A 56897-nucleotide genomic window follows, 5' to 3' on the forward strand; every position below is an offset into this window, starting at 1 on the left:
TCCGGTGTCAGGGTGTTGCGACAACCAATTGAATCCGCCCTGGAACCCTTGGTCCGAGTGCACCAACGGCCGCGCGCCCGTATCGAGTGAAGCCAACGCTTGTTCGACCGATTCCAGCACGAAGGCCAGCCCTGGGGACCGGTCGATCGTGTACGAGATGATCTGCCCATCGAACAGATCCATTACCGGCGATAAGTAGACCCGTTGCCCACACACCTTGAACTCGGTCACATCCGTCACTAACTTCTCACCCGGCGCGGTTGCACGGAACTGCTGCGCCAGCAGGTTCGGCGCTTTCCCCGACGCAGCGCCCGAGGGCCGGGGTCGTTTCCGACGCCGGGTGGGGCATACCAGTCCCAGCTCGCGCATCAGCTTCCACACCGTTTTCTTCGACACCCACCAGCCCTGCCTCCGCAGTTCGAGGCGGATGCGCCGATGCCCGTAACACTTGAGGTTGGTGAAGATCGCGGTGACCGCGCCCTTCAACTCCGCCCGCGGGTCCGACGCCCGCAGTCGGGCCTGGTGGTAGAAGTACGTTGACCTGGGCAGCCCGGCCGCTGCAAGCAGCACGGGGAGTTTGTGGTCCGCCTTGAGCGACTGCACCGCCACAGTTTTCACTGCGGCGGACGCGTCCTCAAGGCCTGCACTTTTCCCAGTAACGCGACCTTCGCGCGCAGGAACTCGTTCTCGGCCTGTAACCGGGCCAACTCGATCGCGATCGAATCGTCCGGTGTCGTTGCCGGGGTGGCGGGTGCCGGGTCGACGTGTGCCGGGACCGGGCCGGTACCAGCACCGGGACCGCCCAACGCGTCCGGGCCACCTTCCCGGTACTTTGCCGTCCAGGTCGACACCAGCCCGGGCGAGGACAGTCCGTACTCGTTTGCGAGGACGACTTTCGGGACACCGGCGAGGTGTCGCTCCACGACCTCGAGTTTCACGTCAATTGGGTAGGTCTTCCGGCCTCGTGGCTTATTCACTACTGCCTCGCTTCCACCGGCCCGCCAACGCAGCGACAGGCGCCGGACTGCGTCCGCGTTCATTCCGAGCTGTTTACTGATCACTCGGTAACCATGCCCGGCTTGCAACAACGCTAACGCGCGGGCTCGTTCGTACTCCGTGAATGAGGGTTTCGTTCCCATGCACTGTTCTCCCTAAACAAAAGTTGGACCGGTCAAACCGGTCCAACTTTTGGGGTCCAGTGCAGAACGGGATGCCGTGCGCTGAGGTGCTCGAAGCGCCGCCCTGATCAGCCCCAGTGGGCGGCGAGTTGCGACCAGTGCGCCTCAGTGAACCGCGAGTACGGGGTCACTGACACGCTCGCCGCTCCCCCGGCTTCGGCACCGGCGATCGCTGCGATCATCGTCTCGGGCGAGATCGTGCCGTCGACGGCGCCGAAGTCATCGCCGGATGCCCACAGGCCGATCGAGATGGTCATGCGGTCAAGCGGCAACCCGGCCTCGGCGAGCGAACGCACGAACGGCTCCAGCGCATCCGGCCCGCGATCGGCGAGCGAGAAGTACGCCCAGACAATGAGCCCATCGACCTGATCGAGGAGCAGCTCGTAATCATGACCCGACTCGGGGCGGCCAGCCGCGGGGTCATCGAAGTTCGCCCGCACATCCACCTCGATGCGCACGCCCGCGTCGCGCGCGCCCGGCGCGATGCGCGCCATGGTGTCGGCGACGACCTGCGAGCGCCACTGCGCAATGCGGGGCGACTCGGCATCGATCTCACCATCGGGCAGGCGCGGCCAATCGCGCTCGCCGGTCATGTCGACATAGAGATCGTGGTCGTCAACGCCGAAGGTGTGGTCATCGAACATGAGCTCGGTGAGCGTGACCGCATCGGGCTGATAGCGCGTCGACACTTCAGCCACGAGGGCGGCAAGTCGCTCACCTACTGGCTCATTGCGCAGGGCTGCGGCTGAGGCAAAGTCTTCCGAATGCTCGCCGTGCGTATCGATGCCGGCGACCTCGTTGTCTTGCGCGATCCATCCCGGCACGAACGCGTCGACGGTGAGCACGATGCGCCGCTTCGTGCCGTCGCCAGCCGTACCGATCGCCGCAATGGCCTCGGCGATGAAGTCCCGCCCGGTGTCACGCACGAGTGACGACTCAGCGTCGGACTGAGCCGACCACGGAAATGCCGTCCAATCCGCGCGTCCGACGGCGAGATGCACTTCGGTCACCCCGGCAGCGTCGAGCCGTCCAGCGATCGCCGCCCAGTCCTGCTGCTCGACGACAATGTCTTCAAACCCGAGACTCACCGCTCGGTTCGAAGCGACCTGCCCTGCAGTCGTCGCCGAGGTATCGCCACCTGGTGGCGAACATCCGGCAAGCACCAGCATCGCCGCCGCCACGAGCGCGATGAGCCGAGCGAATCTCATTGGGTGACCTCCGCATCCATTGAGGCGCTTGACCGGGCGGCCTCAACACTCACCACACCGGTGCGTTCGAGCTTGTTCCAACGCTGCGGCGCACCGCGCAATTCGAGCCAGATTGCTTTGACCATGACCATATTCATCCAGACGGAGTAGAGCGGCCACAGGGGAAGTGCCCAGAGATGCTTGAGATCGCCGAGGGCACGGTTGAGCGCAACGGCGATGACGATGAGCAGGAGCGACACCGGGTAACCAAGCCAGAGCACCGCCTGCCAGACGCCGAGCGGAACGAGCGCGCCGACGCCCATTGCGAGGAGCACGAGCGCAATCGCGAGCAAGACCAGCTGCACCACGGGCAATACGACCGACATCGCGAAGTTCACGAGCAAGAACACTCCGAACGAACCGTAGCGCGGGTTGCCGACGGCCCCAGCATGGATGCGGTACCCGTGCAGGAGTCCCCGCGCCCAGCGCACGCGCTGTTTCCACAGCCCCCTGAGCGTCGACGGCGACTCAGCGTAGACGAGCGCGCGCGGGGCGAAGCTCACGCGATAGCCGGCGCGGTGGAGTCGCCAAGTAAGTTCGAGATCTTCACCGATGGTGTCTTCGCGCAGGAGCCCCACATCCTCAAGAGCACTGCGACGAAAGGCACCACTATTGCCCGAAACCACCGGCATGCAGCGCAGCAGGTGCAGTGCCCGGCGCATGAGCCCGGTGCCGACGTGGCTGATCAGCGCCATGAACTTCGTTTGCACCCGATCGAGATTGACGGGGCGGTCATCTCCGCAAACTGCGCCGACGCGAGGGTCGTCGAAGCCCGCGAGCAGTTCGTCAATCGTGTCGGGCAGGAAGAGCCCGTCGGCATCGACGAGGATGAGCACCTCGCCGCTGGCTCGACGAATCCCGTTGTTGAGCGCCGCACCTTTGCCGCCGTTCGGCTGGGTGAACGCGCGCACGACCTCGTGCTCGGCCTCAAGCCGTTGCATTCGGGCGAAGGTGTCGTCGCTTGAGCCATCGTCAACGAGCAAGACCTCGAGGTTCGGGTAGCCACAATTCACGATCGAGCGCACGCAATTGTCGATAACTTTCGACTCGTTGTACCCGGGCACCACCACGGTCACGCGCGGGCGGGCATCCACGAGCTCATCACGGTCGGTGTGCAAGCGCTTAGTGCGCCGTTCGCGCTCGGCTTCAAGCAATTGCCAGCGCGAGTGGCGGCGATTGCGGCGACGACGGTCGTCGAACTCGAAGGCGATTGCGAACGGCACCAGCAGCATCCGCAAGATGCCGAACAACGGCACCGCCGCACCCACAATGAGCGCGAACGAGAGCAGCCACTCGGCAAAACTCACCGCGTTGTCGTTCCCGAAAGCTCCGCAGCGAGGGTGCGGTCGAGCAGTTCTGGCGCTGCGGCCGAATTGGCACCGAAGCGCGCGTTGATCTCGAGCACGACCGGGCGACCGGATGCTTCGCGGCGGATGTCGAGGTCAACGGCGCCGGTCAAGCCGAGCGCGAGCACCGCATCCCGTGCCAGCGCTTCGACGTCGGCGACTTCGCCCGCTTTGCGGCGCACCGTCGAGACGGCGTTCCCCACGCGACCCTCTTTGAGCGCCGTCTTTTCGAGCACGACGACCATGACGTCATCGCCGCGCCGGTACACCTGCGGGCAATACTCGGTGCCGGGCGCGAACGATTGCACGACATCGGCCGCATCGAGCGTCGACCAGTCGAGGTCGCTCGCCGATTCAATGAGGCGCACCCCGCGGCCTCCGCGCGAGACACGCGGTTTGACGACGACCGGGCCGCCAAGGGCCGCCATCGCGGCTTCGGCGCCGGCGAAGTCAGCTGGCGAGCCGTGGCCAGGCACGGCAACACCGGCATCAGCGAGAGCCCACATCGTGATGAGTTTATCGGCGCTGAGTGCCACCGGCCCGGCCGCAGAAATTGCCACGCGGCAGCCGATCGTCTTGCCGATGCCAGCGAGCGCGACGAGTTCATCCTGCACCGTGGTCACGATGAGATCGACGCCGTGCTCGGCCACGAGGCGACGCATGGCCGGGGCGTATTCGGGCGCATCCGCGCGAGGCACAGTGACCGCAGCGTCATAGCGCGGGTCATCGAGTTCAAGTAGGTCGGCGCCGGTGAAGACGAGCCCCGGGCGGTCAGCGCGAGCACGATCGAGCTGCGCGCCAAGCGCCGCGCCAGCCGGTCCGGCAGCACCGGTGATGAGCACCACGGTCATCGCTGCGGACCCCCTGCCGTCGGTACTTCGATCGGACCCGAATCAATGAGGTAGCGCACCGGCTCATACGCCTCGGCGTAAACGCACTTTGCCTGGCCACCACGGAAGCTCGCAATGCCCTTGGTTCGTTCGGGAGTCATATACGGCTTTCCCGATTGGTTGCGATGCAGTTGAATCGCCTCGATCTTGATATCGACGTACTCGCTGATGTCGATGAAGATGCTCGGGTTGAACTCGCGCGTCGACGAGGGCGACTCGAACCCGAGGATGTTCGAGTGGTGGCGCCCGGCGCGCAGCACCGCGAGATGCACCGCCTGGTGATCCTGATGCTGGTCGTGGGCCGAGTGCGTGAGGATGAGGTTCGGTTCGACTTCCCGAATCGCCTTCTCGACAATCGCGATCATCTCGGAGTTGACCGTTTCGAGACGGGTATCGGGCAGATCATGCACCTCGACATTGTGCATCCCGAGGAACGCCGCGCCATCAAGCGCTTCTTGTAGCCGCACTTCGCGGTCGCCGCCATTGGTGCCGTGCGTCATCACAATGCCGTGCACGAAATGACCTCCATCGACGAGCCGGGCAATGGTGCCGCCGCAGGCGAGTTCGAGATCATCAGGATGCGCACCGACCACGAGCACCTTGTGCGGCACGTCAACGGGCCGCTCGAGATGTAGCCGCGCGAGGAGCGCAAACATGAGGAGCACGACGAGGGCGAACACGGTCACCACCGAGGCGGCCTGAGTGAAGCCATCAAGCTCATGGTGACCAACAACTTGCCACACGACCGCCAGCGCGTTGAGCGCGAATAGCGACGCAAACGAGCCCGACAGGATGCGCCGCATCCGGTCGGAACGCTTGAGCAAGCGACGCATGCGGCGGCTCACGTTCGGCCAGAGAAAGACCAGTAGCGCACCCGCACACAGCAACATCAGGGTGATCGAGAGCAGCATCCGCGCACAGACCTCCTACCCAGACCAACTTCCTTGGACCATCCTTAAGGGTAGGACGCGCCGGACCGTTCACCTGGTACCCGTTCAGAATTGCATCCCGAGAATGATTTGATGCGGATCAATAGTGAGGTTGTTGAGTATCTGGCATCAGCCGCAGCTATCTGGGCGAGCGGAAAGCAACGACGCCCTCCCCTGTAATTGGGAGAGGGCGCCGTCGTGAATCTAGCTAGGCCGCCGGCGAGAAGCCCTTGGCCTCGAGGGCCGCGAGGATGCGCTGGGCAACCTCTTCGACCGTGCCCATACCGTCGACCTCGACGACGGCGCCGCGGGCGGCATAGACGTCGATGATCGGCGCGGTCTCGGTCGCGTAGACCTCCTGGCGGTGACGGATCACTTCTTCGGTGTCGTCAACGCGACCCTGCTCCTCCGAACGCTTGAGCAGGCGCTCGACCACGGCATCCGTGTCGGTGACGAGCTGCACGACGGCGTCGATCGACGCGCCCTGCTCAGCGAGGAGGTCGGTGAGGAAGTCGACCTGACCGACGGTGCGCGGGTAACCATCGAGTAGGAAGCCCGGGGTGACATCGCGCTGGGCGAGGCGGTCCCGGATGAGCTCGTTGGTGAGCGAGTCAGGCACGAGCTGGCCCTGGGCCGTAATCTCCTGCACCTGCTTGCCGAGGTCAGTGCCGTTCTTGATGTTGGCGCGGAAGATGTCACCGGTCGAAATGGCCGGAACACCGTAGGCGGCCGCGAGGTCGGTGGCCTGGGTGCCCTTACCGGCACCGGGTGCGCCGACGATGAGCAGACGGATCGGAGTGGTCATCGGAGAAGCCCTTCATAGTTGCGTTGCTGGAGCTGTGCGTCGATCTGCTTGACCGTCTCAAGGCCAACACCGACGAGGATGAGGATCGAAGCGCCACCGAACGGGAAGTTCTGGTTGGCTCCGACGGTAGCCAGCGCAATCAGCGGCAACAGCGCAATGATGCCGAGGTAGATCGAGCCGGGGAAGGTAATGCGGTTGAGCACGTAGGCGAGGTAGTTCGCGGTCGGCTGGCCGGCACGAATACCGGGCACAAAACCGCCCTGCTGACGCATGTTCTCGGCGACCTCATCCGGGTTGAACGCGATGTACACGTAGAAGTAGGCGAAGCCGATCGTGAGCAAGAAGTAGATCGCCATGTAGAACAGCGAGTCACCGGTGACGAGGTTGTTCTGAATCCAAACAACCCACTCGGCGGGTGCCTGACCCGCGGCTGGCTGGTTGAAGTTGGCGATGAGCGCCGGAATCATCAGCAGCGACGAGGCGAAGATGACCGGGATCACACCGGCCTGGTTGACCTTGATCGGGATGTAGGTCGACTGGCCACCGTAAGTGCGGCGACCCACCATGCGCTTCGCGTACTGCACCGGGATGCGGCGCTGCGACTGCTCGACGAACACGACCGCAACGAGCACGCCGAAGGCGATGACGCTGATGATGCCGAGGGTGAGGCCACCGCCAGCACCGCTCACAAGCGACCACATGGCCTGCGGGAAGCTGGCACAGATCGAGGTGAAGATAAGTAGCGACATACCGTTGCCGATGCCGCGCTCAGTGATGAGCTCACCGAACCACATGATGACTGCGGTTCCCGCGGTGAACGCGGTGATGATCAGGATCATGCGCACGACGTTGGTGGTCGTGTCGAAGCCGGTGAGTTCGGGAACGAGGTTGAGTACGTTCGCACACTCGCCACCGATATTGCCGAAGAGGGCGCCAGTGCGCGCCATGGTGAGCAGCGTCGTCGACTGCAGAACGGCGAGCGCGATGGTGAGGTAACGGGTGTACTGGGTGAGCGTCGCCTGGCCAGACTGGCCCTCCTTGTGCAACGTCTCGAAGCGCGGGATGACCACGCGCAGCAGCTGCACGATGATCGACGCGGTGATGTACGGCATGATGCCGAGCGCGAAGATCGACAGCTGCAGCAGTGCTCCACCCGAGAAGAGGTTGAGCATATTAAGCAGGTTGACCGAGCCGTCGAGACCCACGCCAGCCACACACGACTGCACCGCCGGATAGTCGACGAACGGTGCCGGCACGGTGGTGCCGAGTCGGTAAATGGCGAGCATGGCGAGCGTGAACAAGATCTTCCGACGAAGGTCGGGAGTCTTGAATACCCGGGAGATGGCGCTGAACACGCTGAGATTCCTGCTTTCGCGAAAATTAATCGACAAACAATTGCGGGGCCGGCGTGACGCCGGCCCCGCAAGAGGCAATTTACTTGACGGAGCCGCCCGCGGCCACGATCTTCTGCTCTGCCGAGCTCGAGACCTTGTCCACGTCAATGTTCAGCTTAACCGTAAGCTCGCCGGTGCCGAGCACCTTGACGAGTTCGTTCTTACGAACGGCACCCTTCGCAACGAGGTCGTCCACCGTGACGTCGCCGCCCTCGGGGTAGAGCTCGGCGAGCGTGTACAGGTTGACTACCTGGTACTCGGTGCGGAACGGGTTCTTGAACCCGCGCAGCTTCGGGGTGCGCATGTGCTGCGGCATCTGGCCACCCTCGAAGCCGAGGCGCACCGTGGTGCGTGCCTTCGAGCCCTTGGTACCGCGGCCAGCGGTCTTACCCTTCGAGCCTTCACCGCGACCCTTGCGGGTCTTCGACTTCTTGGCACCGGGGGCGGGACGCAAGTCGTGCAGCTTGAGCACGTCGTCCTGAGTTTCGTTGTTCGACATTATTCGCTGATCTCCTCGACCTTGACCAGGTGAGCGACCGTACGCACGTAGCCGCGCAGCTGCTGCGTGTCCTCACGGACCACGCTGTCGCCGATGCGCTTGAGGCCGAGCGAGCGGAGCGTGTCACGCTGGTTCTGCTTTTCGCTGATGACCGACTTGATCTGGGTCACCTTGAGTGACTGAGCCATTAGGCACCAACCTTTGCAGCCTTGGCAGCCTCGTCGGCGGCACGGGCCTGGTCGCGCAGGATGCGCTCCGGAACCACGCGCTCGATGTCGAGGCCACGACGGGCGGCCACTGCGCGGGGCTCTTCGAGCTGCTGCAGGGCGGCGACCGTCGCGTGGACGATGTTGATGGTGTTCGACGAACCGAGCGACTTGCTCAGCACGTCGTGGATGCCCGCGCACTCGAGGACGGCGCGCACCGGACCACCCGCGATAACACCGGTACCCTGGGCGGCCGGACGCAGGAGCACGACGCCGGCAGCGGCTTCGCCCTGCACCGGGTGCGGGATGGTGTTGAGGACGCGCGGGACGCGGAAGAAGTTCTTCTTCGCCTCTTCGACGCCCTTCGAGATGGCGAGCGGAACTTCGCGGGCCTTACCGTAGCCGACACCCACGAGGCCGTTGCCGTCACCGACAACGACGAGCGCGGTGAAGCTAAAGCGACGACCACCCTTGACGACCTTCGAGACGCGGTTGATGGTGACAACGCGCTCGAGGAACTCGCTCTTCTCTTCTTCACGGCCGCCACGACCGCGGCCACCACGGCCGCCACGACCCTGCTGCTGACGGTCACGCTGACCACCGCGGCGGTCGCCACGGTCGTCACGCACGTTCGACTCGCTGGATGCAGCGGTCTCGACGGGAGCGTCGGTCATGTTCTCGACGGTCTCGGCGTTTTCGATCTTCTCGGTCACAGGCTCAGCCCTGCCTCTCGTGCTCCATCAGCGATGGCCGCAACGCGGCCGGCGTACTTGTTACCGCCACGGTCGAAAACGACCGACTCAACGCCGGCAAGCTTCGCGCGCTCGGCAACGAGCTCACCAACGCGACGCGCCTTGGCGGTCTTGTCGCCTTCGAGGCCACGGAGCTCTGCTTCCATGGTCGAAGCCGAGGCCACGGTGTGGCCCTGGGCGTCGTCGATGACCTGAACGAACACGTGACGTGCCGAACGGGTAACGACGAGACGGGGACGCTCGGGGGTACCGACGATCTTCTTGCGCAGGCGCGCGTGGCGACGGCCACGGGCTGCCGACTTGCTCTTCTGAGCCATAGTTACTTACCAGCCTTTCCGGCCTTGCGACGGACCTGCTCGCCCTCGTAGCGGATGCCCTTACCCTTGTACGGCTCCGGCGGACGAATCTTGCGGATGTTCGCGGCGACTTCGCCAACGAGCTGCTTGTCGATACCTTCAACGGTGATCTTCGGGCCCTCAACCTTGAACGCAATACCTGCAGGCGGGTCGAACGAGACCGGGTGCGAGAAGCCGAGCGCGAACTCGAGGCCCGAGCCCTTCTGTGCCACGCGGTAACCGGTACCAACGACCTCGAGGCCCTTGGAGTAGCCCTGGGTGACGCCGATGATGTTGTTGTTGATGAGCGTGCGGGTGAGACCGTGGAGCGCGCGCGAGTCACGCTCGTCGTCGGGACGGGTGACGAGCACCTGGCCCTCTTCGATCTTCACCTCGATGGGCGACGCAACGGTGAGCGCGAGCTCACCCTTCGGGCCCTTCACGGTGATGTCCGAGCCATCGACCTTGACGTCGACGCCGGCGGGAATCTCAATGGGGAGACGACCAATACGCGACATGTGCGATCACCACACGTAGGCGAGGACTTCCCCACCCACGCCCTTCTGCTCGGCCTCGCGGTCGGTAAGAAGACCCGATGAAGTGGACATGATGGCAATGCCGAGGCCGCCAAAGACGGTGGGCAGTTCGGTCGAGCGTGCGTACACGCGCAGACCCGGCTTCGAGACGCGCTTGATGCCGGTGATTGCCGGACGACGGTCGCCGCCGAACTTGAGCGAAACGTTGAGGCTCTCGCCGACGTTGGCGCTCTCGGCGCTCCAGTCGGTGATGTAACCCTCACGCTTGAGGATCTCAGCGATGTTCTTCTTGAGCTTCGAGCTGGGCATCGACACGGAGTCGTGGTGCGCGCTGCTCGCGTTGCGCAGACGGCTGAGCATGTCTGCGACGGGATCGGTCATGGTCATGACGCGGTCATTTCCTTTCGCCTGGTTTCGACGCCCCGGGCAGGGGCGCCGACCTGTGGTGTTGTCTGACGACGGTTGTCGCCAGACGGGGTAATCGCTTCCGCCCGAATAAACGGGCGGAAGCGACTAGTCTATGCCGACTTGGCTCTACTCCGAAAGACCGGAGTGGAACGGGAAGCCGAGCGCACGCAGCAGCGCGCGACCCTGCTCATCCGACTGCGCGGTGGTCACGACAGTGATGTCCATACCACGGGTGCGGTCGATCTTGTCGGGGTCGATCTCGTGGAACATAACCTGCTCCGTGAGACCGAAGGTGTAGTTGCCCTGGCCGTCGAACTGCTTGTCCGAAAGACCGCGGAAGTCGCGGATACGGGGCAGTGCGAGCGAGAGCAGACGGTCGAGGAACTCCCACATGCGGTCACCGCGGAGGGTGACGTGCGCGCCGATTGCCTGACCTTCACGCAGCTTGAACTGCGCGATGGACTTGCGGGCGAGGGTCACCTTCGGCTTCTGGCCGGTGATGAGGGTGAGGTCCGCGACTGCGCCCTCGATGAGCTTGCCATCACGGGCGGCGTCGCCGACACCCATGTTGACGACGATCTTCACGAGCCCCGGCACCTGGTTGACGTTGCCAAGACCGAGCTCCTCCTGGAGCTTTGCCTTGATGTCCTCGCGGTACTTGAGCTTGAGTCGGGGCTGGATTTTGCCAGCCACCGCAGCGGTGTCAGTCATGCGCTACTCGTTGTCCTTCTTCGCGGCCTTCTTAGGGGCCTTCTTTTCGGTCTTCTTCTCGGCCTTGACGGCGTCGCCATCGCGGCGCGAGGGCTTGAAGACGCGGGTGCGAACGGTCTTGGTGACGCCGTCCTTCTCGACCTGCTCCACCTTGACGCCCGTGCGGGCCGGCTTGCCGGTCTCGGGGTTGACGAGCGCGACGTTCGAGATGTGGATCGGGGCCTCAGCGGTCTCGATGCCACCGGTCTTCGAACCACGCTGCGTCTGGCCGACGCGGGTGTGCTTCGTGGCGTAGTTCACGCCTTCGACGATCACGCGGTCCTGGTCTGCGAGCACCTCGAGCACCTTGCCCTGGCGGCCGCGGTCGCCGCCGCGGTCCTGGGTCGGGCCCGAGATGACCTCAACGAGGTCGCCCTTGCGAATCTTCGCCATGGTTAGAGCACCTCCGGAGCGAGCGAAACAATCTTCATGAACTTCTTGTCGCGCAGCTCGCGGCCAACGGGGCCGAAGATACGCGTGCCGCGAGGCTCGCCGTCGGTCTTGAGGATCACGGCGGCGTTCTCGTCGAACTTGATGTACGAACCGTCAACGCGACGCGTGGGCTTCTTGGTGCGAACGACGACTGCCTTGACGACATCGCCCTTCTTCACGTTGCCACCGGGGATTGCATCCTTGACGGTGGCGACGATGATGTCACCGAGGCCGGCGTAGCGACGACCCGAGCCCCCGAGCACGCGGATGGTGAGCAGCTCCTTCGCGCCGGTGTTGTCGGCGACGCGAAGTCGGGATTCCTGCTGAATCATTTGTCAGTCTCCTTGGCTGTTGTAAAGCGCAGTAGGCGAAGGCCTACTTCGCCTTCTCGAGGATCTCGACCAGCCGCCAGTGCTTGCCAGCGCTGAGGGGACGGGTCTCGGCGATGAGCACGAGGTCGCCGATGCCGGCGGTGTTCTGCTCGTCGTGTGCCTTGATCTTGCTGGAGCGGCGGAGCACCTTGCCGTAAAGGGGGTGCTTCACGCGGTCCTCGACCAGGACAACGATGGTCTTGTCCATCTTGTCGCTGGTGACGTAGCCACGGCGGGTCTTGCGGTGGTTGCGCTGGGTCTCGTCGGCAGCCGTGGCGACCTCAGCCTCGGCCGCGTTCGCGGTGTTCTCAGCCATTAGTTGGTCTCCTCGTTCGTTGCCTCGGCCTCAGCCTCAGCCTTCTTGCCGCGCTTCTTCGGCTTCTCCTCGACGGCCGCTGGGGTCGCCCGGATGCCGAGCTCGCGCTCGCGAATGACCGTGTAGATGCGAGCAATGTCGCGCTTCACGGCACGGATGCGGCCGCGCTCCTCGCCCTGGCCGGTAGCGGCCTGGAAGCGGAGGTTGAACAGCTCTTCCTTGGCCTTCTTCAGCTCTTCGCCGAGACGGCCTTCTGCCATGGTGTCGAGCTCGGTGATGGCGAGCTCCTTAGATCCGATCGCCATTGCTTACTCGCCTTCCTCACGGGTGATGATGCGTGCCTTGAGTGGCAGCTTGTGGATCGCGCGGGTGAGAGCCTCACGAGCAAGCTGCTCGTCCACGCCGCCGACCTCGAAGAGGACGCGGCCCGGCTTGATGTTGGCGACCCACCACTCGGGCGAGCCCTTACCCGAACCCATGCGGGTTTCGGCGGGCTTCTTGGTGAGCGGGCGGTCGGGGTAGACGTTGATCCACACCTTGCCGCCACGCTTGATGTGACGCGTCATCGCGATACGAGCTGCCTCGATCTGACGGTTGGTCACATACGCGGGGGTCAGCGCCTGGATGCCGAACTCACCAAACGTCACCTTGGTGCCACCGGTGGCCTGGCCACGACGGGTGGGACGGTGCTGCTTGCGGTACTTGACTCGACGGGGAATCAGCATGTCTTACGCCTCCGCTCCCGCGGCAACCTGCTCACGGCGGTTGCGACGCGGACGGTCACCGCGGTCACGCGGCGACTTCATGTTGGCCTGCTCACGAGCAAGCTCCTTGTTGGTCAGGTCACCCTTGTAGATCCACACCTTCACACCGATGCGGCCGTACGTGGTCTTTGCCTCGTAGAAGCCGTAGTCGATGTTGGCGCGGAGGGTGTGCAGGGGCACACGGCCCTCGCGGTAGAACTCAGAGCGGCTCATTTCAGCACCGCCGAGACGGCCCGACACCTGGATGCGAACACCCTTGGCGCCGGCGCGCTGTGCACCCTGGAGGCCCTTGCGCATCGCGCGGCGGAATGCCACACGAGCCGAGAGCTGCTCAGCGATGCCCTGAGCGACGAGCTGCGCATCCGAGTCGGGGTTCTTGACCTCGAGGATGTTCAGCTGGATCTGCTTGCCGGTGAGCTTCTCGAGGTCGGCGCGGATGCGCTCGGCCTCGGCGCCGCGGCGACCGATCACGATGCCCGGACGGGCGGTGTGAATGTCGACGCGAACGCGGTCACGGGTGCGCTCGATCTCGATGTTCGACACGCCAGCGCGGTCAAGCGACTCGGTGAGGTAGTTCCGGATGCGGATGTCTTCCTTCACGTAGTCGGCGTAGCGCTGACCAGGCTTCGTCGAGTCGGCGAACCAGCGCGACCGGTGGTCGGTGGTGATGCCGAGACGGAAGCCGTACGGATTGATCTTCTGGCCCATTACTTCTCCGCCTTCTGCTCGTCGGCGTCGGTCTCGGGCGTCGAGACGACGACGGTGATGTGGCTGGTGCGCTTGTTGATGCGACCGGCGCGGCCCTGGGCACGCGGACGGAAGCGCTTCAACGTGACGCCCTCATCGACGAAGATGCTCGACACGTAAAGGTCGCGCTCGTCGAGGTACTCGTTCGAGTTGTCGGCCTTGACGCGAGCGTTCGCGATGGCCGAAGCGACGGCCTTGTAGACCGGCTCCGATGCGCCCTGGGGCGCGAACTTCAGAATTGCGAGCGCTTCGAGCGCCTGCTTGCCGCGAACGAGGTTGACGACGCGACGAGCCTTCTGAGGGGTGACGCGGATGTGACGCGCACGCGCGATCGACTCCACCATGATTTCCTCCTTATGCGCCCCCGCGTTAGCGGCGGCGACCCTTCTTGTCGTCCTTCTCGTGGCCGCGGAAGGTGCGGGTCGGCGCGAATTCGCCGAGCTTGTGGCCGACCATCGTCTCGGTGACGAACACCGGGATGTGCTTGCGACCGTCGTGGACTGCGATGGTGTGACCGAGCATGTCCGGCACAATCATCGAGCGGCGCGACCACGTCTTGATGACGTTCTTCGTGCCTGCTTCGTTCTGCTTCTCCACCTTCTGCAGCAGGTGGTTGTCGACGAAGGGGCCCTTCTTGAGACTGCGAGGCATCTTCTTCTCCTACTACTTGCGCTTCTTGCCGGTGGGACGGCGGCGGACGATGAGCTTGTCGGATTCGAGGTTCGGCTTGCGGGTGCGGCCTTCCTTCTGACCCCACGGGCTAACCGGGTGACGGCCACCAGAGGTACGACCTTCACCACCACCGTGCGGGTGGTCGACCGGGTTCATGACCACACCACGCACGGTCGGGCGGACGCCCTTCCAGCGCTTGCGGCCAGCCTTACCGAGGTCGATGTTCGCCTGCTCGGCGTTGCCAACCTCGCCCACCGTGGCGCGGCAGCGCGCATCCACGTTGCGCACCTCGCCCGAGGGCAGGCGCAGCTGAGCGTAGGGGCCGTCCTTCGCAACGAGGCGGATCGAGGCGCCGGCCGAGCGGCCGAGCTTCGCGCCGCCACCGGGGCGGAGTTCCACCGCGTGCACAACGGTACCCGTGGGGATGTTGCGCAGCGGGAGGTTGTTGCCGGGCTTGATGTCAGCCTCGGGGCCCGACTCGATGATGTCGCCCTGCTTGAGCTTGTTCGGCGCGATGATGTAACGCTTCGTGCCGTCGAAGAAGTGGAGCAGCGCAATGCGAGCGGTGCGGTTGGGGTCGTACTCGATGTGTGCGACGCGGGCGTTGATGCCGTCCTTGTCGTTACGAGTGAAGTCGATCACGCGGTACTGGCGCTTGTGGCCACCACCGATGTGACGGGTCGTGATGCGACCCTGGTTGTTGCGGCCACCGGTCTTCGGCAGCGGCTTGAGCAGCGACTTCTCGGGGGTCGAGCGGGTGATCTCAGTGAACTCCGAGACCGAACCGCCGCGACGACCGGGGGTCGTGGGCTTGAATTTGCGAATCGCCATGGTTCTTCCTCAGTCCTCCGGTTAGCCGACGTTCGTAAAGATGTCGATCGAGCCGGACTTCAGGGTGACGATCGCGCGCTTGGTGTTCTTGCGCTTGCCGATGCCGAAACGGGTACGGCGAGTCTTGCCCTGACGGTTGATGGTGTTGACGCGGTCGACCTCGACCTCGAAGATGCGCTCGATGGCGATCTTGATTTCGGTCTTGTTCGAACGGGTGTCGACCTCGAAGGTGTACTTGCCCTGGTCGATGAGGCTGTAGCTCTTCTCAGAGATCACCGGCGCGATGATGATGTCGCGCGGGTCCTTGTTGATGGCGCTCATGCCAGCTGCTCCTTCTCGGTCTTGGCCGCGACGAACGCGTCGAAAGCGGTCTGGATGAAGACCACGTCGTCGGCGCGAAGCACGTCGTAGGCGTTGAGCTGGTCCGTGGTGAGCACGTGGGCGCGCTCGATGTTGCGGACCGACTTGCGGGTGACCACGTCGTCGCGGTCGACCACGACGAGGACGTTGCGGCCCTCAGCGGCGGTACGGAACGCGGCGTTGGCGCTGCGGGTCGAGGGAACCTCGCCGGTCACGAGCTCGGTGAACACGTGAATGCGGCCACCGCGGGCGCGGTCGGACAGCGACTGCAGCAGGGCTGCGGCAACCATCTTCTTGGGGGTGCGCTGCGAGTAGTCGCGGGGCGTCGGGCCGTGCACGATGCCACCGCCGCGGTGCTGCGGCATGCGGATCGAACCCTGACGGGCGTTACCCGTGCCCTTCTGCTTGAACGGCTTACGGCCGGCGCCGGAGCGCTCGCCGCGGTTCTTGGTCTTGTGGGTGCCCTGGCGCGCGGCAGCCTGCTGCGCGACGACGACCTGGTGGACGAGCGGAACGTTCACCTCGAGGCCGAACAGCTCCTCGGGGAGCTCAACGGTGCCGGTCTTCTTGCCGGTCGAGTCGAGGACGTCGATCGTGTTGGTAGCCATGAAACTAGGCCCCCTTCACTGCGTTGCGGACGAAAACGAGACGGCCCTTGGCACCGGGGACGGCGCCCTTGACCAGGAGCAGGTTGCGCTCGACATCGACACCCTGAACCGAGAGGTTCTGGACGGTGACGCGGTCGCTACCCATGCGGCCAGCCATGCGGGTGCCCTTGAACACGCGGCTCGGGGTGGCCGAGGCGCCGATCGAACCGGGCTTGCGGTGGTTCTTGTGCTGACCGTGCGAGGCACCGACACCAGCAAAGTTGTGGCGCTTCATGACACCGGCGAAGCCCTTACCCTTCGAGGTACCCACGACGTCGATCATCTGACCGACCTCGAAGATCTCGACGGTGAGCTCCTGGCCGACCTCGTACTCCGAAGCGTCCGGCGTGCGGATCTCGGTGAGGTGACGGCGCGGGGTGACACCAGCTGCCTTGAAGTGACCAGCTGCGGGCTGGTTGACCTTGCGCGGGTCGATGGCGCCGGCCGCGATCTGGATCGCGTCGTAGCCGTTCTTCTCGCCGGTCATGATCTGCGTGACAACGTTCGGGCTCACCTGGATGACGGTGACCGGAACCATGCGGTTGTCAGCATCCCAGATCTGGGTCATGCCCAGCTTCGTGCCGAGCAGCCCCTTGTAGTTCTTGGTTGCGGTAGACATGCGTTCCTCTAGAGCTTGATCTCGATGTTGACGTCGGCCGGAAGGTCGAGTCGCATGAGCGAGTCGACAGCCTTCGGCGTGGGGTCGACGATGTCGATCAGACGCTTGTGGGTGCGCTTCTCGAACTGCTCGCGGCTGTCCTTGTACTTGTGGGGCGAACGGATGACCGTCACCACGTTCTTCTCCGTCGGCAGCGGGACCGGCCCGATGACGGAGGCGCCTGCGCGCGTCACCGTGTCGACGATCTTGCGCGCGGAGTTGTCGATGACCTCGTGGTCATACGACTTCAGTCGGATGCGGATCTTTTGTCCCGCCATGTCCACTCCTATTTCCTCGTAGGGCCGTGGAAGGCCTCACTTGCATTGGACTGCTGCGCAGTCGGCGTGCACCACTGTGTATCTGTCAAGTTCACCGGCCCGGAGCGCGCGGACGCGCTCAGGCTGATGTGACGGCGGAACCAGGAGGTAACCTGTGCTCCACCGGAGCCGTGCTCTGCTGCCGGCGGTCTTGGCCTGTCCTAGTGGACGACCACACACGATCTCGGCAGTGATCCGGGCGCCTGCCTCGCACAAATGGCGATGACACGCTCGGAATGCTGAACTCAGTCAGTTTAGACCGAGTTCGCATGTTCATGCAACCCGGGCGTGTCGGATTCTTCTGGGAAGCCATGGTCTCGATCACCTCCGCTGCGCTACGGCACTCGACCAGCCAATATTGGTTCGTCGAGTAGCCCCCTCCCTGGTTCGTCGAGTAGGCCGAAGGCCGTATCGAGACGCACAACCACGCCCCGACCGCTATCGTTGCTTCGATCCGCAAGACCATCGCGGAAACCACTGAAAGGAGCGCTCAACGATGAGCGATCACCGTCAGCCCACGGCCGACCCGGCCACCGGCATGCACGACCACTCCCCCGAGCTGCTCGCACTCGTCGACAACGTCATCGACTATTCGCGCCGCCGCCTCATCTTCGACGACGTGCCGCTCGACAAGCCGATGCCGGAGCGCGAATTGCGCCGCCTCGCCCCCGGTTCCATCACCGAGGAAGGCATCGGCTCACGCCGCGCGCTCGCGATGTTTGAGAACGTACTCGCGCCCGCCTGTGTGTCGATCGACCATCCGGGCTATGTCGCGTTCATCCCCTCAGCCCCCACCAAGGCGTCGGTCGCCTTCGACCTCGTCGTCTCGGCCTCTTCGGTCTACGGCGGCTCCTGGCTTGAGGGTTCGGGCGCGATCTTTGCCGAGAACGAAGTCCTGCGGATGCTCGCCAATGAGTTCGGCATGCCCGAATCAGCCGGCGGTGTGTTCGTTCAGGGCGGCACCGTCGGCAATCTCTCGGCGCTGGTCACCGCCAGGGATGCACGCCGCCGCGCACTCGAGGCGGCCGGCCGTGACCGTCCCGACCGGTGGATCGTCATCTGCAGTGAGGAGTCGCACTCGTCCGTGCGTTCGGCTGCCGAAGTCATGGACGTGCGCGTCGTGACTGCCGAGGCGGATGCATCCGGTCGCCTGCACGGTGACGCCGTGCGCCCGCTCCTTGAAGAACACGGGGATGCCGTGTTCGCCGTCGTCGGTACGGCCGGCTCCACGAACCTTGGGCTGGTTGACGGCCTCGCCTCGATCGCGGCACTCAAGGATGAGTTCGACTTCTGGTTCCACGTCGACGGCGCCTATGGCCTTGCCGCTGCCCTTCTCCCCGAGTTGCGCGAGTGCTTCGCCGGCGTCGAAGCCGCCGACTCGGTCATCGTCGACCCGCACAAGTGGCTGTTCGCCCCGTTCGATGCCTGCGCGCTCATCTACCGTGACCCGGTCGCCGGCCGGCTCGCCCACACGCAGAAGGCCGGGTATCTCGACACCCTCGAGGGTGACGACTGGAACCCCTCCGACTTCGCTGTGCAGCTCACTCGGCGTGCCCGCGGGCTGCCGCTCTGGTATTCAATCGCAACGCACGGCGTCGGCGCTTATCGCGAGGCGATTCGCCACGGGGTGACGGTGGCTCACGCAGTTGCCGACCTCATCCGGGCACGTCCCGAACTTGAGCTCGTCACTGAGCCCGAGCTTTCGGTGGTGGCGTTCCGTCGGGTCGGCTGGGATGCCTCCGATTACGACCGCTGGTCAGCGCAGCTACTCGATGACCAATTGGCGTTTGTCACCGCATCCAGTCATCGCGGCCAGCCGATCACGCGATTTGCCGTGATCAATCCCCGCACGACGGTCGAACTCCTCAGCGAGATTCTCGACACGATGAAGTGACCGCCCCAACGAACTTGGCCCTCAGAACTCAGTGTTCTGAGGGCCAAGTTGCGTGGTCGCTAGGCTGCCGGGGTGTCGTCGCCGGAGAGCTTGTCGGCGACCGAGTCGATCTGTTCGTCGAACTTGCCGCCCGTCACCTTCTTTGCAGCGTCCGCGGCACCCTGGATGGCGTTCTGCACGCCCTCGGTGTCGCGCACTTCTTCGAACTTCTCGCCGATTTGCTGCCCGATGCCCTGGAGCTTCTCGCCGAAGCTCTCCTTGCCATCGCCGTTGAGATCAGCCATGGTCTTTCCTTTCAATGGAATGTTCATCCGTGGGTCACCCCGCGAACTTGGCGGCACCCGCCGCACTCAGCATCCAGCATCCCGGGTGATGGTCTGCTGTGATCTGAGCGAGCTACACGAACGAGAGCTTGTCGAGCTCACCGTTGTCGCGGAGCTCGAGGTAGTGCTCAGCCGCCACACCGAATGCGACCTTGACGGTCTTGAACGGACTCACGAGCCAGCCACCGTCTTCCTGCACAACCACGATGCCGACGGTATCGAGACCGAGCGCCGCGAATCCTTGCCAATCGGTGAGACAGTTGTTCAGGCCGTCAGTTGATTGAACGCAGTAGTCGTTGAGCGTCATCGAGTTGCTGTTGTTGTCAGCAATCGTGAGGCCGTCCGGGAGGATCATCGTTTCGCCGTGGTCGGTCCAGCTGCGGAAGTTGCCGTCAAGGTTGACCGTCCAGTTTCCGCCGTAGCCGGTGTAGTTGCTCTTGAGCTGGTTGTACCAGGGCAGACCGTAGAGCGAAGCGACCTGGCGCTCTGACTTTGCGAGCGTGCTCACGAGCAAGTTCGCATCCTGGTTGCCGCCCTGCGCACCCGAGATCGCGTCGAGGATGCCCTGCGCGAGCTGCATGCCCGCATCTTCAGGTGCGCTCGATGTCGCCGACTCGAGCACCTGGGTGCCGGGGAGCTGCGGGGCGTCGGGCATCATGCGCCAGAACGATTGGGTGACCAGCTGCATCCCGGTCATGATCGGGCTGATGTACCAGCCCGAGCCTTCCTTCACCGAGACGAGTTCGGGGTTGCGCGGCAGCGAGTACTTGGTTTCAAGGTCGCCCGCGCCGATATCGATGACGTACGGCAGGTCAAGGTGCACATCGCGAGGCGTGATCTCGTTGGCGTAGCCGATCGCTTCGTCGACCGAGTAGCCCTGGGTGATGCGGTTCTCGTATTCGGCGGCGCGCTCATAGTCGGCGAGCGCCTCCGCGAATGCCGCCTCATCGCCGTCGACGGTGATGACGCCTGCGGTGATCGCCACAATTTGCACATCGTCGATGACCGGTTCGACCCGGTAGTCGAGCCCCTCGGTCTTGAAGTCGATGGCGCTTCGCATCGACTCAGTTGCGTCCTTGAGCGAGGGAATGTCGGAGTCTCCCGGAGGCTGGCCAAAACCCTTGTCGCGAAGGTTCATGGCCGCATCCTGGAACATCTGCGCTTCGCTCGGTGCGATCGCCAGGAAGGTGTCGATCTCGTTGAAGTTGGCCGTTGCATTGAGGAGGTTGTTCGCCGCGGCTTCGGGCGAACCTGCGCCGCCGACCTTGCCGACGAGGGAGAGGACGCCCCAGGTGCCGAGGCCAAGCACGAGCACGACGACCGCTGCGATGATCGCAATGAGCGGGCCGCGCTTCTTCTTCGGCTTCACACCGCCTGGTTGCTGGGGTCCGGATGCACCGGGAGCGCCGTAGCCGTAGGCGCCACTCTGGTCGTACTGGCCAAACTGCTGTCCGTAGGCGCCGGGTTGCTGGGCGTAGCCCTGCTGTTGCCCGTAGCCCTGCTGCTGCCCGTAGCCCTGCTGCTGCGAGTAGCCGGATGCTTGCTCGCCGTAGGTGCCCGGGTACTGGTTTGGCTGAGCACTGGACTGGCCGTAGGCGCCCGGTTGCTGGCCATAGTTCTGCGTGCCAGGGCTCTGCTGGCCATTACCTTGCTGGCCCACAGCGTATTGGTTGTAGCCCTGCTGGCCGGAGCCTTGTTGTCCGGTGCCGAACTGGTTGTAGCCCTGTTGACCCGCGCCGTACTGGTTGTAGTTCTGCTGGCCTGCTCCATACTGGCCCGCCCCTGGCTGGCCATAGTGCTGCTGACCGTAGCCTCCGTTGTTGGGACCGCCGTTCTCGGGCAGTGGTGGCAGCTTCGGCAGATCGTTCATCGCTACAGGCCTTTCTTCGTGCGCAGTCGTCATCACCCTATCCAGATGAAAAATCAACCTCGTCAGCCCAAAGAATGCACCTTGGCCACATTCATCTCTGGCCAGGGGTGCACTCCGGAAAACACCAACGCGGGCGACACCCTTTCGGATGCCGCCCGCGTAGGCAAGCAAGTCAGTAAATGACTACTTCGAGATGCTGGTCACCGTGCCGGCGCCGACGGTGCGGCCACCCTCACGGATCGCGAAGCCGAGGCCCTCTTCCATGGCGATGGGCTGGATCAGCTCAACGGTCATGTCGACGGTGTCACCGGGCATAACCATTTCCTTGCCCTCGGGCAGGGTGATGACGCCGGTCACGTCGGTGGTACGGAAGTAGAACTGCGGACGGTAGTTCGTGTAGAACGGGTTGTGACGGCCGCCCTCTTCCTTCGAGAGGATGTAGGCAGTGCCCTCGAAGTTGGTGTGCGGCTTGACCGAACCGGGAGCAGCAACAACCTGGCCACGCTCAACGTCTTCACGCTTGAGACCGCGCAGGAGCAGACCAGCGTTCTCGCCGGCCCATGCCTCGTCGAGCTGCTTGTGGAACATCTCGATACCGGTAACGGTGGTCTTCTGGGTCGGGCGGATGCCGACGATCTCGACCTCCGAGTTGATGGCGAGGGTGCCACGCTCGGCGCGGCCGGTCACCACGGTGCCACGACCGGTGATGGTGAAGACGTCCTCGATCGGCATGAGGAACGGCTTGTCCTTGTCACGCTCCGGGTCCGGAACGCTGTCGTCGACAGCCTGCATGAGCTCGAGGATCGAGTCGACCCACTTCTCTTCGCCCTCAAGAGCCTTGAGTGCCGAGACGCGGACAACCGGAGCGTCTTCGTCGAAGCCCTGCGAAGCGAACAGCTCGCGGACCTCGAGCTCGACGAGCTCCAGGATCTCCTCGTCGTCAACCGCGTCCGACTTGTTCAGCGCAGCGAGGAGGTAGGGAACGCCGACCTGCTTCGCGAGCAGCACGTGCTCACGGGTCTGCGCCATCGGGCCGTCAGTGGCGGCGACCACGAGGATCGCGCCGTCCATCTGAGCTGCACCGGTGATCATGTTCTTGACGTAGTCAGCGTGACCCGGGGCGTCAACGTGCGCGTAGTGGCGCTTCGGGGTCTCGTACTCGATGTGCGAGATGTTGATCGTGATACCACGCTGGCGCTCTTCCGGCGCCGAGTCGATCGTGGCAAAGTCGCGCTGGACGTTGGTGTCCGACGGGTACTTGTCCGCGAGCACCTTCGAGATGGCTGCGGAAAGCGTCGTCTTGCCGTGGTCGACGTGACCGATCGTTCCGATGTTGACGTGCGGCTTGGTCCGCTCGAACTTGGCCTTGGCCACTGTGGGTCCTCCTCAGGACGGTTTCTGGGTATCGCTCCACGATAGTCGCGCGGACCGAGACTTGGAAATTTTGGGCAGATAAATATAGTACCCGGTCGGCTGACGTCAGCAATTCAGCCAGCCGACCGGATGGGGAACGAGTAGAGGTACTACTCGCCCTTGCTCTTCTGGATGATCTCGTCGGCAACAGCCTTCGGGACCTCAGCGTAGGAGTCGAACTCCATCGAGTAGACCGCACGACCCGAAGTCTTCGAGCGGAGGTCACCGATGTAGCCGAACATCTCGGAAAGCGGCACCTGAGCGCGCACAACCTTCACACCCGAGGCGTCTTCCATCGACTGGATCTGGCCACGGCGTGAGTTGAGGTCACCGATCACGTCACCCATGTACTCCTCGGGCGTACGCACCTCGACCTTCATGATCGGCTCGAGCAGCGCGGGGCTGGCCTTGGGGGCAGCTTCCTTGAATGCCATCGAACCGGCGATCTTGAACGCCATTTCCGACGAGTCAACGTCGTGGTACGCACCATCGAGCAGGGTTGCCTTGACACCCACGAGCGGGTAGCCGGCAAGAATACCGACCTGCATTGCATCCTGGATACCGTTGTCAACCGAAGGGATGTACTCGCGCGGAACGCGACCACCGGTCACGGCGTTCTCGAACTCGTAGATCTTCTCGCCCTCGACCGCGAGCGGTTCGAGCTTGATCTGGACCTTTGCGAACTGACCCGAACCACCGGTCTGCTTCTTGTGCGTGTAGTCGTACTTGTCGACAACGCGGCGGATGGTCTCGCGGTAGGCAACCTGCGGCTTACCGATGTTCGCCTCAACCTTGAACTCGCGCTTCATGCGGTCGACAAGGATGTCGAGGTGAAGCTCACCCATGCCCGAGATGGTCGTCTGACCGGTCTCGTGGTTGAGCTCGACACGGAACGTCGGGTCTTCTTCAGCAAGCTTCTGAATCGCGACGCCGAGCTTCTCCTGGTCAGCCTTCGAGTTCGGCTCGATGGCAACCGAGATCACGGGCTCGGGGAAGGTCATCGACTCGAGCACGACCGGCTGCGCGATGTCGCAGAGGGTGTCACCCGTGGTGGTGTCCTTGAGGCCGATGGCCGCGTAGATGTGGCCAGCGGTGATCTCGTCGACCGGGTTTTCCTTGTTGGCGTGCATCTGGAAGAGCTTGCCGATGCGCTCCTTCTTGCCCTTGGTCGAGTTGAGCACCTGGGTGCCCGAGTCGACGTGGCCCGAGTACACGCGGATGTAGGTGAGACGACCGTAGAACGGGTGCGACACAACCTTGAACGCGAGAGCGGCGAAGGGTGCATCCTTCGACTGCTCGCGCTCGATCTCGACCTCGGGGTCGTTGACGTCGTGCGCGGTGACCGCGGGAACGTCAAGCGGCGAGGGGAGGTAGGCAACAACAGCGTCGAGCATCGGCTGGACACCGCGGTTCTTGAACGCGGTACCGCAGATGACCGGGAAGGCCTCGCCAGCGATGGTGAGGTTACGGATCGCGCCGGTGATCTCAGCTTCGGTGAGCTCTTCGCCGCCGAGGTACTTCTCGAGCAGCTCTTCGTCGGTCTCAGCAACGGTCTCAAGGAGCTCGGCGCGGTACTCTTCCGCACGGTCCTTGAGCTCGGCCGGGATCTCTTCGATGGTGGCCTCGGTGCCCGGAGCCACGACGCCCTTGGCGTCGCCGCGCCAGGTGAGCGCCTGCATCTTGACGAGGTCGACAACGCCGATGAACTCGTTCTCGGCACCGATCGGCAGCTGGATAACCAGCGGGGTCACGCCGAGGCGCGACTTGATGGTGTCGACCGAGTAGTAGAAGTCAGCACCGAGCTTGTCCATCTTATTGATGAAGCAGACGCGGGGCACGTTGTACTTGTCAGCCTGACGCCACACGGTCTCGGACTGGGGCTCAACGCCCTCCTTGCCGTCGAAGACGGCAACCGCACCGTCGAGCACGCGGAGCGAACGCTCCACCTCCACGGTGAAGTCGACGTGACCGGGGGTGTCGATGATGTTGATCTGCGTACCGTTCCAGTAGCAGGTGGTGGCAGCCGAGGTGATCGTGATGCCGCGTTCCTGCTCCTGCGCCATCCAGTCCATCGTGGCCGCACCATCGTGCGACTCACCGATCTTGTGGTTGACACCCGTGTAGTAGAGGATGCGCTCGGTCGTCGTGGTCTTGCCAGCATCGATGTGGGCCATGATGCCGATGTTGCGGACCTTCTTGAGGTCTGTCTGCACTTCCTGTGCCACGGATGTCTCCCGTTATTGGTCTGGATGGGTGTTGCTTGGGGTGCGGTGATACGCCGCAAGCCGGCCAAGGAGATTGCTTAGCAGAGTTCCTTGACCGGCTGAAGAATTACCAGCGGTAGTGCGCGAAGGCCTTGTTCGACTCGGCCATCTTGTGCGTGTCTTCGCGGCGCTTGACCGCGGCACCGAGGCCGTTCGAGGCGTCGAGGATCTCGTTGGTGAGACGCTCGGTCATCGTCTTCTCGCGACGAGCCTTGGCGTAGCTGGTGAGCCAGCGCAGCGCGAGGGTGTTCGCACGGTGCGGCTTGACCTCAACCGGAACCTGGTAGGTCGAGCCACCGACGCGGCGGCTACGAACCTCAAGGGTGGGACGCACGTTGTCGAGCGCCTTCTTGAGGGTGGTGACTGCATCCTGGCCGGTCTTGTTGGCAACGTTCTCAAGCGCGCCGTACACGATGCGCTCGGCCTGCGACTTCTTACCGTCGAGCAGGATCTTGTTGACCAGCTGCGTCACGACCGGCGAGCTGTACACCGGGTCGACGACGACGGGGCGCTTCTGGGCGGGACCCTTACGAGGCATTACTTCTCCTTCTTCGCGCCGTAGCGGCTGCGGGCCTGCTTGCGGTTCTTGACAGCCTGGGTGTCAAGAGCGCCGCGGACAATCTTGTAGCGAACGCCCGGGAGGTCCTTCACACGACCGCCGCGAACGAGCACCATCGAGTGCTCCTGCAGGTTGTGTCCCTCACCCGGGATGTAGGCGGTAACCTCGGTGCCGTTCGAGAGCTTCACACGAGCGACCTTACGAAGGGCCGAGTTCGGCTTCTTGGGCGTGGTGGTGTACACACGGGTGCACACGCCGCGCTGCATCGGGTTGCCCTTGAGGGCAGGTGAGTTCGAACGGCTCACCTTGGGCTTGCGGCCCTTGCGGACCAACTGCTGGATGGTTGGCACTGTGGTTGTTCTCCTTGGTGTTGTATTGCTCTGCGAACGGCTGCGACTCGCAGCCTTCTCGGGTTCGTACCCTTGACCGACCGGCAATACGACATCGTTCGGTATCGCTGGCAGGTGTTGCGCGACGCGGTCGCGGATCGGATCCGCGGCGCTTGCCTAAGCGGCTCCGCAGGACAGCGGAAACCGCATGCGTTTCAGGCACGCCGAGTTTGGCGCACCAGAACATCCTAACCAGGCGCGGGGGCACGGTCAAGCGCGGGGATGCACACCGAGAGCCTCGATGCACGAAATCATGCGCACCGAGGCTCTTGGGGAGGTTGCTTAGACGGCAGCCTTGCTGGCTTCGCGTTCTTCGGTGCGACGGCGCTCGTACTCGGCGTAGTCAGCATCATTGAGGCGGGTGAGCTTGCGGCCGCGCAGGGCGATGAGGCCGCCGAGCCAGGTAATGACCTGGTTCGCGACGATGAAGGCAATGAGCGCACCCGGCAGGTGTTCGGGCGCCCGCAGCGAGGCGAGCAGCACCTCGTTTGACCAGGCACCGGTGTTGATGAGCTCCTGCACGGCGACGCCGAGGTGGTAGCCGCCAAACACGAGGAGGCTGAGCACGAGTGCCGCGAGCACGAAGCTCCACCAGCGCGCGCGGTTGGCGAGGAGGGCCCAGATGAGCAGGCCCACAAAGAAGACCGCCACGGCGACATAGAAGGGAGCGGTGCCGATGAAGGCGGTCGCAGTCGGCATAAAGACCGCACCCGGTGCGTAAATCACGCGCGCGAGCGAGAAGAGCCCGGCGTAGCCGGCGGCAAACACGAGCGTCGCGATGATCGTCATGAGCAGGCCCAGGCCCCGGTTGCTGCGCTTGTCGGGCTTGACGAGCAGGCCTTCGGTCGTGCTCATGCCGAGCGGGGCAAACACATCCGAGTCGTCGGTGCCGTCGACGGTGCGGTCGACGGTGCGGTCGACGGTGCGGTCGCTACTGCGATCTTCGGTGCGGTCAACGTCGCGAGTCGTCGTCGCGGCGGTGGTTGCCGCAACGGTGGTCGCGGCCGCTGCCGGGGCAACGTGCGCGTCATCGTGGATGCGTTCGCTCGCGGCGCGCTCTTCGGCGAGCGTCGTTGCTGACTCATCTTCGACGGCGCCAGTCTCGGCGACGCGTGCGTCTTCGCTCGCAAGCGACGCGGATGCATCCGCTTCGCTTGGCTCTGCCGACAGCGGTTCGTCGCGGTAACTCGACTCGGTGTCGAGGTCGCCATCGAGTGGAATCGTGCGGGAGCGCTCGAGCGCCTCATCGAGACGCGCGCGGTCGCTGTCTACTTCGGCGTCAGCCGCGGCATTCGATTCAGCGGCAAGCTGCGCTTCGGCCCAACGCTCGGATGCGCTGACCTCGCTCCCCTGCTCGAACTGTTCCTGCGTGGTCGGCGTTTCGTCACGCACAGTGTTGACGACGTCCGCGTTTTCGTGGTCGAAAGGGTTCTGGTCAGCACCGGCGCCCGGGCGCGGTCCGTCATCGAACGGCTGCGGAGTTGTGCGGTTCTCGTCACTCATGTCGCCCACTGTAGAAGCGAGGTGGGGCTAGCACGCGGAACCTCGCCGGGTTCACTCCAGATGCATCCATCGAAACACCACTGGGGTCGCTCCCGAAGGAACGGCCCCAGTGGTGACTTGGCTAGCTGGTTCGACTAGTCGAAGGTGATGCCGTAGTCGGCGTCAGTTCCGAATGCGTCGAAGTCAGCGAACGAGAGGTCCTGCTCGTAGTCGATGGCCTCGGTTGCCTGGTACGGGTAGCTCTCCGCACGGGCTTCCTCGGTCGGCTCGACGATCTGCTCGCCGTATTCCGGCAGACCGGTACCGGCGGTGATGAGGCGACCGATGATGACGTTCTCCTTGAGACCGAGCAGCGGGTCAACCTTCTGCTCCATCGCGGCCTGGGTGAGGACGCGAGTGGTCTCCTGGAACGATGCGGCCGACAGCCACGATTCGGTCGCGAGCGACGCCTTCGTGATACCCATCACCTCGGGACGGCCCGATGCGGGCTTGCGGCCCTCGGTGACGGCCTGACGGTTCTGGGCCTGGAAGCGCTGACGGTCAACGAGCTCACCCGGGAGCATGGTGGTGTCGCCCGAGTCGTTGATCGTGACCTTGCGGAGCATCTGGCGAACGATGACCTCGATGTGCTTGTCGTGGATCGGCACACCCTGGCTGTTGTAGACACCCTGCACGCCCTGCACGAGGTACTTCTGCACCGCAGCGGCACCGAGCACTTCGAGCACATCCTTCGGGTCGAGCGGACCCTCAACGAGCTGGGTACCCGGCTCAACGTGCTGGCCCTCTTCAACGAGGAGGTCGGCGCGCTTGGTCACCGGGTAGGTGAGCACCTCGTCGTCCTTGTTGTCGGGGGTGAGGATGATCTTGCGCTGACGCTCGGTGTCCTGAATCTCGACCGTACCGGCGACCTTCGCAAGCGGAGCCGCACCCTTCGGAGTACGCGCTTCGAAGAGTTCCTGCACACGGGGCAGACCCTGGGTGATGTCAGTCGCACCAGCGATACCACCAGTGTGGAAGGTACGCATGGTCAGCTGCGTGCCGGGCTCACCAATCGACTGGGCCGCGATGATACCGACGGCCTCGCCGAGGTCGGCAAGCTTCGAGGCAGCCATCGAACGGCCGTAGCACTTGGCGCAGACACCGACCTGCGATTCGCAGGTGAGCACCGAGCGCACCGACACATCGCGGATGCCCGCAGCCACGAACTTCTCGATGAGCACGTCACCGACCGACTCGCCAGCGGCACCGAGGACGTTGCCCTCAGCATCCTTGACATCGACGGCGAGCGTACGAGCGTAAACCGAGTTCTCGACGTTGTCGGCGAGCACGACCTCGCCCGACTCATCAGTCTGCGCGATCGGCAGCAGCAGACCCTTGCGGGTGCCACAGTCGGTTTCGCGGATGATGACATCCTGCGAGACGTCAACGAGACGACGCGTGAGGTAACCCGAGTCAGCCGTCTTGAGCGCGGTGTCAGCAAGACCCTTACGGGCACCGTGCGTCGACGAGAAGTACTCGAGCACCGTGAGGCCCTCGCGGTACGAGTGGATGATCGGGCGGGCGATCTTCTCACCCTTCGGGTTGGCGACGATACCGCGCATACCGGCGATCTGACGCACCTGCAGCCAGTTACCGTTCGCACCTGCGGTCACCATGCGGTGAATCGAGTTGCTGTCGGGGAACTGCTCGCGGGTGTCTTCAGCCACGCGGTCGGTGGCGTCTTCCCAGAGGTCGATCGTCTTCTCGCGGTATTCGCCCTGCGAGATGAGACCCATTGCGAAGTCGTCGCGGAGAGCCGCAACCTTCTTCTCGGTCTCGGCAACGATCGCGGCCTTCGTGTCGGGCACAACGACGTCGTCAATCGACAGCGAGATACCCGAACGCGTGGCCCAGTAGAAACCGGCGTCCTTGATCTGGTCGAGGGTGGCGGCCACCACATCCTTGTCGTAACGCTCGGCAAGGTAGTTGACGACGCCCGAGAGACGACCCTTGGTCATGTTGTCCTCGAGGTACGGGTAGTCCTCGGGGAGCAGCTCGTTGAACATCGCGCGGCCGAGCGTGGTCTCAAGACCGAACGGCTCACCGTCGACGAAGCCCTCGGGCTCCTGACCGGGCAGGAACGAGAGACCCTCGAGACGGATCGTCACCGGTGCGTTGAGGTGCAGCGTGCCCTCGTCGCTCGCCATGATCGCCTCGGCGATCGACGAGAAGGTACGGCCGGCGCCCACTGCATCTTCGCGGAGGAAGGTGAGGTGGTAAAGACCGGCAACCATGTCCTGCGAAGGCAGTGTCACGGGGCGACCATCCGAGGGCTTGAGGATATTGTTCGATGCGAGCATGAGGATGCGCGCCTCGGCCTGAGCCTCAACCGACAGCGGCAGGTGCACTGCCATCTGGTCACCGTCGAAGTCAGCGTTGAACGCAGCACAGGCGAGCGGGTGAAGCTGGATGGCCTTACCTTCAACGAGCTGCGGCTCGAACGCCTGAATACCGAGACGGTGCAGGGTCGGTGCGCGGTTGAGCAGCACCGGACGCTCGCGGATGACCTCTTCGAGCACGTCCCAAACCTCAGGCTTGGCACGCTCCACCGAACGCTTGGCGGCCTTGATGTTCGAGGCGTGGCCGAGGTCGATGAGGCGCTTGATGACGTAGGGCTTGAAGAGCTCGAGTGCCATCTGCTTGGGCAGACCACACTGGTGCATCTTGAGCTGGGGACCAACGATGATCACCGAACGGCCCGAGTAGTCCACGCGCTTACCGAGCAGGTTCTGGCGGAAACGACCCTGCTTACCCTTGAGCATGTCGCTGAGCGACTTCAGGGCACGGTTACCGGTGCCGGTGACGGGACGACCGCGGCGACCGTTGTCGAACAGCGCGTCAACAGCTTCCTGGAGCATGCGCTTTTCGTTGTTCACGATGATCTCGGGGGCACCGAGGTCAAGCAGGCGACGCAGGCGGTTGTTGCGGTTGATCACACGACGGTAGAGGTCGTTGAGGTCACTCGTGGCGAATCGGCCACCGTCGAGCTGCACCATCGGGCGCAGTTCCGGCGGAATCACCGGAATGACGTCGAGCACCATCGCTTCAGGCTTGTTCTCGGTCTGCAGGAAGGCGTTGACCACCTTGAGGCGCTTGATGGCGCGGATCTTCTTCTGACCCTTGCCGGTCTCGATCTGCTCGCGGAGCAGTTCCGACTCGGTTTCGAGGTCGAAGTCGCGCAGGCGACGCTGGATCGCCTCGGCACCCATGTGGGCCTCGAAGTAGTCGCCGTAGCGGTCGACGAGCTCGGCGTAGTCGGCATCGTCGGCACGCAGCTCACCCACGGTGAGGTTCTTGAAGGCGTCAAAGACGCGCTCCACCTGCGTGATGTCGGCGTCGAAGTCCTTGCGAACGCGCGCCATTTCCTTTTCGGCGGCGTCCTTGGCCTTGCGCTTCTGGTCGGCGGTGGCGTCTTCCTCTTCGAGCGCGGCAATCTCGGATTCGAGCGCGGCGAGGCGGTCGTTGATGCGAGCATCCCGCTGCTTGCCGAGGTTGTCGAGTTCGAGACGGAGTTCCTGCTCGAGGTCACCGAGGTCGTCGCGGCGACCCTCTTCGTCGATCGAAACGATCATGTAGGCGGCGAAGTAAATGACCTTTTCGAGGTCCTTCGGCGCCATGTCGAGGAGGTAGCCAAGGCGCGAAGGCACGCCCTTGAAGTACCAGATGTGGGTCACCGGGGCGGCGAGGTTGATGTGGCCCATGCGCTCACGGCGCACCGACGACTTCGTCACCTCAACACCACAGCGCTCACACACGATGCCCTTGAAGCGCACTCGCTTGTACTTACCGCAAGCACACTCCCAGTCCCGCGAGGGGCCGAAGATCTGCTCGCCGAAAAGGCCATCCTTCTCGGGCTTGAGCGTGCGGTAGTTGATCGTTTCGGGCTTCTTCACTTCGCCCTTTGACCACGCCAGAATGTCATCGGCGGTCGCGAGCCCGATGCTGAGGCTGGCGAACTTAGTTGCGTCGATCAATTCGTAATTCTCCCTAATCCAAACGCGTTCTCAGTACCGGGTTCTTAGATCTGCTCGACCGAAGCCGACTCGAACCGGGTCGAGATGTTGATGCCGAGTTCTTCGGCGGCGCGGTAGGCGTCGTCGTCGTTGTCCTCGAGGCTGAGCGTGGTGCCGTCAGTCGCGAGTACTTCGACGTTGAGGCAGAGCGAGCGCATTTCGCGCACGAGCACTCGGAAGGACTCGGGAATACCCGGCTTCTGAATGTTCTCGCCCTTGACGATCGATTCGTAGGCCTTCACGCGGCCCACGATGTCGTCGGACTTGATGGTGAGCAGCTCCTGCAGGGTGAACGCCGCGCCGTATGCCTCGAGCGCCCACACCTCCATCTCACCGAAACGCTGGCCACCGAACTGCGCCTTACCACCGAGCGGCTGCTGGGTGATCATCGAGTAGGGGCCGGTCGAACGAGCGTGGATCTTGTCGTCGACGAGGTGGTGGAGCTTGAGGATGTACATGTAACCGACGGCCACCGGGTCCGGGAACGGCTCGCCGGAGCGGCCATCGAACAGGCGGGTCTTACCGGTTGCGTCAACGAGGCGAACGCCGTCGCGGTTGGTGCGCGTCGAGTCGAGCAGACCCTGGAGCTCCTCCTGCGTGGCGCCGTCGAAGACGGGGGTGGCGACCTTGGTGCCGGGCTCAACGTGGTAGGCAGCCTCGGGCAGAGCGCGAGCCCACTCGGGCTCACCCTCGACGTCCCAACCCTGCATGGCAGCCCAGCCGAGGTGCGTTTCAAGCACCTGACCGAAGTTCATGCGCTTCGGAATACCGAGCGGGTTGAGGATGATGTCGACCGGCGTGCCGTCTTCGAGGAAGGGCATGTCCTCTTCGGGGAGGATCTTCGCGATGACACCCTTGTTGCCGTGGCGGCCCGCGAGCTTGTCGCCCTCGGTGATCTTGCGCTTCTGGGCGATGTAGACGATGACGCGCTGGTTCACGCCCGAGCCGAGCTCGTCGTCACCGGCCTCAACGTCGAACACCTTGACGCCAATGACCGTACCGGCCTGGCCGTGGGGCACCTTGAGCGAGGTGTCGCGAACTTCGCGGCTCTTCTCGTTGAAGATCGCGCGGAGTAGGCGCTCTTCAGCGCTGAGCTCGGTCTCACCCTTCGGCGTGACCTTACCGACGAGGATGTCGCCGGGCTGCACCTCAGCACCGATGCGGATGATGCCGCGCTCGTCGAGGTCCTTGAGCATTTCCTGCGAGACGTTCGGCAGGTCAGAGGTGATCTCTTCCTTACCGAGCTTCGTGTCGCGGGCGTCAACCTCGTACTCCTCGATGTGAATCGACGAGAGGACGTCGTTCTTCACCAGGTTCTGGCTGATGATGATCGCGTCTTCGAAGTTGTGGCCTTCCCACGGCATGAATGCCACGAGCAGGTTCTTGCCGAGTGCGAGCTCGCCGTTCTCGGTCGCGGGACCGTCAGCGATGACCTCGCCAACCTCGACGCGCTCGCCAGCCTTGACGATGACGCGGTGGTTGTAGCAGGTGCCGGCGTTCGAACGCTGGAACTTGCGGAGGAAGTACGACTCCGAGCCGCCCTCATCCGTCTGCACAATGACCTGGTCAGCCGAAACCGAGGTGACCACACCGGCGTTGACCGCGGTGACGACGTCACCGGCGTCAATGGCGCTGTAGCTCTCCATACCGGTACCGACGATCGGCGACGACGAGCGCAGCAGCGGCACTGCCTGGCGCTGCATGTTCGCACCCATGAGGGCACGGTTGGCGTCGTCGTGCTCGAGGAACGGGATGAGCGAGGTACCCACCGACACCATCTGGCGCGGCGAGACATCCATGTAGTCGACCTCGGCGGGCTCGACGAGCTCAACCTCGCCGCCCTTACGGCGAACGAGCACGGTGTCTTCGAGGTAGTGGCCGTCGGCGTCGATGCGGGCGTTGGCCTGCGCTACGACGAACTCGTCTTCCTCGGCTGCGGTGAGGTAGTCGATCTCATTGGTGACCACACCGTCGCGCACGCGGCGGTAGGGGGTCTCGATGAAACCGAAGGCGTTGATGCGCGCGAAGGTCGCGAGCGAGCCGATCAGACCAATGTTCGGGCCTTCAGGGGTTTCAATCGGGCACATACGGCCGTAGTGCGAGGCGTGCACGTCACGCACCTCAACACCGGCGCGCTCACGGCTCAGACCACCCGGGCCGAGCGCCGAGAGACGACGCTTGTGGGTGATACCCGCGAGCGGGTTGTTCTGGTCCATGAACTGCGACAGCTGCGAGGTGCCGAAGAACTCCTTGATCGCCGCAACGACCGGACGCACGTTGATGAGCGACTGCGGGGTGATCGAGTCGATCTCCTGCGTGGTCATGCGCTCGCGCACGACGCGCTCCATCCGGCTGAGGCCGGTGCGCACCTGCGACTGGATGAGCTCACCCACGGCGCGGATACGACGGTTACCGAAGTGGTCGATGTCGTCGATGTCGAGCGGGATGTCAACAATCTCGCCACCGTTGCGGGTGCCGGTGATCGTCTTGTCACCCTGCTGCAGCGCAACGAGGTACTTGATGGTCGCGACGACGTCTTCGACCGAGAGCACCGAGTCGCTGATGGGCGCCTCGAGACCGAGCTTGCGGTTGAGCTTGTAACGGCCCACCTTCGCGAGGTCGTAGCGCTTGGGGTTGAAGTAGAAGTTGTCGAGCAGGGCGCGAGCGGCCTCCGAGGCCACCTGCTCGCCCGGGCGCAGCTTCTTGTAGATGTCGCGGAGGGCGTCTTCCTGCGTCTGAATCTTCGGGTCGTCCTTGGCGAGCGTGTCGAGCACGGTCTCGTAGTCGGCGAACTCCATACGAATTTCTTCTTCGGTGAGGCCGATGGCGCGCAGGAAGATGGTGATCGACTGCTTACGCTTGCGGTCAACGCGAACGGCAACGAGGCCCTTCTTGTCAACCTCAAACTCGAGCCAGGCACCGCGCGAGGGGATGATGCGGGCCGAGAAGACATCGGTGTCGGAGTTCTTCTCAGGGGTCTGCTCGAAGTAGACACCAGGCGAACGGACGAGCTGCGACACGACGACGCGCTCGGTGCCGTTGATGATGAACGTGCCCTTGTCGGTCATGAGCGGGAAGTCGCCCATGAAGACCGTCTGGGTCTTGATTTCACCGGTCTCGAAGCGCATGAACTCGGCCTCGACGTAGAGGGGCGCGGCGTAGGTCTTGCTGCGCTCCTTGCACTCGTCGATCGAGTACTTGGCGGGCTCGAGGTAGGGGTTGCGGAACGTGAGCTGCATGACGCCCGCGTTGTCTTCGATCGGCGAGATCTCTTCGAAGACCTCGTCGAGGCCGGATGCGGTCGCAACGTCGGTGCGACCCTGAGCCAGCTCGTATGCGACCTGCGCCTTCCAGTCGTCGTCACCGACGAGCCAGTCGAAGGATGCGGTCTGCAGCGCCAGAAGATCGGGAACCTCAAGGGTGTCCGCAATTTCGGCAAAGGAAATCCGGTGCGCCTGGCGACCGGACTTGGGCGTGAATGCGTTGCTCGCAGCAGCCAAGGAAATTACCTCCACAGTCCCGCGCCAAAGGCGGGACGGTCTCGCGTTCGATTCGTGAGGATGGCCACGCCGTCCGGCACTGCGGTAGTCTGCTCAACACATCCTTGTTTGGACGGTGGCGAGGGACTGAAGAACCGCACTGCCAAGCCGACCGCAATATGAGGGCAAGGAGCGACGAAGCGCAAACACCCAGTGTATGCTTCCCCGCCGCGCGTGTCCAGCCCCATTCCCTGAGCGTTTTCCCGGGCGTGTCGCCCGCGCCCGCGCGCTAAGGCCCCCTCCCCGCGTGCTGAGCCCGCGTCCCCCGCGTGCTGAGCCCCCCCCTCCCCGCGTGCTGAGGCCCTCGAAGCACGACCCGCTACCGTGGCACTATGACGCATCCGTTCATCCCTCAGCTCGATGCGTTCGGCGGCATCGAATTGCACTTCGCCGAACTCAACGACTTCGAGAACAATTGCTATGTCGTGGTCGACACGGCCACGGGCGCGACGCTCATCGTTGACGCGGCCGACGCGGCCCCCTACGTGCTCGACTTGGTCGAGGTGGCGCGCGAGCGTGCCGCCGAGGCCGGCCGCCCCGAACCGCAGCCGGTGGGCATCCTCACGACCCACTCGCATCCTGATCACTGGCAAGCACTCGCCGATGTGCGCGACGCACTCGGTGTGCCGACGATCGCTGGCGCCGATGACGCTGACGACATTCCAGTGCCAACCGACCGCCGCGTCGTCGATGGCGACACGATTGAGCTCGGCTCAACGACGCTCGAACTCATTGGCCTGCGCGGTCACACCCCGGGCTCGATTGCGGTGGTGATTCGTCAACCTGATGAGGCGGCGCGCATTTTGACCGGCGACTCGCTCTTCCCCGGTGGTATCGGCAACACCTGGGATGACCAGGAGCGTTACGAGCAGCTGCTCACCGATTGCGTCGAGCGCATCTTCCGCCGATTCCCGGATGAGACGGTGTTCTACCCGGGTCATGGGCTGCCGTCGAAGATCGGCAAGGAGCGCGGCTTCTTGAACCGCTGGCGCCTATTCGGCGGCATGGATGCGGTGAACCCCGCAACCGATAAGTATCAACTGCCTTGATCGCTCGACCGACCGGTTTCTGGGTGGTCGAGCGGTGCCCTGAGGCCCTCGAAGAGTAGGAGCGCAGCGACGGAGCGAGACCGCCGCGAGAGGCGAGACCTGCGAGACGCGAGACCCTAACTAGCCGTAGTGGTAGCGACAGGCGGCGATGCGGATCTCTTCGCCGTGGATCTTGTAGATCAGCCGGTGCTCATCGGTGATGCGTCGTGACCAGTAACCAGCCAAGTCATGCTTGAGCGGTTCCGGCTTTCCGATGCCCTCATTGCCGTTCCGGGCGATATCAGTGAGGAGCAGGTTGATGCGCTTGAGCACCTGACGATCCTGGCGTTGCCACCAGAGGTAATCATCCCAGGCGTTTTCATCCCAGACGAGCAGCACGTCAGTCGGTCTCGATGAGGTTGTGGCGGTTTCCGCCGCCAGATTCGAGCCGCTCCATGGCGTCAAGCAGTCGTCGGGCGTTCGCTGGCGACCGCATCAGGTAGGCGGTCTCGCGGAGTGACTCGTAGTCAGCGAGAGAAACGATGACTACGGGTTCGTGTCCGGCGCGAGTAATGATGACTTCTTCGCGATCGTTGGTAACGCTGTCGAGCACCTCGGCATAGCGCGCTCGCGACTCGGTGTAGCTCATGGTCTTCACGGTGGCCTCCTGTACAGAAAATTGTACAGTCGCGAACTTGCGAGGCCAATGCCTAAATGCTGTGAGCGCGCGCCTGCTTAGCTGCCCCGGTAGATGACTCGGCGAACTTCGAGGTCGTCGTCGAGTTCGATGAGGTCGGCATATCGACCTGGCTCGATGCGTCCGACCTCGGCCAGCCCGAGATAGTCGGCAGGCACCGCAGTCGCAGCCGCGAGCGCATCCGGCAGAGAAACGCCCACCGCTACCGCCGTGCGCACGGCGCGATCAAGCGTGAGCGTCGACCCGGCGATCGTCTCCGTGCCCTGCAAACGCGCGACGCCCTCGTGCACCGTCACCTCAAGGTCGCCGAGCAAATACTCGCCGTCGCCGCAGGCCGCCGCGGCCATTGCATCCGTGATCAGTGCCACCCGCCCGGGTGCCGTGCGCATCACCCAGGCGACCAACTCGGGGCGCAGATGGATGCCGTCGGCAATGATCTCGAGCGTCACGCGCGGGTCTTCCCAAAGCGCCAAGATGGGCCCCGGGCGACGGTGATGCAACGACGGCATGGCGTTAAAGAGGTGCGTTGCTCCCCGTGCGCCCCGCTCGATCGCCTCGCGCGCGGTGTCGAAATCGGCGCTCGTATGCCCGACCGCCACGACCACCCCGGCTTCGACGAAGACCGGCATCACCTCAAGCGCACCGGGCAGCTCTGGCGCGAGGGTCACCATCCTGACCGTGCCACGACCGGCCGCAAGCAGCCGCTCCACATCAGCACGCAACGGATCCCGCAGCTGCTCCGGGTCGTGGGCGCCCTTGAACGCCTGTGCGAGCCACGGCCCTTCGAGGTGGGTGCCGGCGAGCACTCCGCGCTCGACCGCATTCGCGAGCAATGACACCTGCGTCTCAAGCCGATCAATCGGCGAAGTCACGAGGCTCGCGACGAGCGAGGTCGTGCCATGGCTGCGATGCGCGGCAACGACCGTGTCGATATCGGCCGGGTCGGTCGTGTCGAACGCCGCTCCCCCGCCACCGTGGGCGTGCACATCGACATAGCCGGGCGCGAGGATGCCGTCGAGTGCGAGATCGGCCTGCCGCGGCGGCGACCCGAGGCCAACTGAGACGATGCGTTCATCCTCGATTTCAACCCAGCCCTCAGCAAGCCGCGGTGCCGCGGGCGCGTCAACGAGCATCCGTGTCGATGTGATCATGACCGCCATGCAGCGCTCCTTGCTTGAGGTGTTCAGCGGATGCTTGTGGGCCGGTCGCGCGCGCACGACCGGCCCACAAGGTGAGATTACGGCGCTGTGGGCGCTTCAACCTCGTCGGTGTCTTCACGTCCGGGCGTACGCAGGTTCCACTTGCGGATCACGAAGGTGAACAGGAAGTAGTACACAACCGCGAACCCGAGACCAATGACTGGGATGAGCCACGGATTCGTGCCGATATTCCAGTTGAGCACCAGGTCGAACAATCCCGCAGAGAACCCGAAGCCCATATGCACATCGAGCAGGTTCGTGATCGCGAGCGAGAGACCGGTGAGCACCGCGTGGATCACGTAGAGCGGCCAAGCGACGAACATGAACGCGAACTCGAGCGGCTCGGTGACACCCGTGAGGAATGCGGTGAGCGCGACCGAGAGCATGATGCCACCGACCGCCTTGCGGTGCTGGGGCTTTGCTGCGCGGTAGATCGCGAAGGCGGCAGCGGGCAGGGCGAACATCATGATCGGGAAGAAGCCCGACATGAAGGTGCCTGCGGTGGGGTCACCCTGGAGGAAGCGGGCGATGTCACCGTGGTAGACGGTGCCGTCGGCGCCGGTGAAGTCACCAATGAGGAACCACGGCGGGTTGTTGAGGATGTGGTGCAGGCCGAGCGGGATGAGCAGACGGTTCAGCGTGCCGTACACAAAACCACCGAGCACTTCGTTCTGCGCCACCCAGTTACCGACGGCGGTGAGGCCAGCGTTGAAGGCCGGGTAGACGAACGAGAGCAGCACCGACATGACGATGCCCGCGAGTGAGGTGACCATTGGTACGAAGCGACGTCCGCCGAAGAAGCCGAGGTAGTCGGGCAACTTGATGCGGTGGTAGCGCTGCCACAGCCATGCACTCACGAGACCCATGAGGATGCCGCCGAGCACGCCGTAGTTGATGAGCTGCTGCGTGTCACCTTCGGCCGCCTTGCCGAGGATGACCGGGCTCATCGCATCGCCGACGCCCTTGAATACGAGGTAACCGGTGAGCGCCGCGAGCGCGGTCGATCCGTCGGCCTTCTTGGCGAGGCCAATGGCAACACCGATAGCGAACAGGAGCGGCAGGTTAGCGAACAGCGCATTACCCGCTGCGCCGATGACATCCGCCACCGGCCCCCAGCCAAGACCGTCAGCACCGAGCAAGTCGGGCTGGCCGAGTCGCAGAAGCAGTGCTGCTGCCGGCAGGGATGCGATGGGCAGCATGAGTGAGCCGCCGAACTTTTGGATCGGCGCGAGATTGATTTTCTTCTTCTGCGTTGCGGCATCCGATGAGGTCATGGCTGCCGTCCTTTCTCTAGGGGGATGGATAGGGACAGAGATTTAGGTGGTGCCGTTGTCGGCGGTGAGTGACATGTGCACTTGGTAGCGCTCGCCGAGGTAGTACGAGCGGATGTATTCGATGGCGCGGCCGCGCGTGCTCGAGACGCGTTCAAATACGAGGAGCGGACTCATCGGCGGCACTTCGAGTAGCCGCGCGAGGTCGGCGTCGGCGGCTTCACCCCAGAGGGTCTGCTCGGCCGTGTCGATGACGGTGTCGTAGTGGGTGGCGAAGACTTCGTAGAGCGAGCGCTCACCGAGGTCAAAACTGTCGAGCTTGGGGAACGCGGCCGCCGGATAGCGCGCTTCTTCGAGGGCGAGCGGCTGCCCACTGGCGATGCGAATGCGACGCAAGTGCCACGCATCCGAGTCGGGGTCGAGCCCGAGCGCACGCCCACCTTCGTGGCCGAGCGGCTTGATCACGAGTTCGAGGATGCGTGAAGACGGCACGAGCCCGCGGCGCCGCATGTCTTGGGTGAAGGAGGCGAGGTGGAGGTTTGACTCGACGCGCGGCTCGGTGGCGAAGGTGCCTTTGCCCTGTACGCGCTTGAGCGCACCGAGAGCGACGAGTTCGTCGACGGCTTTGCGCACGGTACCGCGGGAGACGCCGAAGCGTTCCATGAGGTCGCGCTCGGAGGGGATGAGCTTGCCGGGAACGGAAATGTCAGCGATGTGATCGCGCAATTGCGCGTATTTCGGCTCTGGGCCTTCTTGCAACATTTCCGTGCCTCCCTTCGACGTCGGCGTCAGGGTTGTCCAGCTCATCTGTACTGGTCTAGACTCATCTATACCACTTGGCGAATGCGCCGACAAGTCGTCTTCGAATTTCCCCCATCCGAGTCACGTACATTGACCCGGAACTCGAGAGGAGCATTCCGATGACTAGCAAGGCAGAAAAGATCATTGCCGGACTCGGCGGAGCCGAGAACATCGCCGATATTGAGGCGTGCATCACCCGGCTACGCACCGAGGTCAACGATGCCTCGCTCGTTGACGACGCGGCGCTCAAGGCCGCTGGCGCGCACGGTGTGATGCGTGCGGGCTCGGTGGTGCAGGTGGTCGTTGGCCCCGAGGCCGACAACCTCGCCGACGACATCGACGACCTGCTGTGAGCGCGGTCATCGCACCGGTCGACGGGCGCGTCATTGCGCTTGCCGATGTAGCGGATCCGGTATTTTCCGCCGAGATGGTCGGGCCCGGGTGCGCGATCGAGCCCGCCGGCAGTGAAGAAATGGATGCGGAGCTCGACGTCGTCTCGCCGGTTTCCGGCACGCTCGTGAAGCTGCATCCGCATGCCTTTGTGATCACCACGGCGGAGGGTGTCGGCGTGCTCGTGCACCTCGGCATCGACACCGTGCAGCTCAAGGGCGAGGGATTTGAACCTCACGTGGCCGAGGGCGACGAGGTTTCGGCCGGGCAGCTCGTGACCCGGTGGACGACCTGGCCAGCGGCCCGCGAGGGATATCCGGCAACCGTGATGATTGCGGTGCTCGACCGCGAGCCCGGATCAATAGTGTCGTCGCGCGTTGGCGACGATGTCACTCAGGGCGAGGAGCTCTTCACGCTCTAGGTGGGCGCGGTGTCTCGATGCGGCCTACTCGAGACCCCGCGCCCCGCACCTACTTCCGCAGGTCGCGGGTGAGCTCGAGGTGCTGCAGCTTCGACGCAGCCTCGGCATCAATCACGAGCGTCGCATCCGGGTGGAACTGCAGAATCGAACCCGGCACCATCGCCGTCACGGGGCCCTCAACAATGCCGGCAACCGCATCCGCCTTGCCCTCACCCGTAGCAATGAGCACGACCGTGCGCGTGTCAAGAATTGTGCCGAGTCCCTGCGACATCGCCTGCTCGGGCACCTCATCAATGCTGTCAAAGAAGCGAGCATTGTCTTCGCGGGTCTGCGCAGCCAGCTTCACCGGACGCGTACGCGAAGCGAACGAAGAACCGGGCTCATTGAAGCCAATGTGTCCGTTTGAGCCGGTGCCCATAATCTGCACATCAATGCCACCGGCTTCGCGAATCGCCTGCTCATAGGCGGCACCGGCGGCGGCAAGGTCGTCGGCGAGCCCATCCGGCAGGTGCACGCGGGCGGGGTCAAGCGCGAGCGGTTCGGTAACGGTGCGGCGAATGGTTTCGGTGTACGACTGCTCGTGATCGACCGGGAAGTTCACGTACTCGTCGAGCGCGAACGCCGACGCCTGCGAGAGATCGAGCTGTTCGCTGCGCACAATGTCGACGAGCGCCTCGTAGGTGGTGAGCGGCGACGAACCGGTCGCAACGCCAAGCACCACGCCCGGACCAACGCGGCGGATCACCTTCGCGACTTCTTCGGCAGCGACTCGCCCTGCCTCTTCGGGGGTGTCAACGATGATGACCTGCATGCGGTGTGTGCTCCTGAATTCTGTTGGCTCCGCATCCGCGAAGCTCATGTCTCCAGGCTAGCGACCGGCGGATGCGCGCCCGCCGAATGTTCGCGGCCCCAAACCCGGAAACGGCTCAGGGCCAGCAACCGAAGTTGCTGGCCCTGAGCTGGTTCAGCGGATGCTGACTACGGGTTGACGGGGTCGCCGCCGGGGATTTCGCCCTCTTCGGCCTTGCCCGAAAGCACCTTGGCCTCGATCGCGGCGCCGGTCTCAGCGTCAACGTTCTTCCAGTACTGGAAGGCGTTCGAGAGCACGGGCTCGCGCACGGTGGCGAGTGCGCCGGCAACGGTCTCGACGAAGTCGGCACGCTGCTGGTCGTTCCACACCTCGCGCACGAGGGTGCCGGCCTGACCAAAGTCGTCGTCCTCAGCGTGCAGGGCGTAGGCGCTGCGCACGAGCTCGCCGTCGGCCTCCCACGAGTTCTCGACTGCGCCGGTCTCGTCGGAGTAGGGGCGACCGAACGAGTTCGGCGCGTAGACCGGGGCGTTGCCCGAGTGGTCGAACCGCATGTTGCCGTCGAAGGTGTAGCTGTTCGTCTTGTTGATCGGCTGGTTCACCGGCAGCTGCGCGAAGTTCGTACCGATGCGGGCACGGTGCGCGTCGGCGTAGCCGAACATACGACCCATGAGCATCTTGTCGGGCGAGATGCCGGTGCCGGGCACGTAGTTCGACGGTGCGAAGGCGGCCTGCTCGATCTGTGCGAAGAAGTTCACGGGGTTCTCGTTAAGGGTGAAGCGACCAACCGGGATGAGCGGGTAGTCAGCGTGCGGCCACACCTTGGTGAGGTCGAACGGGTTGAAGCGGTAATCCTTCGCCTCGGCGTAGGGCATCACCTGAACGCTGACCTTCCACGACGGGTAGTTACCCTCTTCGATGGCGTTGAACAGGTCGCGGCGGTGGTGCTCGGCGTCTTCACCGGCGAGGCGGGTGGCTTCGTCGTTCGAGATGTTCTCGACGCCCTGCTCCGAGTGGAAGTGGTACTTCACCCAGAAGCGCTCGCCCTCGGCGTTCATCCACGCGTAGGTGTGCGAGGAGTAGCCGTTCATGGTGCGCCACGAGCGGGGCAGACCGCGATCACCCATGAGGTAGGTCACCTGGTGGGCCGACTCGGGGTTGAGGGTCCAGAAGTCCCACTGCATGGTGTTGTCGCGCAGGCCCGAGTCGGGCAGACGCTTCTGCGAGCGGATGAAGTGCGGGAACTTCATCGGGTCGCGGAGGAAGAACACCGGGGTGTTGTTACCGACGATGTCGAGGTTGCCCTCTTCGGTGTAGAAGCGCAGTGCGAAGCCGCGAACGTCGCGCCAGGTGTCGGGCGAGCCCTGCTCACCGGCAACGGTCGAGAAGCGGAGCAGCACGCGGGCCTTCTTGCCCGGCTGGAAGACGTCGGCGCGGGTGTACTTGGTGACGTCCTCAGTGACTTCGAACTCACCGAAGGCGCCCGAGCCCTTGGCGTGCGGGTTACGCTCCGGCACGCGCTCGCGGTTGAACGCGCTCAGGGTCTCGACGAGCTGCACATCGTGCAGGGCGATCGGGCCGTTCGAGCCGATGGTGAGCGAGTTGCGGTCACTCTCGGCGTTGGCGCCGTTCTGACGGGTCGACGGCAGTGTCGGGTCGATGTTGGATTCAAACGTCGTCACGTGATGCTCCTTAGTTCTCGGGATGGGGATTGGTGGTCGGGTTGGTCGAGTTGTCTGCGGCCATGCGCTGCGCCGATTGACACTTGCTGCAGAGGCCGAGGTAGGTGACGTCGGCGGTGTGCACGACAAAGCCGGCGTCGTCGGCGGGAGTGAGACAGGGCGCGGCACCAACGGCACAGTCGACGTCGGCGATTGCACCGCATCCTTCACACACGAGGTGGTGGTGATTGTCGGCAGTGCGCGTCTCATAGCGGGCGGCTGAGCCAGGCGGCTCGATGCGGCGCACGAGTCCGTGGACGACAAAGTCGTTGAGGCTGATGTAGACCGACTGCTTCGTGAGGTGATCGACCGCGCCTGCGGCCGCCGCGTGCAATTCATCAACGAGCGCGTGCGGATGCGCATCGAGCGCTTCCAGCAGGGCTACCCGGCGCGGCGTGACCCGCAGCCCGACCGCGCGCAGGCGCTCGGGCCAGGCGCTCTCGACGCCGACGGGTTCAGCAAGCATGGTCATCACATCCAACCCTAGCGGTTCTTTTGAATCAATCAAAAGAACACTCAGCAAGTTTTCAGCACCCGGTCAGCTACTCGCCCGGATGCGAGGATGGTGCGATGGCCCGTCGCAGAACCACCGCATCCGACCCCGAGCTCACCACCACGCTCGCCTCGGGACGCCGCGCGCACTTCATGCGCGAAGGCAATGGCTGGGTGCTCGTGGTCGACGGCACCCCTCAATCTGAGGTGAATCTGCTCGAACCGACCGAGCTGTCGTTCGGCTACATCAGGCATATGGGCCACGTGCTCGATCTCGCCTTCACGCCGAGGCAACCGCTCACCGCAGTGCACCTCGGCGCGGGCGCGATGACCATCCCTCGCTATCTCGACGCCACCCGACCCGGCTCACGCCAGCAGGTCATCGAGCTCGAGCGTGACCTCATCGATTTCGTGCGCAAAGTCGCGCCGCTCCCCACGCACGCGGCGATTCGCGTGCGCTATGGCGACGCGCGTGAGCAGCTCGAGCGACTACCCGGCGGCCTGCAGGGGGCGGTGGATGCGGTGGTCGTCGATGTGTTCGCCGGCGCGCAAACCCCGCCACAGGTGACGAGCCTCGAGTTTTTCGGGCACGTCGCGAAGTTGCTCGCACCCGGGGGTGTGGCGCTCGCAAATGTGGCCGATGGCCACACGCTCTCGTTCGCGCGCCGCGAGGTGGCGACGATGCGGCAGGCAATTGGGCCGGTCACGCTCATTTCCGACCCAGCCGTCTTTAAAGGCCGACGCTTCGGCAATATCGTCGTGGCCGCATCCGCCTCGCCGCTCGAGTTGCCGGGACTGTCGCGCCTTGCCGCCGCAGGCTTCCCCGCCGCCTCGGTGATGGATGATGCGCCGGCGCGCGAGTGGCTACGCGGTGCTGAGCCGTTCGCCGACTCGGATGCACAGTCCTCGCCGCTCCCCGGCCGCGGCACCTTCCAGGTGCGTCGCGACTGACGCCCGATGGAAGCGCGGCACGCGGAGCAACCTCGGCCTCATCCTCGGAGCGCCGCGTTACCCTCGAAGGCGTGTCTGACTCCCCGATCATCCTTGGCTACGACCCGGAGACGCTCCGTGAGCGCATCGACCCGGATGCCGCTGCCGCGCGTTACGGAGAGATCGAGCGGTTCCGCTCGCTGACGGCGCTGAACGAGCGTGTGGCACTGCTGCGCCTGCTTGGTCGCTACGACGAGGCGTACGACTGCGCGCAGGCGGCCTGCCGTCAATCGCGATTCACCGGCTCGCGCGAAGACTCACTCGCGGCACGCGTGCGTCGCGCGCAGGTCGAGCAGTACCGCGGAAATCTCGACATCGCCCTGCAAGAGCTCACGAATTGCGTTGACGAGGCCGTCGCGCATGAGTGGGGCGAATTGGCCGGGTTTGCGCTGCAGCACCGCGGCAAGGTGCTCTTTGACCTCGAACGCTACGAGGATGCACTCGCTGATTTCGAGCGCGCACTCAAGTACCGCGAGGCTGAGGGCATCCCGGCTGATCAGACGAACTCGACGCGCTTTGCCATTAAGGTCGTGCGGGCACGCATTGAGGGCGCGGCGCAACCGGATGAGCACGAAGAGCCGATCACGTCGATCGACGCGTAGGTAGTTGGCGCCTGCCTTCGCGAATGTCGGAGGCTTGGGGCATGATCGTCGCGACTCGATCGGAGGGCAAACGTGGCCGAATTTCGTGACGGCAGTGTCGAGAGCCGCAATGCAGTCGATCGACTGGCCGAGCTACGCAACCTCGGGGATTTTCTCGTGCGCCAATACTTGGGGCCGAGCTGGCATTTTGATTTCGACCACGGCAAATCGCGCGCGGGAATGTGCAATTACCGCAAGCGCCGCATCAGCCTGTCGCGGCACCTCGCCACGCGCAATAGCGATGAGTTCAATCGACAGACGCTCCTCCACGAGATTGCGCACGGACTTGCCGGTCACGGTGCGGGGCACGGCCCCGAGTGGCTACGCCTGGCCCGCGAGATTGGCTACACCGGCGATCGGACGCATTCGGGCCAGGTGGCCCGCGAATATGCTCGCTGGCTCGGCGTCTGCCCGCAGGGTCACGAGGTGCTGCGCTTTCGGCGACCAAAGAACATGGGCAAGCTCTCGTGCGCACAGTGTGCGCCCCGGTTTGACCGTCGCTATTTGATCTCCTGGCGTGAACGTAGCGCGGCCGAGCTTGCAGCCGATCGCGTCGCCTGAACTGAACAGCACCGAGCCGAGGGAGCGCTAGCCTGATGCCCATGCTTCATGATGCAGTGAAATACGACTTCGGCTCCGACAACTATGCGGGAGCGCATCCTGCGGTGCTCGAGGCGATGGTCGCAGCAAACGGCGGTCACGTCGGTAGCTACGGCGACGACCCCTACACGGCGCGCCTGCAGGAGGTCATGAAGGGCCACTTCGGTGCTGATGCCCGCGCCTTCCCGGTCTTCAATGGCACCGGCGCGAATGTGATTGCGTTGCAGTCGATGCTGCCGCGCTGGGGTGCCGTGGTGGCACCGGCATCGGCGCACATCAACACTGATGAGAACGCGGCGCCCGAGCGCATCGCCGGCATCAAGATTGTGCCGCGCCCGAGCACCGATGGCCGCCTCGACCCCGGCACCATCCCATCGACGCGCGTCGATGAAGACGATGTGCACTCGGTGCATCCGCTCGCCGTGTCGTTCTCGAACACGACCGAGCTTGGCTCGGTGCACTCCGTCGCGCAGGTGCGCGAGATTGTCACGAAAGCGAAGGATGCGGGCCTGCTCGTCCACTGCGACGGCTCGCGCCTCGCGAATGCTGCGGTGGCCGCGGGTGTTTCGCTCGGCGAGATCACCGAGGGTGTCGACGTGATCTCGCTCGGCGCCACGAAGCTCGGCGCCGTCGCGGTCGAGGCGGTCGTGGTGCGTAATCCCGAGGCGGTCGTCGGTCTTGAGATGCTGCGAAAGATCGACCTGCAGCTCGCCTCGAAGCAGCGGTTCTTGTCGGCGCAGCTACTCGCCCTCTACGAGGGTGAGGTCTGGCGCGAGAACGCGAGCAACGCGAACGCCCAGGCCGCGCGACTCGGCGAGGCTGTCGCCGCACTTGAGGGATGCTCGGTGCTCTACCCCGTCGAGGCAAACGCCGTGTTCGCGGTATTGCCCGAGGGTGTGGCCGATGCCGTGCGCGAGCGCGGCTGGCACTTCTACGATTGGGGGCCGGCGGGCATCCCTGGCGCGGTGCGCATGATGACCGCTTGGGACACCCCGACCGAGGCCGTTGAGGCGTTCGTTCGCGACATCAAGGACTGTGTCGCCGCCGCGCGATAGGATCACCAAAACCCCACCACCGGGCGCTGTTGCCTCGGTTGGCCGCACTCGATCTCGCAGCGAAGGGCAGCTCGTGACGACGACAATTCCCCACATCACCGAACGTGAAATCCGTCAGCACGTGACCTACCACCAGGCCATGGAGGTGCTGCGCGAGGCGATTCTGCACGACGTCGACCCAGCGAACGACTTCCCCCGCGAAATCCTCGAGCTCGCTGATCACAAGCAGTTGCTGTTCATGCCGTCGCAGTCGAAGCGCTGGGTGGGGTCGAAGCTCATCTCGGTGAACCCGGGGAACTACCGTCGCAACCTTGACCGCATCCAGGGTCTCTACCTGCTCATGGATGCCGAAACGACGACGCCGCGCGCACTCATCGACGGCGCCGAGCTCACCGAGCTGCGCACGGCCGCGATGTCGATGGTGATCGCCGACCAGATTCTGCCTCGCGATGCTCGCAAGGTCGTGCTCTATGGCTACGGCGCGCAGGCCCGCGCGCATCTGCTCGGGCTCAAGGCGATTCGTCCCTCGCTTGAGCAGGTTGTGGTCACCGGCCGCAACCAGGTCAAAGCCGAGATGTTCGCCGCGAACGCCGCCGAACACGGGTGGGATGCCCGCATCGGTGCGGCCATGGACCCGCAGGTCGCGATTCCCGAGGCCTCGGTCGTCGTGACCGCGACCGGTGCCGGCAAGCCACTCTTTGATGGATCGGCAGTGCGCCCGGGCACGCTCGTGATCGCGATTGGCTCGCACAACAACGACCGCCGCGAACTCGACGCCGACCTCATGGGCCGCTCGCACGTCATCGTCGAAGACAAGGCGACGGCGCTGCGCGAGGCTGGCGATGTCGCGATTGCCGTGGCCGAAGGCAAGCTCGATCCTGAGTCGCTCACTGATCTGCAGGACTTCGTGCGCGGCGTCTCGCTGCCGCGCGACCGTCCCTATGTCTACAAGTCGGTTGGCATGTCGTGGCAAGATCTCGTCGTCGCCGGCGAGATCTACGAACGCGTGCCCACCGGCCGCCGCTAAGCGGTTCAGGGCTCGGCTGCGCCGGTGGCAATTCGCTATTGGCTCGTCGTTCAGCCACTCGACCGGGCGCGCGAGCTCGTCGAACTCGGATGCATCCAGGTGCCGTGGGGTGCGCGCGAGCCGCTCGAACGGATGCGCGCGGCTGACGGCGTTGTGCTCTATTCGCCGCGCGAGTCGAACCCCGATGGTGAGCCGTTGCGTGCGGTGGTGCAGGCGGGACGCATCCAGACCGAAGAGCCGGTGCAATCGGGCGGCTATGCGCGCTCGCCGTGGCGGCACGAAGTGGAGTGGCTACCCGAGGCTCGGGTGGCGCCGATTCGGCCGTTGCGCGACCTGCTCGATCTCACGCGCGATGACCGGTATTGGGGTGAGCGGTTGCGCGATGGCTGGGTGGAGTTGAGTCGGCGCGACTTCGAGATCTTTGAGGATGCGGTGCGTCGGCCCTCCCCCGACCCGAGCGGGTTCATGTTGCGCACGCTCCGCGAGACAGGGTATCCGGGCATCATGCCCGATGAGCCTCGCGATGACGGTCCGCGGCTCATTCGGTGAGCCGCTGCGCCGCTAAGCCACTGAGTCGTGCGCCAAGTGGAACCCGCGCTGTGCCAACTGGAACTGGAAATGTGCCAAGCAGAACCGACCCCGTGCCTGATCCGCAAGAAATCCCTGGTCGCATGCCCGCACTGCCAGGCGTTTCCGGCGATTCGGGTTCCACTTGGTACGCGCCGGGTTCCACTTGGCACGCGCGCGACTCGCCTCATCACTCGCTAGGGCTCGTGCTTGATGCTGTAGTTCCACGCGGCTGGCCGCTCTCCGCTCGAACGCTCCGGTTGCAGGCGCTGCTGCGATCCCTCGCCGCCTTCCCTACCGCCATAGGGTCGCCCGTGGTCTGACGACTCGTCGCGCTCGAACACGAGCTGATGCCCGTGCTCGCCGAGTCGCACTTGGTACGCGGTGCGCAGGATGCGGCCCTCGGCCCCATCCTCGAATACTGCGTTGGTACCGCCGCTCGTCTCAGCGGGGCCGTAGAGCACGAGGATGTACTCATCATCATTCGTGTGCCGAATCTCGGCGTGAGTCGGCTCAAGGCAGTCGAGCCTGATCGACGAATCAGGCGCGGATCCGATCGTTGTGAGCGCAGTGAAGAGCGGGAACTCGGCGCCTCGGTTGACGCCTTGCGTGCCAGCGGCGATCGAGACGAGCCGCGGGCATCCGGAACCGTAGTTGCCGTGGGTGGTGGTGACCGGCTCGGTGACCGGGCGCGGCCCAAGACACGTATCGCCGGTGGCATCGACCGTGATCAGGCCGGCTGGGTTGACGACGAAATCGTCGGGGGCGTGCAGGGGTTGGGAAGACATCATCGACCTCCTCAGGTTGCTGATGAGCATCCCCCGGTCCGCTGAGTTTTCCGCGCGTTCTGTGAGGGTGTTCGGAGGCAACACACCGGTTTGGCTGGCGCGTTACCGGAGTCTCGAGTTGGTGACTATTTACTCTCGCGGCGCCGCGTCAGCGAACGAGCTAGATGTTTCGGTCGCGAGCCACGCTTACCAGCGGCCTAGTTGCCCAATCGCCGCGCGCAGGATCTTGCCGCGGCCGCCCTCGAGTTCTTCAAGGAGGTCGGGGTCTTTGGCTTCGTCGGTCGTGACCCAGGTGACTTCGAGTGCATCCTGACGCGGCTGGCATTCGCCGGTCACCGGCACGATGAACACGAGCGCGACGGCGTGCTGTCGCTCGTCGTAGAGGTCGGTGATCGGCAGCGGCGAGTACTCGGCGATCGTGAATGGCACGAGCGATGCGGGGAGCTGCGGGAAGGCCATCGTGCCGAGGTCCTTCTCGAGGTGGCGCATGAGCGCGGTGCGCACGGCCTCGCCGTAGTGCACGCGGCCCGACACGAAGGTGCGGGCAATCATGCCCTCGTCGTTGGCGCGCAGGAGCAGGCCAATGTGCTCGACGCGGCCCGCCCCGTCGACTCGCACCGGGATCGCTTCGACGTAGAGGATCGGGGTGCGGCGCCGAATCAGGCTCAAATCGTCATCGCTGAGCCAGCCGCCGCCAGATTCCGGGTCAGGTGTGCGCACGTCCATGTGCCGATTCTGCCCCATGTGGCTGGCTGGTGCTCTCGGTGTTCGCGGCCGGTGAAGATTCTTGTCACCTCTGCGCGCTCTCGAGGTGTAGTTACCTTGCGCGGCCGCATGCGTGACGAAATGTTCACGGAGCGCCCGGCAAGATAGGGGCATGATCCTCGCCAATGAGAACCTCGATGCCCCGCTTGTTGTGTTGTTGCACGGATACGGTGCTGATGAGCGTGATCTTGCCGGGCTCATCCCGTATTTGCCGCAGGAGTTTCGGTACGCATCGTTGCGTGCGCCCGAGCCCGTGCCGGGGATGGGTGGGTTCCAGTGGTTCCCGTTGCGCATCGTGCCCTCACCCTCGGGTGGTGAGGTTGACTCAAGCGATGAGGCGGCGCGTGTGGTTGACGCTGGCGCGACGCGTGCGGCCGAGGGCGTGTGGCAGGCGATCGATGGGCTTGAGGCGTCGAAGGTCGCGTTCGTTGGGTTCTCGCAGGGGGCGATTACCGGGATGCAGGCTTGGCGTCTGCGCCCGGCCGGGTTTGCCTGCGGAGTGCTGTTGTCGGGCTACGTCGCGCAGGGGCCCATGCCCTTGGATGCGGAACTCGCCGAACTGCGGCCGCCAGTGTTCTGGGGTCGCGGGCTGCTCGACGCGGTGATTCCGGCGCGGGCGATCGAGGCGACGGGGCCCTGGCTTGAGCAGCACACGGAGCACGTGGAATTTGTGGAGCCGCAAGCTGGACACGAGCTGACGTTGGCCGAGTTGCAGGCGGTGGGCGAGTTCTTGCGCGAGCACCTGGCGTAGAGGCGCGTTCCCAGCAAGCGTCGTTCCTCGGTGGGGCATCGCTCGTCGATGCGGCGTCGCTCGCCGATGCGGCGTCGCTCGTCGGTGCGGCGTCGCTCGTCGGTGCGGCGTTGCGCTAATACGCGCCTTCCCCGCAAATACGCACGCTCCCGACATCCGCATCCCACTGATACGCGCGCTTCCGACTAATACGTGCGCTGCAGCGCGCGGTTTAGGCGGAAGCGCGCGTATTAGTAAACGTGGGTGCTGCGGCGGGGCACGGCGGGATGCGGCGAAATACGGCGGGGCGCGGCGAGACCGTCTGGCTCCCGAATGCGGATCCGCTAATCCGCGCGTCGCTGCCTAATCCGCGCGCTGCAACGCGCGGTTTAGGCGGAAGCGCGCGGATTAGTGGCCGAGGGTAGGCGGGCTGAGCGGCGTGGGCGTCAGGCCAGACGCGCAGCCGCTGCGTCGGCGGTACGCAGCCGGTGCGACGGCGGTGCGTCGGCGGTGTCGGGGGCATGTGGTTGGCTTGCGCCTATGACGGATGCGGTGAGCCACGACTCCGCGAGCGCCGCCGAGTTCCCCCAGTTCGGCGAGGCGACGCGCGAGTGGTTTCTTGGCGCATTCGCGGCGCCCACTCGGGTGCAGCGCGAGGCTTGGATGTCGATTGCCGACGGCAAGCACACGCTCGTGGTTGCGCCGACCGGATCCGGTAAGACGCTTGCGGCGTTCTTGTGGGCGATCGACCGGCTCATTCAAGAGCGGGCGGATGCGCAGCCAACGCTGACGGGGTTGGGTGAGGGCGCTTCGAGTGCCTCAGCGCACGGAAATGCAGCCACAGCGCACGGAAATGCAGCCACAGCGCACGGCGGCTCGGCGCGCGAGCCGGGCACGCGCATCCTCTACATTTCGCCGCTCAAGGCGCTCGGTGTTGACGTCGAACGCAACCTCCACGCACCACTCGTCGGCATCCGGCAAACGGCCCTGCGCCTCGGGCTCGACACCCCGAAGATCACCGTCGGCGTGCGCTCGGGCGACACGCCTCCGGCCGAGCGACGCCGCCAGCAAGCATCCCCACCCGATGTGCTCATCACCACCCCCGAATCGCTCTACCTGCTCCTCACCTCGTCGGCGCGCAAGACTCTGCGCAACGTCGAAACGGTCATCATCGACGAGGTGCACGCGGTCGCCGGCACGAAGCGCGGCGCGCACCTGGCCCTCTCACTCGAACGCCTCGACGCCCTCCTCCCCAAACCAGCCCAGCGCATCGGGCTCTCGGCCACCGTGCGTCCTCTCGAGGTCGTCGCGAAGTTCCTCGGCGGGCAAGCTCCCGTGCAGATCGTCGCGCCACCGAGCGAAAAGGCCTTCGACCTCAAGCTTGTCGTGCCTGTCGAAGATCTCAACGACATCGGTATCGCTACACCTCAGCAAGACGACGACATTGTCTTTGGGGATGCATCCCAATCGGTGTCCGAGAACCGCGCCGGTTCGGTCTGGCCGCACCTTGAGGCGGAGATCGTCGATCGGGTGCTCGCGCACCGATCCACCATCGTGTTCGTCAATTCGCGCGGGCTCGCCGAGCGGCTGACCGCCCGGCTTAACGAGCTTTACGAAGGACGGCTCCTCGACGCGCAAGCTTCCAACGATGAGGAGCAGCGCGACGAGTCGGGGATGCCCGCCTCAGCAGCCTCGGCATCCGCAGCCGAGTCGAAATCGGGCATCACGCCACGTCTGGTCAACGCGCAACTCCTCGCGGGATCCGGCGGCTTCGACGGCGCCGCGCCCGAACTTGCCCGCGCCCACCACGGATCGGTCTCGAAAGAAACCCGTGCCGAGGTCGAAGAAGCGCTCAAAGCTGGGCGTCTGCGTTGCGTCGTGGCGACCTCGAGCCTCGAACTCGGCATCGACATGGGCGATGTCGACCTCGTGATCCAGGTCGAGTCGCCGCAGTCAGTCGCGAGCGGCCTGCAGCGACTCGGCCGCGCCGGCCACCAGGTCGGCGAAACCAGCCAAGGTGTGCTGTTGCCGAAGCATCGCGCCGATGTGCTCCACTCTTCGGTTGTCGCCGCCCGAATGCTCGCGGGCTCAATCGAAGCGATCGCCCCCATCGACAACCCCCTCGACGTGCTCGCCCAGCAGACCATCGCTGCCGCCGCCCTCGACCGCTGGCAGGCCGTGGAATGGCTCGCTCTCGTGCACCGCAGCGCCCCCTTCGCCACCCTCTCGCGAGCCCTGCTCGATAGCGTGTTCGACCTCCTCGCCGGCAAGTATCCGAGTGACGAGTTCGCGCATCTGCGCCCCCGCATCCTCTGGGATCGTGAGGCCGACACCTTCGAAGGTCGCCCCGGCGCGCAGCGGCTCGCCGTCACGAGCGGCGGCACCATCCCCGACCGCGGCATGTTCGGCGTCTTCATGCTCACCGGCACCGAAGACGGCCCCGAGGCGAGCGACGACAGCACCGCATCCGCCGGACAGCAGCGCGTCGTCGGCATGCGCGTGGGCGAACTTGACGAAGAGATGGTCTACGAATCGCGCGTCGGCGATGTCATCGCACTCGGTTCGACCTCGTGGCGCATCCGCGAAATCGGAGCAGACCGAGTGCGCGTCGCCCCCGCCTTCGGCGAACCCGGCCGCCTCCCGTTCTGGCGCGGCGATGCGATCGGCCGCCCTGCCGAACTTGGCGAGGCCATCGGCGCCACCACCCGCGAAATTGCCACGACGCAGGCGCTCCCGGCAGAACTTGCCACCATCCTCGACGCAAACGCCGCAAACAACCTCCTCGCCTACATCAGCGAGCAGCGCGAGACCACCGGGCATGTGCCGAGCGACCGCACCCTCGTCGTCGAACGCACTCGGGATGAACTCGGCGATTGGCGGGTCATCTTGCACTCGCCCTACGGTCGCCGCGTACACGCGCCGTGGGCGCTGCTCGTCACTTCGCGGGTGCGCGAACGTTTCGGCCTTGAGGCTTCGGCGATCGCGAACGACGACGGCATCATCGTGCGGGTGCCCGATGTGGATGCTGATCCGCCGGGGGCCGAGCTCTTTGCCTTCGAACGGGATGAGGTCGAGTCGACGGTCACGCGCGAGGTAGGCTCCTCGGCGCTCTTCGCGGCGCGGTTCCGCGAGAACGCGGCGCGGGCGCTGATTCTGCCGAAGCTGCATCCGGGTAAGCGCTCGCCGCTGTGGCAGCAGCGACTGCGCGCGGCGCAATTGCTCGAGGTCGCGCGACGCTACCCCGACTTCCCGATGATTCTCGAGACCGTGCGCGAAGTGCTCCACGATGTCTACGATCTGGATGCGTTTGGCGAGCTGTTGCGCCGCATCGAGACGCGCGAGGTCGTACTCGTTGAGGTGATCACCGAGGCGCCGTCGCCGTTCGCGCGGTCGCTGCTGTTCGGCTATGTCGGCGAGTTCATGTACGAGGGCGACCAGCCACTCGCTGAGCGGCGGGCCGCGGCGCTCGCGCTCGATCCGAACCTGCTTGCCGACCTGCTCGGCGCTACCTCGCTACGCGAGTTGCTTGACCTTGAGGCGATTGCTCAGGTCGAAGCTGAGTTGCAGAAGCTGGCACCCGGGTTTCAGGCGCGCGACCTGGAGGGCGTGGCTGACCTCCTGCGCTTGCTTGGCCCGCTGTCGGTGGCCGAGATTGCCGCGCGGCTCGAGGCCGAGGATGCGGAGGCCGTAGATCCCGACGCCGAGACGATCGCCACCGAACTCGTCGCGCAGAAGCGAGCCCTGCGCATCCGGGTCGCTGGCGAGGAGCGCATTGCGGCAATCGAAGACGCCTCGCGCCTGCGCGATGCGCTCGGCGTGCCGCTGCCGATCGGCGTGCCGAACGCGTTCATCGATCCGGTTGCTGATCCGCTCGGCGACCTCATCGGCCGCTTCGCGCGCACGCACGCGCCATTCACCGTCGAGCAGCTCGCCGCTCGCTTCGCGCTTGGCCAGGCCGTCGTCACCGATGTGCTGCGCCGCCTCGAGCTCGCCAACCGCGTCGTGCATGGCGAGTTCACCCCGGGACGCAGCGGCGAAGAGTGGGTCGACGATCGGGTGCTGCGCCGCATCCGCGCCCGCACGCTCGCGAAGCTGCGGCATGAGGTCGAGCCGGTCTCGCAACTCGCCTACGCGCGCTTCCTCCCCGAGTGGCAACATCTCGACGGCAGCCTGCACGGACTCGACGGGCTCGTCACTGCGATCGACCAATTGCAGGGTGTGCCGATTCCCGCATCCGCCTGGGAATCGCTCGTCTTACCGGCCCGCGTGCGCGACTACTCCCCCGCACTCCTCGACGAATTACTCGCCGCGGGTGAGGTGCGCTGGCATGGGCACGGCGCGATCGGCGGCGCCGACGGCTGGCTCAGTCTGCATCTTGCCGATACCGCTCCACTCACCCTGCCTGCGGCGCTCGAGGATGCGGCGACGCTCTCGCCGCTTGCGACGCGCCTGCTCGAAGTGCTCCGCCGCGGCGGGGCAATGTTCGTGCCCGATCTCGCGCGCGAACTCACCGTCACCGCGGCCTTCGCCGCCTCGGCACACGGCGAAACCGAAGCGGCCACACCAAGCCCCGAGCCATCACTCGACGCGATCGCCGACGCCCTCTGGGAACTTGCCTGGGCGGGGTTCGCGACGACCGATTCACTCGTGCCGATGCGGTCGCTCTTGTCGGGTCCGGCCGGAGGTAACTCTTCCTCGGCTCACCGCGCCGCGCGGCGTCCCGCGCGCGGGCGCCTCTACCGCGGCAAGTTTGGCGGCGAACGGCTCGGCCTGCAGGTGCCGCCGCGGGCCACTGGTCGCTGGTCGGCAACTCATCCGGGCACCGCCGACCCGACGACTCGCGCGCAGGCGCTTGGCGAGCTCTTTCTCGATCGCTACGGGGTGGTCACCCGCGGCACCGTGGATGCGGCGGGCACCGACGGCGGGTTCGCGCACATCTACCGTCTGCTCGCGAAGTTCGAAGAGGCCGGTCAAGCGCGCCGCGGCTACTTCATCGAGCAGCTCGGAGCCGCGCAGTTCTCCACGGCCGGAGCGGTCGACCGGCTACGGCAGGCCGATGATGAGCGGTTCCGCGACGATCCGCCGAGGCTCGCGCGCACCCTCGCGGCAACTGACCCCGCGAACGCCTATGGTGCAGCGTTGCCGTGGCCCGAGCACTCTTCGACCCACCGCCCCGGCCGCAAAGCCGGTGGCCTTGTCACCCTCGTCGACGGCGCGCTCGTGCTCTATGTCGAGCGCGGCGGCAAGACGATGCTCGTGTTCGGCGACGACGAGCAGGTGCAACGCATCGCCGCCCGTTCGCTTGCCGAAACGGTGCGCGCCGCCCGCATCCCGAATCTCGTCGTCGAGAAGGTCAACGGCGACTATGTGCTCGGCACGCCAATCGCGACCTGGATGCAAGAAGCTGGCTTCTCGGCAACGCCCCGGGGTCTGCGGATGCGCACGACATGATTGCGAGGGAGGTTGAGGATGCCTGAGGGCGATTCCGCGTGGCGGGCGGCGCACCACCTGCATCGCGCGCTCGCTGGGCGCACGGTCGACCGCTTTGAATTGCGGATGCCGAATCTCGCGGTGAAAGACCTGCGCGGGGCGCACATTCACGGTGCCGAAGCGCGCGGCAAACACATGCTGCTGCGCATCGACGACTACACGGTGCACTCCCATTTCGGGATGGACGGCTCCTGGCGGCTTGTGCCGCCACCGGGCTCGC

The 56897-nt window shown here is 64.8% G+C and carries 59 protein-coding genes and 2 pseudogenes (1 of these 61 running past the window's edge); 13 read left to right on the forward strand and 48 right to left on the reverse strand.

Annotation, left to right across the window (positions count from 1 at the left end):
* The 29 genes and pseudogenes from EG850_RS06670 to rpsJ all read right to left on the reverse strand — a co-directional run.
* On the reverse strand, positions 1-603 hold a 603-nt coding region (locus EG850_RS06670), incomplete at its 3' end, for an IS3 family transposase (RefSeq protein WP_124971808.1).
* A gap of 11 nt (positions 604-614) precedes the next feature.
* Positions 615-938 carry a helix-turn-helix domain-containing protein gene (locus EG850_RS13520; RefSeq protein WP_235829238.1) on the reverse strand — a complete coding sequence of 108 codons (324 nt, stop codon included), beginning with the start codon at positions 936-938 and terminating at the stop codon, positions 615-617.
* Positions 939-965: 27 nt separating this feature from the next.
* Positions 966-1139 (reverse strand): annotated as a pseudogene (locus EG850_RS13745) (helix-turn-helix domain-containing protein); the annotation flags it as partial.
* Positions 1140-1246: 107 nt separating this feature from the next.
* Positions 1247-2386 carry a hypothetical protein gene (locus tag EG850_RS06680; RefSeq protein ID WP_124971812.1) on the reverse strand — a complete coding sequence of 380 codons (1140 nt, stop codon included), beginning with the start codon at positions 2384-2386 and terminating at the stop codon, positions 1247-1249.
* The gene (locus tag EG850_RS06685) at positions 2383-3732 is read right to left on the reverse strand and encodes a glycosyltransferase (RefSeq protein ID WP_235829239.1); all 1350 of its coding nucleotides are present in this window, start codon (positions 3730-3732) and stop codon (positions 2383-2385) included. Before EG850_RS06685 ends, EG850_RS06680 begins: the two co-directional genes overlap by 4 nt.
* A complete protein-coding gene (locus tag EG850_RS06690; RefSeq protein ID WP_124971814.1) occupies positions 3729-4622 on the reverse strand; it encodes an ATP-grasp domain-containing protein in 894 nt (297 codons plus the stop codon). Before EG850_RS06690 ends, EG850_RS06685 begins: the two co-directional genes overlap by 4 nt.
* On the reverse strand, positions 4619-5572 hold the full coding sequence (locus EG850_RS06695) for a PIG-L deacetylase family protein (protein ID WP_214609525.1): 954 nt from the start codon (positions 5570-5572) through the stop codon (positions 4619-4621). The genes EG850_RS06690 and EG850_RS06695 overlap by 4 nt, the downstream gene beginning before the upstream one ends.
* A 226-nt stretch (positions 5573-5798) precedes the next feature.
* Positions 5799-6395, reverse strand: a complete 597-nt coding sequence (locus tag EG850_RS06700) for an adenylate kinase (protein ID WP_185714973.1) — start codon at positions 6393-6395, stop codon at positions 5799-5801.
* Complete coding sequence (gene secY / locus EG850_RS06705) at positions 6392-7750, reverse strand: preprotein translocase subunit SecY (protein WP_124971816.1); 1359 nt, start codon at positions 7748-7750, stop codon at positions 6392-6394. Before secY ends, EG850_RS06700 begins: the two co-directional genes overlap by 4 nt.
* A 79-nt stretch (positions 7751-7829) precedes the next feature.
* A complete protein-coding gene (gene rplO / locus EG850_RS06710) occupies positions 7830-8288 on the reverse strand; it encodes a 50S ribosomal protein L15 (RefSeq protein ID WP_124971818.1) in 459 nt (152 codons plus the stop codon).
* Positions 8288-8476 carry a 50S ribosomal protein L30 gene (gene rpmD / locus EG850_RS06715; protein WP_124971820.1) on the reverse strand — a complete coding sequence of 63 codons (189 nt, stop codon included), beginning with the start codon at positions 8474-8476 and terminating at the stop codon, positions 8288-8290. Before rpmD ends, rplO begins: the two co-directional genes overlap by 1 nt.
* A complete protein-coding gene (gene rpsE / locus EG850_RS06720; RefSeq protein WP_124972135.1) occupies positions 8476-9168 on the reverse strand; it encodes a 30S ribosomal protein S5 in 693 nt (230 codons plus the stop codon). The genes rpmD and rpsE overlap by 1 nt, the downstream gene beginning before the upstream one ends.
* A 35-nt stretch (positions 9169-9203) precedes the next feature.
* A complete protein-coding gene (rplR, locus tag EG850_RS06725) occupies positions 9204-9563 on the reverse strand; it encodes a 50S ribosomal protein L18 (protein WP_124971822.1) in 360 nt (119 codons plus the stop codon).
* Positions 9564-9565: 2 nt separating this feature from the next.
* Positions 9566-10099: a 50S ribosomal protein L6 gene (gene rplF, locus EG850_RS06730; RefSeq protein ID WP_124971824.1), complete on the reverse strand. Its 534-nt coding sequence runs from the start codon at positions 10097-10099 to the stop codon at positions 9566-9568.
* A gap of 6 nt (positions 10100-10105) precedes the next feature.
* Positions 10106-10504 (reverse strand): 30S ribosomal protein S8, encoded by a 399-nt coding sequence (gene rpsH / locus EG850_RS06735; RefSeq protein ID WP_124971826.1) that lies wholly within the window; start codon positions 10502-10504, stop codon positions 10106-10108.
* Between the two features lie 147 nt (positions 10505-10651).
* Positions 10652-11236 (reverse strand): 50S ribosomal protein L5, encoded by a 585-nt coding sequence (gene rplE, locus EG850_RS06740; RefSeq protein WP_124971828.1) that lies wholly within the window; start codon positions 11234-11236, stop codon positions 10652-10654.
* Positions 11237-11314: 78 nt separating this feature from the next.
* Positions 11315-11668: pseudogene (rplX, locus tag EG850_RS06745) on the reverse strand (50S ribosomal protein L24); the annotation flags it as partial.
* A gap of 2 nt (positions 11669-11670) precedes the next feature.
* On the reverse strand, positions 11671-12039 hold the full coding sequence (gene rplN / locus EG850_RS06750; RefSeq protein WP_124971832.1) for a 50S ribosomal protein L14: 369 nt from the start codon (positions 12037-12039) through the stop codon (positions 11671-11673).
* 43 nt (positions 12040-12082) lie between these two features.
* The gene (gene rpsQ / locus EG850_RS06755) at positions 12083-12394 is read right to left on the reverse strand and encodes a 30S ribosomal protein S17 (protein WP_124971834.1); all 312 of its coding nucleotides are present in this window, start codon (positions 12392-12394) and stop codon (positions 12083-12085) included.
* On the reverse strand, positions 12394-12699 hold the full coding sequence (rpmC, locus tag EG850_RS13695) for a 50S ribosomal protein L29 (RefSeq protein ID WP_124971836.1): 306 nt from the start codon (positions 12697-12699) through the stop codon (positions 12394-12396). Before rpmC ends, rpsQ begins: the two co-directional genes overlap by 1 nt.
* A gap of 3 nt (positions 12700-12702) precedes the next feature.
* Positions 12703-13119, reverse strand: coding sequence for a 50S ribosomal protein L16 (rplP, locus tag EG850_RS06765; protein WP_124971838.1), 417 nt, complete (start codon positions 13117-13119; stop codon positions 12703-12705).
* A 3-nt stretch (positions 13120-13122) separates the two neighbouring features.
* The gene (gene rpsC, locus EG850_RS06770; RefSeq protein WP_124971840.1) at positions 13123-13866 is read right to left on the reverse strand and encodes a 30S ribosomal protein S3; all 744 of its coding nucleotides are present in this window, start codon (positions 13864-13866) and stop codon (positions 13123-13125) included.
* The gene (gene rplV / locus EG850_RS06775; RefSeq protein ID WP_124971842.1) at positions 13866-14249 is read right to left on the reverse strand and encodes a 50S ribosomal protein L22; all 384 of its coding nucleotides are present in this window, start codon (positions 14247-14249) and stop codon (positions 13866-13868) included. The genes rpsC and rplV overlap by 1 nt, the downstream gene beginning before the upstream one ends.
* A 25-nt stretch (positions 14250-14274) precedes the next feature.
* Positions 14275-14556, reverse strand: a complete 282-nt coding sequence (gene rpsS, locus EG850_RS06780) for a 30S ribosomal protein S19 (protein WP_124971844.1) — start codon at positions 14554-14556, stop codon at positions 14275-14277.
* A gap of 12 nt (positions 14557-14568) precedes the next feature.
* A complete protein-coding gene (gene rplB / locus EG850_RS06785; protein WP_124971846.1) occupies positions 14569-15408 on the reverse strand; it encodes a 50S ribosomal protein L2 in 840 nt (279 codons plus the stop codon).
* Positions 15409-15429: 21 nt separating this feature from the next.
* On the reverse strand, positions 15430-15729 hold the full coding sequence (rplW, locus tag EG850_RS06790) for a 50S ribosomal protein L23 (protein ID WP_124971848.1): 300 nt from the start codon (positions 15727-15729) through the stop codon (positions 15430-15432).
* A complete protein-coding gene (gene rplD / locus EG850_RS06795) occupies positions 15726-16376 on the reverse strand; it encodes a 50S ribosomal protein L4 (RefSeq protein WP_124971850.1) in 651 nt (216 codons plus the stop codon). Before rplD ends, rplW begins: the two co-directional genes overlap by 4 nt.
* Before the next feature lie 4 nt (positions 16377-16380).
* The gene (rplC, locus tag EG850_RS06800) at positions 16381-17034 is read right to left on the reverse strand and encodes a 50S ribosomal protein L3 (protein ID WP_124971852.1); all 654 of its coding nucleotides are present in this window, start codon (positions 17032-17034) and stop codon (positions 16381-16383) included.
* An 8-nt stretch (positions 17035-17042) separates the two neighbouring features.
* Positions 17043-17351, reverse strand: coding sequence for a 30S ribosomal protein S10 (gene rpsJ, locus EG850_RS06805; protein WP_026935977.1), 309 nt, complete (start codon positions 17349-17351; stop codon positions 17043-17045).
* 535 nt (positions 17352-17886) lie between these two features.
* Between rpsJ and EG850_RS06810 the strand changes: the two genes are divergently transcribed.
* Positions 17887-19284: a pyridoxal phosphate-dependent decarboxylase family protein gene (locus tag EG850_RS06810; protein ID WP_124971854.1), complete on the forward strand. Its 1398-nt coding sequence runs from the start codon at positions 17887-17889 to the stop codon at positions 19282-19284.
* Positions 19285-19343: 59 nt separating this feature from the next.
* On the opposite strand, the gene EG850_RS06815 is transcribed toward EG850_RS06810, so the two are convergent.
* The 9 genes from EG850_RS06815 to rpoB all read right to left on the reverse strand — a co-directional run bounded on the left by EG850_RS06815 (position 19344) and on the right by rpoB (position 35157).
* Positions 19344-19568, reverse strand: a complete 225-nt coding sequence (locus EG850_RS06815; protein WP_124971856.1) for an Rv0909 family putative TA system antitoxin — start codon at positions 19566-19568, stop codon at positions 19344-19346.
* Positions 19569-19680: 112 nt separating this feature from the next.
* Positions 19681-21510, reverse strand: coding sequence for a hypothetical protein (locus tag EG850_RS06820; protein ID WP_124971858.1), 1830 nt, complete (start codon positions 21508-21510; stop codon positions 19681-19683).
* A 150-nt stretch (positions 21511-21660) separates the two neighbouring features.
* Positions 21661-22851: an elongation factor Tu gene (gene tuf / locus EG850_RS06825; RefSeq protein WP_124971860.1), complete on the reverse strand. Its 1191-nt coding sequence runs from the start codon at positions 22849-22851 to the stop codon at positions 21661-21663.
* Between the two features lie 149 nt (positions 22852-23000).
* Positions 23001-25115 (reverse strand): elongation factor G, encoded by a 2115-nt coding sequence (fusA, locus tag EG850_RS06830; RefSeq protein ID WP_124971862.1) that lies wholly within the window; start codon positions 25113-25115, stop codon positions 23001-23003.
* A gap of 106 nt (positions 25116-25221) precedes the next feature.
* Positions 25222-25692 carry a 30S ribosomal protein S7 gene (gene rpsG, locus EG850_RS06835; RefSeq protein ID WP_124971864.1) on the reverse strand — a complete coding sequence of 157 codons (471 nt, stop codon included), beginning with the start codon at positions 25690-25692 and terminating at the stop codon, positions 25222-25224.
* Entirely contained in the window at positions 25692-26063 is a 372-nt protein-coding gene (rpsL, locus tag EG850_RS06840; RefSeq protein ID WP_124971866.1) for a 30S ribosomal protein S12, read from the reverse strand. The genes rpsG and rpsL overlap by 1 nt, the downstream gene beginning before the upstream one ends.
* A gap of 321 nt (positions 26064-26384) precedes the next feature.
* The gene (locus EG850_RS06845) at positions 26385-27605 is read right to left on the reverse strand and encodes a hypothetical protein (protein WP_124971868.1); all 1221 of its coding nucleotides are present in this window, start codon (positions 27603-27605) and stop codon (positions 26385-26387) included.
* A 134-nt stretch (positions 27606-27739) separates the two neighbouring features.
* Positions 27740-31618 carry a DNA-directed RNA polymerase subunit beta' gene (locus tag EG850_RS06850; protein WP_124971870.1) on the reverse strand — a complete coding sequence of 1293 codons (3879 nt, stop codon included), beginning with the start codon at positions 31616-31618 and terminating at the stop codon, positions 27740-27742.
* A gap of 44 nt (positions 31619-31662) precedes the next feature.
* On the reverse strand, positions 31663-35157 hold the full coding sequence (rpoB, locus tag EG850_RS06855) for a DNA-directed RNA polymerase subunit beta (protein ID WP_124971872.1): 3495 nt from the start codon (positions 35155-35157) through the stop codon (positions 31663-31665).
* A gap of 371 nt (positions 35158-35528) precedes the next feature.
* Here rpoB and EG850_RS06860 point away from each other — a divergent pair, with 371 nt between their 5' ends.
* A complete protein-coding gene (locus tag EG850_RS06860; protein ID WP_124971874.1) occupies positions 35529-36245 on the forward strand; it encodes an MBL fold metallo-hydrolase in 717 nt (238 codons plus the stop codon).
* A 120-nt stretch (positions 36246-36365) separates the two neighbouring features.
* Here EG850_RS06860 and EG850_RS06865 read toward each other — a convergent pair whose 3' ends face one another.
* The 5 genes from EG850_RS06865 to EG850_RS06885 form a co-directional block, all read right to left on the reverse strand.
* Positions 36366-36623, reverse strand: a complete 258-nt coding sequence (locus EG850_RS06865; RefSeq protein ID WP_124971876.1) for a Txe/YoeB family addiction module toxin — start codon at positions 36621-36623, stop codon at positions 36366-36368.
* Position 36624: 1 nt separating this feature from the next.
* A complete protein-coding gene (locus tag EG850_RS06870; RefSeq protein ID WP_124971878.1) occupies positions 36625-36882 on the reverse strand; it encodes a type II toxin-antitoxin system Phd/YefM family antitoxin in 258 nt (85 codons plus the stop codon).
* A gap of 77 nt (positions 36883-36959) precedes the next feature.
* A complete protein-coding gene (gene nagA, locus EG850_RS06875) occupies positions 36960-38081 on the reverse strand; it encodes an N-acetylglucosamine-6-phosphate deacetylase (protein WP_214609526.1) in 1122 nt (373 codons plus the stop codon).
* A gap of 77 nt (positions 38082-38158) precedes the next feature.
* Positions 38159-39394, reverse strand: a complete 1236-nt coding sequence (locus tag EG850_RS06880) for a PTS transporter subunit EIIC (protein ID WP_124971880.1) — start codon at positions 39392-39394, stop codon at positions 38159-38161.
* Between the two features lie 42 nt (positions 39395-39436).
* Positions 39437-40198, reverse strand: a complete 762-nt coding sequence (locus EG850_RS06885; protein ID WP_214609527.1) for a GntR family transcriptional regulator — start codon at positions 40196-40198, stop codon at positions 39437-39439.
* A 113-nt stretch (positions 40199-40311) separates the two neighbouring features.
* Here EG850_RS06885 and EG850_RS06890 point away from each other — a divergent pair, with 113 nt between their 5' ends.
* Complete coding sequence (locus tag EG850_RS06890) at positions 40312-40545, forward strand: glucose PTS transporter subunit EIIB (protein WP_124971882.1); 234 nt, start codon at positions 40312-40314, stop codon at positions 40543-40545.
* Positions 40542-41003 (forward strand): PTS sugar transporter subunit IIA, encoded by a 462-nt coding sequence (locus EG850_RS06895; protein WP_124971884.1) that lies wholly within the window; start codon positions 40542-40544, stop codon positions 41001-41003. The genes EG850_RS06890 and EG850_RS06895 overlap by 4 nt, the downstream gene beginning before the upstream one ends.
* 49 nt (positions 41004-41052) lie before the next feature.
* Here the strand turns inward: EG850_RS06895 and nagB are convergent, their stop codons facing one another.
* The 3 genes from nagB to EG850_RS06910 all read right to left on the reverse strand — a co-directional run bounded on the left by nagB (position 41053) and on the right by EG850_RS06910 (position 44004).
* On the reverse strand, positions 41053-41814 hold the full coding sequence (nagB, locus tag EG850_RS06900; protein WP_124971886.1) for a glucosamine-6-phosphate deaminase: 762 nt from the start codon (positions 41812-41814) through the stop codon (positions 41053-41055).
* Between the two features lie 167 nt (positions 41815-41981).
* On the reverse strand, positions 41982-43493 hold the full coding sequence (locus EG850_RS06905) for a catalase (protein ID WP_124971888.1): 1512 nt from the start codon (positions 43491-43493) through the stop codon (positions 41982-41984).
* 10 nt (positions 43494-43503) lie between these two features.
* Entirely contained in the window at positions 43504-44004 is a 501-nt protein-coding gene (locus EG850_RS06910; RefSeq protein ID WP_124971890.1) for a Fur family transcriptional regulator, read from the reverse strand.
* Positions 44005-44102: 98 nt separating this feature from the next.
* On the opposite strand from EG850_RS06910, the gene EG850_RS06915 reads away from it, so the two are divergent.
* From EG850_RS06915 to EG850_RS06940, 6 genes are all read left to right on the forward strand, one after another.
* Positions 44103-44975: a spermidine synthase gene (locus EG850_RS06915; RefSeq protein WP_124971892.1), complete on the forward strand. Its 873-nt coding sequence runs from the start codon at positions 44103-44105 to the stop codon at positions 44973-44975.
* Positions 44976-45046: 71 nt separating this feature from the next.
* On the forward strand, positions 45047-45616 hold the full coding sequence (locus tag EG850_RS06920) for a tetratricopeptide repeat protein (protein ID WP_124971894.1): 570 nt from the start codon (positions 45047-45049) through the stop codon (positions 45614-45616).
* A gap of 72 nt (positions 45617-45688) precedes the next feature.
* Positions 45689-46216 (forward strand): SprT-like domain-containing protein, encoded by a 528-nt coding sequence (locus tag EG850_RS06925; RefSeq protein WP_124971896.1) that lies wholly within the window; start codon positions 45689-45691, stop codon positions 46214-46216.
* A 41-nt stretch (positions 46217-46257) separates the two neighbouring features.
* Positions 46258-47310, forward strand: coding sequence for a threonine aldolase family protein (locus tag EG850_RS06930; RefSeq protein WP_328588375.1), 1053 nt, complete (start codon positions 46258-46260; stop codon positions 47308-47310).
* Positions 47311-47383: 73 nt separating this feature from the next.
* A complete protein-coding gene (locus EG850_RS06935; protein WP_124971899.1) occupies positions 47384-48337 on the forward strand; it encodes an ornithine cyclodeaminase family protein in 954 nt (317 codons plus the stop codon).
* Positions 48338-48361: 24 nt separating this feature from the next.
* A complete protein-coding gene (locus EG850_RS06940) occupies positions 48362-48886 on the forward strand; it encodes an EVE domain-containing protein (protein ID WP_124971901.1) in 525 nt (174 codons plus the stop codon).
* A 215-nt stretch (positions 48887-49101) separates the two neighbouring features.
* Here EG850_RS06940 and EG850_RS06945 read toward each other — a convergent pair whose 3' ends face one another.
* Together EG850_RS06945 and EG850_RS06950 are read right to left on the reverse strand one after the other, a co-directional pair.
* On the reverse strand, positions 49102-49692 hold the full coding sequence (locus tag EG850_RS06945; RefSeq protein WP_124971903.1) for an FHA domain-containing protein: 591 nt from the start codon (positions 49690-49692) through the stop codon (positions 49102-49104).
* 186 nt (positions 49693-49878) lie between these two features.
* Positions 49879-50418: a DUF4916 domain-containing protein gene (locus tag EG850_RS06950; protein WP_124971905.1), complete on the reverse strand. Its 540-nt coding sequence runs from the start codon at positions 50416-50418 to the stop codon at positions 49879-49881.
* A gap of 151 nt (positions 50419-50569) precedes the next feature.
* Here EG850_RS06950 and EG850_RS06955 point away from each other — a divergent pair, with 151 nt between their 5' ends.
* The 3 genes from EG850_RS06955 to EG850_RS06965 all read left to right on the forward strand — a co-directional run.
* Entirely contained in the window at positions 50570-51208 is a 639-nt protein-coding gene (locus EG850_RS06955; RefSeq protein WP_124971907.1) for an alpha/beta hydrolase, read from the forward strand.
* Between the two features lie 519 nt (positions 51209-51727).
* Entirely contained in the window at positions 51728-56638 is a 4911-nt protein-coding gene (locus EG850_RS06960) for an ATP-dependent helicase (protein ID WP_124971909.1), read from the forward strand.
* 18 nt (positions 56639-56656) lie between these two features.
* A protein-coding gene (locus tag EG850_RS06965; protein ID WP_124971911.1) for a DNA-formamidopyrimidine glycosylase family protein crosses the window boundary here: on the forward strand, positions 56657-56897 show its 5' end (the start). The gene runs 578 nt beyond the window's last position; 241 of the gene's 819 nt are visible here — the first part of the coding sequence; its start codon is at positions 56657-56659; its stop codon lies off the right edge, out of view.

This window comes from Gulosibacter macacae (assembly GCF_003865375.1).
In the GTDB taxonomy this organism is placed as follows: Bacteria; Actinomycetota; Actinomycetes; order Actinomycetales; family Microbacteriaceae; genus Gulosibacter; species Gulosibacter macacae.

Coding starts and splice junctions, on each gene's coding strand:
- EG850_RS06680 (WP_124971812.1), bottom strand. CDS start 2,386: ATGAGATTCGCTCGGCTCATCGCGCTCGTGGCGGCGGCGATGCTGGTG.
- EG850_RS06690 (WP_124971814.1), bottom strand. CDS start 4,622: ATGACCGTGGTGCTCATCACCGGTGCTGCCGGACCGGCTGGCGCGGCG.
- EG850_RS06695 (WP_214609525.1), bottom strand. CDS start 5,572: ATGCTGCTCTCGATCACCCTGATGTTGCTGTGTGCGGGTGCGCTACTG.
- EG850_RS06700 (WP_185714973.1), bottom strand. CDS start 6,395: ATGACCACTCCGATCCGTCTGCTCATCGTCGGCGCACCCGGTGCCGGT.
- rplO (WP_124971818.1), bottom strand. CDS start 8,288: ATGTCGAACAACGAAACTCAGGACGACGTGCTCAAGCTGCACGACTTG.
- rpmD (WP_124971820.1), bottom strand. CDS start 8,476: ATGGCTCAGTCACTCAAGGTGACCCAGATCAAGTCGGTCATCAGCGAA.
- rpsE (WP_124972135.1), bottom strand. CDS start 9,168: ATGACCGACGCTCCCGTCGAGACCGCTGCATCCAGCGAGTCGAACGTG.
- rplR (WP_124971822.1), bottom strand. CDS start 9,563: ATGGCTCAGAAGAGCAAGTCGGCAGCCCGTGGCCGTCGCCACGCGCGC.
- rplF (WP_124971824.1), bottom strand. CDS start 10,099: ATGTCGCGTATTGGTCGTCTCCCCATTGAGATTCCCGCCGGCGTCGAC.
- rpsH (WP_124971826.1), bottom strand. CDS start 10,504: ATGACCATGACCGATCCCGTCGCAGACATGCTCAGCCGTCTGCGCAAC.
- rplE (WP_124971828.1), bottom strand. CDS start 11,236: ATGACTGACACCGCTGCGGTGGCTGGCAAAATCCAGCCCCGACTCAAG.
- rplN (WP_124971832.1), bottom strand. CDS start 12,039: ATGATTCAGCAGGAATCCCGACTTCGCGTCGCCGACAACACCGGCGCG.
- rpsQ (WP_124971834.1), bottom strand. CDS start 12,394: ATGGCTGAGAACACCGCGAACGCGGCCGAGGCTGAGGTCGCCACGGCT.
- rpmC (WP_124971836.1), bottom strand. CDS start 12,699: ATGGCGATCGGATCTAAGGAGCTCGCCATCACCGAGCTCGACACCATG.
- rplP (WP_124971838.1), bottom strand. CDS start 13,119: ATGCTGATTCCCCGTCGAGTCAAGTACCGCAAGCAGCACCGTCCCACC.
- rpsC (WP_124971840.1), bottom strand. CDS start 13,866: ATGGGCCAGAAGATCAATCCGTACGGCTTCCGTCTCGGCATCACCACC.
- rplV (WP_124971842.1), bottom strand. CDS start 14,249: ATGGTGGAGTCGATCGCGCGTGCGCGTCACATCCGCGTCACCCCTCAG.
- rpsS (WP_124971844.1), bottom strand. CDS start 14,556: ATGCCTCGCAGTCTCAAGAAGGGCCCCTTCGTCGACAACCACCTGCTG.
- rplB (WP_124971846.1), bottom strand. CDS start 15,408: ATGGCGATTCGCAAATTCAAGCCCACGACCCCCGGTCGTCGCGGCGGT.
- rplW (WP_124971848.1), bottom strand. CDS start 15,729: ATGAGCGCCATCAACAAGGACCCGCGCGACATCATCATCGCGCCGGTG.
- rplD (WP_124971850.1), bottom strand. CDS start 16,376: ATGGCTACCAACACGATCGACGTCCTCGACTCGACCGGCAAGAAGACC.
- rplC (WP_124971852.1), bottom strand. CDS start 17,034: ATGTCTACCGCAACCAAGAACTACAAGGGGCTGCTCGGCACGAAGCTG.
- rpsJ (WP_026935977.1), bottom strand. CDS start 17,351: ATGGCGGGACAAAAGATCCGCATCCGACTGAAGTCGTATGACCACGAG.
- EG850_RS06810 (WP_124971854.1), top strand. CDS start 17,887: ATGAGCGATCACCGTCAGCCCACGGCCGACCCGGCCACCGGCATGCAC.
- EG850_RS06815 (WP_124971856.1), bottom strand. CDS start 19,568: ATGGCTGATCTCAACGGCGATGGCAAGGAGAGCTTCGGCGAGAAGCTC.
- EG850_RS06820 (WP_124971858.1), bottom strand. CDS start 21,510: ATGACGACTGCGCACGAAGAAAGGCCTGTAGCGATGAACGATCTGCCG.
- rpsG (WP_124971864.1), bottom strand. CDS start 25,692: ATGCCTCGTAAGGGTCCCGCCCAGAAGCGCCCCGTCGTCGTCGACCCG.
- EG850_RS06845 (WP_124971868.1), bottom strand. CDS start 27,605: ATGAGTGACGAGAACCGCACAACTCCGCAGCCGTTCGATGACGGACCG.
- EG850_RS06860 (WP_124971874.1), top strand. CDS start 35,529: ATGACGCATCCGTTCATCCCTCAGCTCGATGCGTTCGGCGGCATCGAA.
- nagA (WP_214609526.1), bottom strand. CDS start 38,081: ATGGCGGTCATGATCACATCGACACGGATGCTCGTTGACGCGCCCGCG.
- EG850_RS06880 (WP_124971880.1), bottom strand. CDS start 39,394: ATGACCTCATCGGATGCCGCAACGCAGAAGAAGAAAATCAATCTCGCG.
- EG850_RS06885 (WP_214609527.1), bottom strand. CDS start 40,198: ATGAGCTGGACAACCCTGACGCCGACGTCGAAGGGAGGCACGGAAATG.
- EG850_RS06890 (WP_124971882.1), top strand. CDS start 40,312: ATGACTAGCAAGGCAGAAAAGATCATTGCCGGACTCGGCGGAGCCGAG.
- nagB (WP_124971886.1), bottom strand. CDS start 41,814: ATGCAGGTCATCATCGTTGACACCCCCGAAGAGGCAGGGCGAGTCGCT.
- EG850_RS06910 (WP_124971890.1), bottom strand. CDS start 44,004: ATGACCATGCTTGCTGAACCCGTCGGCGTCGAGAGCGCCTGGCCCGAG.
- EG850_RS06915 (WP_124971892.1), top strand. CDS start 44,103: ATGGCCCGTCGCAGAACCACCGCATCCGACCCCGAGCTCACCACCACG.
- EG850_RS06930 (WP_328588375.1), top strand. CDS start 46,258: ATGCTTCATGATGCAGTGAAATACGACTTCGGCTCCGACAACTATGCG.
- EG850_RS06945 (WP_124971903.1), bottom strand. CDS start 49,692: ATGTCTTCCCAACCCCTGCACGCCCCCGACGATTTCGTCGTCAACCCA.
- EG850_RS06950 (WP_124971905.1), bottom strand. CDS start 50,418: ATGGACGTGCGCACACCTGACCCGGAATCTGGCGGCGGCTGGCTCAGC.
- EG850_RS06955 (WP_124971907.1), top strand. CDS start 50,570: ATGATCCTCGCCAATGAGAACCTCGATGCCCCGCTTGTTGTGTTGTTG.
- EG850_RS06960 (WP_124971909.1), top strand. CDS start 51,728: ATGACGGATGCGGTGAGCCACGACTCCGCGAGCGCCGCCGAGTTCCCC.